The sequence below is a fragment of the Chitinophaga sp. CB10 genome (assembly GCA_001870995.2).
Classification (GTDB): domain Bacteria; phylum Bacteroidota; class Bacteroidia; order Chitinophagales; family Chitinophagaceae; genus Chitinophaga.
Genome location: MLAV02000014.1, coordinates 1 through 57,671 on the forward strand (window position 1 = coordinate 1; position 57,671 = coordinate 57,671).

General features: G+C 52.4%; 45 protein-coding genes (1 of these 45 running past the window's edge). 24 read left to right on the plus strand and 21 right to left on the minus strand.

Annotation, left to right across the window (positions count from 1 at the left end):
- Nucleotides 1-196 precede the first annotated feature (196 nt).
- Nucleotides 197-2,743, plus strand: a complete 2,547-nt coding sequence (locus BOC67_RS18465; protein ID WP_291912239.1) for a phosphocholine-specific phospholipase C — start codon at nt 197-199, stop codon at nt 2,741-2,743.
- Nucleotides 2,744-2,961: 218 nt separating this feature from the next.
- Entirely contained in the window at nt 2,962-5,493 is a 2,532-nt protein-coding gene (locus tag BOC67_RS18470; RefSeq protein WP_291912240.1) for a DNRLRE domain-containing protein, read from the plus strand.
- 40 nt (nt 5,494-5,533) lie between these two features.
- Here BOC67_RS18470 and BOC67_RS18475 read toward each other — a convergent pair whose 3' ends face one another.
- Nucleotides 5,534-6,292: a murein L,D-transpeptidase catalytic domain family protein gene (locus tag BOC67_RS18475; RefSeq protein WP_291912242.1), complete on the minus strand. Its 759-nt coding sequence runs from the start codon at nt 6,290-6,292 to the stop codon at nt 5,534-5,536.
- A gap of 358 nt (nt 6,293-6,650) precedes the next feature.
- Here BOC67_RS18475 and BOC67_RS18480 point away from each other — a divergent pair, with 358 nt between their 5' ends.
- Both BOC67_RS18480 and BOC67_RS18485 read left to right on the plus strand, forming a co-directional pair.
- A complete protein-coding gene (locus BOC67_RS18480; RefSeq protein WP_291912244.1) occupies nt 6,651-8,354 on the plus strand; it encodes a DUF885 family protein in 1,704 nt (567 codons plus the stop codon).
- Nucleotides 8,355-8,406: 52 nt separating this feature from the next.
- The gene (locus BOC67_RS18485; RefSeq protein ID WP_291912246.1) at nt 8,407-9,183 is read left to right on the plus strand and encodes a DNA-formamidopyrimidine glycosylase family protein; all 777 of its coding nucleotides are present in this window, start codon (nt 8,407-8,409) and stop codon (nt 9,181-9,183) included.
- Here the strand turns inward: BOC67_RS18485 and BOC67_RS18490 are convergent.
- The 6 genes from BOC67_RS18490 to BOC67_RS18515 form a co-directional block, all read right to left on the minus strand.
- Nucleotides 9,155-9,988 (minus strand): SDR family oxidoreductase, encoded by an 834-nt coding sequence (locus BOC67_RS18490; protein WP_291912248.1) that lies wholly within the window; start codon nt 9,986-9,988, stop codon nt 9,155-9,157. The two genes, BOC67_RS18485 and BOC67_RS18490, sit on opposite strands and share 29 nt — an antisense overlap.
- Before the next feature lie 10 nt (nt 9,989-9,998).
- Nucleotides 9,999-10,883, minus strand: coding sequence for a phytanoyl-CoA dioxygenase family protein (locus tag BOC67_RS18495; RefSeq protein WP_291912250.1), 885 nt, complete (start codon nt 10,881-10,883; stop codon nt 9,999-10,001).
- A gap of 268 nt (nt 10,884-11,151) precedes the next feature.
- A complete protein-coding gene (locus BOC67_RS18500; RefSeq protein WP_291912252.1) occupies nt 11,152-11,724 on the minus strand; it encodes a nucleotidyltransferase family protein in 573 nt (190 codons plus the stop codon).
- 1 nt (nt 11,725) lies between these two features.
- Complete coding sequence (locus BOC67_RS18505; protein WP_291912254.1) at nt 11,726-12,871, minus strand: XdhC family protein; 1,146 nt, start codon at nt 12,869-12,871, stop codon at nt 11,726-11,728.
- Nucleotides 12,872-13,009: 138 nt separating this feature from the next.
- A complete protein-coding gene (locus BOC67_RS18510) occupies nt 13,010-14,227 on the minus strand; it encodes a tetratricopeptide repeat protein (RefSeq protein ID WP_291912256.1) in 1,218 nt (405 codons plus the stop codon).
- Nucleotides 14,228-14,328: 101 nt separating this feature from the next.
- Nucleotides 14,329-15,303: a sugar phosphate isomerase/epimerase gene (locus BOC67_RS18515; protein WP_291912259.1), complete on the minus strand. Its 975-nt coding sequence runs from the start codon at nt 15,301-15,303 to the stop codon at nt 14,329-14,331.
- 170 nt (nt 15,304-15,473) lie between these two features.
- Between BOC67_RS18515 and lepB the strand changes: the two genes are divergently transcribed.
- Entirely contained in the window at nt 15,474-16,640 is a 1,167-nt protein-coding gene (gene lepB / locus BOC67_RS18520; RefSeq protein ID WP_291912261.1) for a signal peptidase I, read from the plus strand.
- 160 nt (nt 16,641-16,800) lie between these two features.
- Here the strand turns inward: lepB and BOC67_RS18525 are convergent, their stop codons facing one another.
- Together BOC67_RS18525 and BOC67_RS18530 are read right to left on the minus strand one after the other, a co-directional pair.
- Nucleotides 16,801-18,219 carry an amidohydrolase family protein gene (locus tag BOC67_RS18525; protein ID WP_291912263.1) on the minus strand — a complete coding sequence of 473 codons (1,419 nt, stop codon included), beginning with the start codon at nt 18,217-18,219 and terminating at the stop codon, nt 16,801-16,803.
- 18 nt (nt 18,220-18,237) lie between these two features.
- On the minus strand, nt 18,238-19,449 hold the full coding sequence (locus BOC67_RS18530; RefSeq protein WP_291912265.1) for an MFS transporter: 1,212 nt from the start codon (nt 19,447-19,449) through the stop codon (nt 18,238-18,240).
- Between the two features lie 158 nt (nt 19,450-19,607).
- Here BOC67_RS18530 and BOC67_RS18535 point away from each other — a divergent pair, with 158 nt between their 5' ends.
- The 13 genes from BOC67_RS18535 (at nt 19,608) to BOC67_RS18595 (ending at nt 35,815) form a co-directional block, all read left to right on the plus strand.
- On the plus strand, nt 19,608-20,573 hold the full coding sequence (locus BOC67_RS18535) for an alpha/beta fold hydrolase (protein ID WP_291912267.1): 966 nt from the start codon (nt 19,608-19,610) through the stop codon (nt 20,571-20,573).
- Nucleotides 20,574-20,772: 199 nt separating this feature from the next.
- Nucleotides 20,773-21,321 (plus strand): sigma-70 family RNA polymerase sigma factor, encoded by a 549-nt coding sequence (locus tag BOC67_RS18540; RefSeq protein ID WP_291912460.1) that lies wholly within the window; start codon nt 20,773-20,775, stop codon nt 21,319-21,321.
- 94 nt (nt 21,322-21,415) lie between these two features.
- Nucleotides 21,416-22,600 carry a FecR family protein gene (locus BOC67_RS18545; protein ID WP_291912269.1) on the plus strand — a complete coding sequence of 395 codons (1,185 nt, stop codon included), beginning with the start codon at nt 21,416-21,418 and terminating at the stop codon, nt 22,598-22,600.
- A 346-nt stretch (nt 22,601-22,946) separates the two neighbouring features.
- Nucleotides 22,947-26,321, plus strand: coding sequence for a TonB-dependent receptor (locus BOC67_RS18550; protein ID WP_291912270.1), 3,375 nt, complete (start codon nt 22,947-22,949; stop codon nt 26,319-26,321).
- A gap of 21 nt (nt 26,322-26,342) precedes the next feature.
- On the plus strand, nt 26,343-27,878 hold the full coding sequence (locus BOC67_RS18555; RefSeq protein ID WP_291912272.1) for a RagB/SusD family nutrient uptake outer membrane protein: 1,536 nt from the start codon (nt 26,343-26,345) through the stop codon (nt 27,876-27,878).
- Nucleotides 27,879-27,908: 30 nt separating this feature from the next.
- The gene (locus BOC67_RS18560) at nt 27,909-28,787 is read left to right on the plus strand and encodes a hypothetical protein (protein WP_291912274.1); all 879 of its coding nucleotides are present in this window, start codon (nt 27,909-27,911) and stop codon (nt 28,785-28,787) included.
- A 135-nt stretch (nt 28,788-28,922) separates the two neighbouring features.
- A complete protein-coding gene (locus tag BOC67_RS18565; RefSeq protein ID WP_291912277.1) occupies nt 28,923-29,765 on the plus strand; it encodes a glycoside hydrolase family 16 protein in 843 nt (280 codons plus the stop codon).
- 12 nt (nt 29,766-29,777) lie between these two features.
- Nucleotides 29,778-31,181 (plus strand): glycoside hydrolase family 30 beta sandwich domain-containing protein, encoded by a 1,404-nt coding sequence (locus BOC67_RS18570; protein ID WP_291912280.1) that lies wholly within the window; start codon nt 29,778-29,780, stop codon nt 31,179-31,181.
- Nucleotides 31,182-31,208: 27 nt separating this feature from the next.
- Nucleotides 31,209-32,636: a glycoside hydrolase family 30 protein gene (locus BOC67_RS18575; RefSeq protein ID WP_291912282.1), complete on the plus strand. Its 1,428-nt coding sequence runs from the start codon at nt 31,209-31,211 to the stop codon at nt 32,634-32,636.
- Between the two features lie 84 nt (nt 32,637-32,720).
- Nucleotides 32,721-33,344 (plus strand): Crp/Fnr family transcriptional regulator, encoded by a 624-nt coding sequence (locus BOC67_RS18580; RefSeq protein ID WP_291912284.1) that lies wholly within the window; start codon nt 32,721-32,723, stop codon nt 33,342-33,344.
- A 66-nt stretch (nt 33,345-33,410) separates the two neighbouring features.
- On the plus strand, nt 33,411-34,820 hold the full coding sequence (locus tag BOC67_RS18585) for an MBL fold metallo-hydrolase (RefSeq protein ID WP_291912286.1): 1,410 nt from the start codon (nt 33,411-33,413) through the stop codon (nt 34,818-34,820).
- Between the two features lie 7 nt (nt 34,821-34,827).
- Complete coding sequence (locus BOC67_RS18590; RefSeq protein ID WP_291912288.1) at nt 34,828-35,400, plus strand: YeeE/YedE thiosulfate transporter family protein; 573 nt, start codon at nt 34,828-34,830, stop codon at nt 35,398-35,400.
- 10 nt (nt 35,401-35,410) lie between these two features.
- Entirely contained in the window at nt 35,411-35,815 is a 405-nt protein-coding gene (locus tag BOC67_RS18595; RefSeq protein ID WP_291912290.1) for a DUF6691 family protein, read from the plus strand.
- A gap of 52 nt (nt 35,816-35,867) precedes the next feature.
- On the opposite strand, the gene BOC67_RS18600 is transcribed toward BOC67_RS18595, so the two are convergent.
- Entirely contained in the window at nt 35,868-38,138 is a 2,271-nt protein-coding gene (locus BOC67_RS18600; RefSeq protein ID WP_291912293.1) for a beta-glucosidase, read from the minus strand.
- Between the two features lie 114 nt (nt 38,139-38,252).
- Entirely contained in the window at nt 38,253-39,215 is a 963-nt protein-coding gene (locus BOC67_RS18605) for a D-glycerate dehydrogenase (RefSeq protein WP_291912296.1), read from the minus strand.
- 668 nt (nt 39,216-39,883) lie between these two features.
- Between BOC67_RS18605 and BOC67_RS18610 the strand changes: the two genes are divergently transcribed.
- From BOC67_RS18610 to BOC67_RS18620, 3 genes are all read left to right on the plus strand, one after another.
- Nucleotides 39,884-41,308, plus strand: a complete 1,425-nt coding sequence (locus BOC67_RS18610) for a glycosyltransferase family 39 protein (RefSeq protein WP_291912299.1) — start codon at nt 39,884-39,886, stop codon at nt 41,306-41,308.
- A 212-nt stretch (nt 41,309-41,520) separates the two neighbouring features.
- A complete protein-coding gene (locus BOC67_RS18615) occupies nt 41,521-42,210 on the plus strand; it encodes a hypothetical protein (protein ID WP_291912301.1) in 690 nt (229 codons plus the stop codon).
- Between the two features lies 1 nt (nt 42,211).
- Nucleotides 42,212-42,592 (plus strand): hypothetical protein, encoded by a 381-nt coding sequence (locus BOC67_RS18620; RefSeq protein WP_291912304.1) that lies wholly within the window; start codon nt 42,212-42,214, stop codon nt 42,590-42,592.
- A gap of 72 nt (nt 42,593-42,664) precedes the next feature.
- Here BOC67_RS18620 and BOC67_RS18625 read toward each other — a convergent pair whose 3' ends face one another.
- Both BOC67_RS18625 and BOC67_RS18630 read right to left on the minus strand, forming a co-directional pair.
- Nucleotides 42,665-43,711, minus strand: a complete 1,047-nt coding sequence (locus tag BOC67_RS18625) for a response regulator (RefSeq protein ID WP_291912308.1) — start codon at nt 43,709-43,711, stop codon at nt 42,665-42,667.
- A gap of 4 nt (nt 43,712-43,715) precedes the next feature.
- Complete coding sequence (locus BOC67_RS18630) at nt 43,716-45,026, minus strand: PAS domain-containing sensor histidine kinase (RefSeq protein ID WP_291912311.1); 1,311 nt, start codon at nt 45,024-45,026, stop codon at nt 43,716-43,718.
- 50 nt (nt 45,027-45,076) lie between these two features.
- Here BOC67_RS18630 and BOC67_RS18635 point away from each other — a divergent pair, with 50 nt between their 5' ends.
- Nucleotides 45,077-45,739: an epimerase gene (locus BOC67_RS18635; protein ID WP_291912315.1), complete on the plus strand. Its 663-nt coding sequence runs from the start codon at nt 45,077-45,079 to the stop codon at nt 45,737-45,739.
- Between the two features lie 203 nt (nt 45,740-45,942).
- Here BOC67_RS18635 and BOC67_RS18640 read toward each other — a convergent pair whose 3' ends face one another.
- From BOC67_RS18640 to BOC67_RS18675, 8 genes are all read right to left on the minus strand, one after another.
- A complete protein-coding gene (locus tag BOC67_RS18640) occupies nt 45,943-48,504 on the minus strand; it encodes an outer membrane beta-barrel family protein (RefSeq protein ID WP_291912318.1) in 2,562 nt (853 codons plus the stop codon).
- 218 nt (nt 48,505-48,722) lie between these two features.
- Complete coding sequence (locus BOC67_RS18645) at nt 48,723-49,436, minus strand: LytTR family DNA-binding domain-containing protein (RefSeq protein ID WP_291912320.1); 714 nt, start codon at nt 49,434-49,436, stop codon at nt 48,723-48,725.
- Nucleotides 49,436-50,470, minus strand: coding sequence for a sensor histidine kinase (locus tag BOC67_RS18650; RefSeq protein ID WP_291912323.1), 1,035 nt, complete (start codon nt 50,468-50,470; stop codon nt 49,436-49,438). The genes BOC67_RS18645 and BOC67_RS18650 overlap by 1 nt, the downstream gene beginning before the upstream one ends.
- 73 nt (nt 50,471-50,543) lie before the next feature.
- A complete protein-coding gene (locus BOC67_RS18655) occupies nt 50,544-51,875 on the minus strand; it encodes an AarF/ABC1/UbiB kinase family protein (protein WP_291912461.1) in 1,332 nt (443 codons plus the stop codon).
- Nucleotides 51,876-51,877: 2 nt separating this feature from the next.
- The gene (locus BOC67_RS18660) at nt 51,878-52,504 is read right to left on the minus strand and encodes a TetR family transcriptional regulator C-terminal domain-containing protein (RefSeq protein ID WP_291912326.1); all 627 of its coding nucleotides are present in this window, start codon (nt 52,502-52,504) and stop codon (nt 51,878-51,880) included.
- A 94-nt stretch (nt 52,505-52,598) separates the two neighbouring features.
- A complete protein-coding gene (locus tag BOC67_RS18665) occupies nt 52,599-53,771 on the minus strand; it encodes an MFS transporter (RefSeq protein WP_291912328.1) in 1,173 nt (390 codons plus the stop codon).
- 106 nt (nt 53,772-53,877) lie between these two features.
- Nucleotides 53,878-54,876 (minus strand): LLM class flavin-dependent oxidoreductase, encoded by a 999-nt coding sequence (locus tag BOC67_RS18670; RefSeq protein ID WP_291912330.1) that lies wholly within the window; start codon nt 54,874-54,876, stop codon nt 53,878-53,880.
- A 184-nt stretch (nt 54,877-55,060) separates the two neighbouring features.
- Nucleotides 55,061-55,618 (minus strand): NADPH-dependent FMN reductase, encoded by a 558-nt coding sequence (locus tag BOC67_RS18675; protein WP_291912332.1) that lies wholly within the window; start codon nt 55,616-55,618, stop codon nt 55,061-55,063.
- A 75-nt stretch (nt 55,619-55,693) separates the two neighbouring features.
- Between BOC67_RS18675 and BOC67_RS18680 the strand changes: the two genes are divergently transcribed.
- Nucleotides 55,694-56,347: a metalloregulator ArsR/SmtB family transcription factor gene (locus BOC67_RS18680; RefSeq protein WP_291912334.1), complete on the plus strand. Its 654-nt coding sequence runs from the start codon at nt 55,694-55,696 to the stop codon at nt 56,345-56,347.
- Between the two features lie 22 nt (nt 56,348-56,369).
- Nucleotides 56,370-57,671: the 5' end (the start) of an aconitate hydratase AcnA gene (gene acnA / locus BOC67_RS18685; protein WP_291912336.1), read on the plus strand. Its footprint extends 1,425 nt past the window's final position; only the first 1,302 of its 2,727 coding nucleotides appear in the window; it begins with the start codon at nt 56,370-56,372; the stop codon falls past the right edge of the window.

Here is a 57,671-nt window from a genome sequence, read left to right on the forward strand (position 1 = left end):
ACTATCGGCGACTTCTCTGCTCCAGTTCATCAATTTCAAAAATGGACTCAAAATTTCAAAGATCAAACATGCTTTATCTTTTTAATAGCACAACACGTTACATCTTAATTGCAGGCTCACCAATAATTTCCTATTTTCAGGCCCATTGCGGGATGCCTTGTCTGAGGCTGCTGCAGTGAACATGAAAAATCAGAAAATGGATACAAGAAGAGATTTTATCAGGAAAGCGGCCCTGCTTTCCGGCGCAGCCGGCGTATGGAGCGCCATGCCGGGTTCTATTCAACGCGCCCTGGCCATCAATCCCCAGCCGGGCACTACCTACCTCGATGCGGAACATGTGGTGATCCTCATGCAGGAAAACCGCTCCTTTGACCACTGTTATGGCTCCCTGAGAGGCGTACGCGGCTTCAACGATCCCCGTGCGATTACCCTTCCCAACAAGAACAAAGTGTGGCTGCAAAGTAACAAGGCGGGCGAAACGTTTGCCCCTTTCCGTTTGAATATAAAAGATACCAAGGCCACCTGGATGAGCAGCCTGCCGCACTCCTGGTCCAACCAGGTGGATGCCCGCAACAACGGCCGCTACGATAAATGGCTGCTGGTAAAAGCCAGCGGCAACAAGGATTGGGCGCCCATGCCGCTTACCATGGGGTATTACGACCGGACGGACATCCCTTTCTACTATGCCCTCGCCGATGCGTTTACCGTATGCGACCAGAACTTTTGCTCGAGCCTGACGGGCACCACGCCCAACCGCCTGTACTTATGGACCGGCACCCTGCGCAGCGGGCAACATGCGGACTCCCAGGCCAACGTATGGAACGAGGATGTGGACTATGGCGCAGAAGCGCACTGGACCTCCTTCCCGGAGCGTATGCAGGACGCGGGCGTCAACTGGCGCATCTACCAGAATGAGATCAGCGCCGCCCGCCTGGAAGGCGAAAAAGACGGCATGCTGGCCAACTTCACGGATAACCCCATCGAGTGGTTTGCCGCTTATAACGTGCGCTACTCTACCGGCTATATGAAATACCTGGAGCGCAGCCAGCAACAGCTGCCGGCATTTATCGCTGAGAAAAAGCAGCAGCTGGCGGGCCTTACCGCAGGCACGCCGGAACATACCAGGCTTTCCAAAGCCATCGCCAGGGCGGAGCAGGAGCTGGAACAGGTGAAGCAGGACGCGGTGAAATACACGCCGGAGAACTTCGCCAAACTGAGCGCCCGGGAGCAGGAGCTGCACCGGCGCGCCTTCACCACCAACAGCAATGATCCGCATTATCATGACCTGGAAACGCTGGAATATAAAGATGGAAACGAAGTAAGAAAGGTAACCGTGCCGAAAGGGGACATCCTCCACCAGTTCCGCCAGGATGTGAACAACGGCCAGCTGCCTACGGTATCTTACCTGGTAGCGCCGGGCGAGTTCTCCGACCATCCGGGCGCGCCCTGGTACGGCGCCTGGTACGTATCCGAAGTGCTGGACATCCTCACCAAAAAAGAAGAGGTCTGGAAGAAAACTATTTTCATCCTTTGCTACGATGAAAACGACGGCTACTTCGATCACGTGCCGCCGTTTACCGCGCCGTTCAAACCCGGCACCGGTAAGGTATCCGAAGGAATTGATACGGCTATTGAATACGTAACGCTGGAAGAGGAAAAGAAAAAATCGCATGTAGGCAAGAACTCCCTGCGCGAAAGTCCGATCGGACTCGGCTACCGCGTGCCGCTGGTAATTGCCTCCCCGTGGAGCCGCGGCGGGTTCGTGAACTCCGAGGTCTGCGACCATACTTCCATTTTACAGTTCCTGGAAAACTTCCTGCAGCATAAAACGGGCAAGCCTATACGGGAAACCAATATTTCCGCTTACCGCCGTGCGGTCTGCGGCGACTTATCCAGCGTTTTCAGGCCGTATAACGGCGAAAAGGTGGAGCTGCCATTTGAAGAGCGGAATGAGGTGATGGAAAGCATCTATAACGCCAAATTCAAAAAGCTGCCGGATAACTTCAAAGCGCTCACCCCGGCAGAAATTGCGGAAGTGAATGAGCATCCGGAGAAGTCGCCCTGGATGCCGCAGCAGGAGAAAGGTACCAAGCCTTCTTCCGCGCTGCCGTACCAGCTGTACACGCATGGGAAACTGAGTGCGGACAAGCGTTCGTTCGAAATCAGCTTCAGCGCGGCCAATGAAGTGTTTGGCGCAAGGGCTGCCGGCGCGCCTTTCAACGTGTATGCGCCGGGCAATTACATCCAGCCGGATACCAACCAGATGGGGCCGCTACGGGCATGGTCCTACGCTGTGAAAGCGGGGGACGCCATCCGGGACGAATGGCCGCTGCATGAATTTGAAAACAGTGATTATCACCTGCGCGTGTATGGCGCAAACGGCTACTACCGGGAGTTTAAAGGCGATGCGGGCGACCCTGCGGTAACGATCGAATGCGATTACCAGCGCAGTAAAACCATCCGCAAAAAGCTGACGGGCAACCTCGCGATTCAGATCAGCAACAGCGGTAATACGGCGCTGACCATCGTTGCAAAGGACATGTCTTACGGGAAAGGGGAAACGAAAATTACCGTAGCGCCCAAATGCAAGTCCGTACTGGTGATCGACCTCGCCCAAAGCCACCGATGGTATGATATACGTGTAACCGTTGCCGGTAGCGGCAAGTTTGAACAGCGTTTTGCCGGCCGTGTTGAAACAGGAAACGATGGTATCACAGATCCGCTGATGGGCCGGATAATTTAATATGGACGGGGAGAGGAAGACCCGCGGGGCTATCTTCTCCCCCCACCTAAAAAAAGTACGGCGCCCCCTGCCGGATTACAAAAAGTACACTGAAACGCCCCCAAAAAATATCCCTTGCGTTTAAAAAAATTATTATATATTTATTATCTCACCCACCCCTTTTATTCATTGTAACGATCATCGCAAAAGTTTTTGATTATTAACCAAAAAACTGAACAATGAGCAAATTGTTTACACTTTTGCGTGCGGTCGCACTATGCCTGCCCGTTATCTTTTCTGCCCGGCTATGCCCGGCGCAATCCGGCACAAAGGTCATTACCGCCCTGGAAGACACGTATGTGAACAGCAATACCGCCGATGACGCGCGGAATGCGAACTACGGCAGTTCCACACAGTTGCGCTTCCGGTATTCCCAATCCAGCACCAGCTCCCCCTACAACCTGATCACTTACCTGAAGTTCAGCCTGGCCGGGCTTGGCCTGCCGGCGGGCACGGTGATCGACTCCGCCTTCCTGCAGGGATCGGTGTATTACTCCCAATCCGGCGCCGGGCACCTGTGGCACGTGCTGCCGGTGGCCAACAACAGCTGGACGGAAACAACCCTGACCTGGAATAACAAACCGGGAATAGGGCCGGATACGCTCAGCGTTGTGCCCAAGCCTACCACGGCCATCACGGATTCCACCCCTTACCGGGCCGTGTGGAAAGGCTTACAGGGCAGGGTGCAGTTGGCCCTGGCGGGAGATTCTTTGGTCTCTTTTGCCGTATATACCCGTCTGAACTCCGCTGCCAACACCTCTATGTACTCGAGGGAATGGACCAACCCTATGCAACGGCCCCAACTGACCATCTATTACCACAAGGACTCCACCAGCACGCCGCCCCCGGCTCGGCAGGTGGAAACCCGCAAGCACAACCTGAACATCATTTACTTCCTGCCTACGGATGTGGATACGGTGGCTAACTACCGGCAACGGCTAAACGGAATTATGTTGCAGGCGCAGGACTTCTATCGTAAATGGATGAACTATTACGGCTATACGAACGAAACTTTCGGGCTCCGCAAGGATTCCGACGGACTGGTGAAGATCAGCATCCTGCGCGGGTTGTATGATAAGACGCAATATCCTTACGATGGCGGCGGTTCCAAAATCATCCCGGAAGTGAACGCTTATTTCGCCGCAAATCCAGGGGAGAAGAACAGTACGCACACCCTGGTGATACTGCCTGAATCCGGCTATAATCCGTTTTACGGGTTGGGCAACGGCTGGTGCTTCGCTTTGGATAATCCGAATATCGACACCAACTATTTCGCTACCGGCGGTACCTCCGCCTATATCGGCGGATTGGTGCATGAGCTGGGCCATGGCCTGAACCTCCCGCACGATAAGGAAAAGGTATCCGAAAAGGCGGATCCGGCCAGGGGGACGGCGCTCATGGGCAGCGGTAACACCACTTACGGCCGCGCCGCTACCTTCCTGACAGCAGGGGAATGCGCCGTGCTGCATACCTGCGAAGTGTTCCGTACGGAAGATGTCATCAGCGATTTATACGGCGCTGGCACTGCTTCGTTTGTGAACTTCCACTCCAACTACAGCGGAGGTAATATCAATTTGTCAGGGAAATTTACCGCTACCAAATCCGTGAGCAGCATTGTGATTTATAACGACCAGGACGATGATGGCGCTAACTACGACCAGCTGGCCTGGGTTGCCAATAAGGTAGGCGCGGATAGTTTTAACGTATCCATGCCGGTAGCTGAATTCTGGAAGAAATACAGCACGTACACGCTGCGTATCAAATTCGTGTTTACGAACGGCTCTTCGAAGGACCTCGTGTATCCGTACCGTTTTGAAAACAATATTCCTGTGATAGATATCAACTTTGGCCCGATGGACAGGCCGGCCGGTATTACCCCGGTGGCGGATACGTATATCCGTAACGGTGGCAGCGCTTCCACCAACTTCGGAAACGATTCTTCCCTGGCCGTAAAACCGGACCCTAACGCGGGTTACAAGCGGGAAACCTTCCTGAAGTTCCGCCTGAGCGATTATACGGGTAATTTAGCGAATGTGGATACGGTGAGATTGCATTTGAAAGTCAGGAGTGTCAACAGCAACGGCGGGAAGACTAACCTCGTGGTGAAGTGGGCGGCCAAAGCCAACTGGGACAATACGGATGCCAACAGCCTGACCTGGAATAAATGGGTAGCGGATTCCGCGCACCTGGATTCCCTGAATGCAGGCTTCTATTACGGCGGCAACTGGATGACCTGGAACCTTACGAAAGATAGTCTGCTAAGCCGCATACATGCCGGGGATTCCGTACTGGTATTCCATATTTATGGCAACCTGACGAATGCGGATGCCAGCACCTCGGATATTACTTTCTACTCCAACGAATCGGCGCTGGCGGGCGACAGGCCTTCGTTATCCCTGATAGAGGGCAGCGGCAGCCTGCAATCGCTAAGCAATAACACGCTGATGACTGCGCCGGTATATACTACTGATACCCGGCCGGCGGCGCCGCTGGAAGTATTTCCTAACCCGGCCAGCAGCACGGTACATGTAAAATCCGCTATGGATGGGAATGTGTTGATCACTAACGGAAACGGGCATACGATACGTAGAGCGAGAGTGGTGAAGGGAAGTAACAACAGTGTGGCAGTGGGAGATTTGCCGGCGGGTACTTATTATATCAGGCCGGAGAAGGGGAATTATAGTTCAGTGAAGTTTATCGTTACGAAGTAATAAAAAAAGAAATCCCGGCTGCAACGGCCGGGATTTTTTATCAGGATGCCAAAGTATCTTTATCCAGGAGCCTGGTGCGCATGGAATATGTTTTATCAGGACTGTAGAGGAACAGGCAGCTGCCATTGCGAATCCGTTCGATCACTTTTTTGTGAACGGCTTCCGGAATGGCCGGGCAGCCCAGGCTGCGGCCGATGTAGCCCTGCGTTTTCACCAGTGCTTCGTTGACATAGGCGGCGCTATGCATAACGATGCCGCGGGCGAGCGCATTGTCGTTAATACCTCTTTCTTCGCCCAGCAGGCGGAGGGAGTAACCATGCTGACCGATGTAGGTATCGCCGGTTACATAGAAGCCCAGGCTGCTTTTGAAGCTGTTGGGCTGATTGGAAAATGCGTTGGCATTAAGGGTGCCGGAGCCTCTGCCGTGCGACACGAGGGTGTTGAACAGCACCACTTTATTCTGCAGATCGATCACGAATAAACGCTTCTTACTGGATGGCAGTGAGAAGTCGATAATGGAAATCACTTTGTCATTTTTCAGTTTGCCTTCACTGTTCAGCTTCTCATAACCTGCCATCGCATTTTCAAACGCTTCCTCACTGAGTCCGAGCGAGTCCAGGCCCATTTCTTTATATAAGTCCGGTTGCCGGATGGAGTCCGCTACAGGAGTAGTACCGGTTTTGGCTTTGTAAGCGCTGGCACGCGTTTTATCTATACTGCTAAAGGTGGTTATAAGGAATGCAAAAACACATACAGTAAATGCAAACACTAACGGTTTTATCACTTGCTTCTTTTTCAATTTCACGCCGTAATGTTTTAGTTGTTTTACATATTAAGTTTTAAGGATTTAAAAAAACACGAATTACGAATTTACCGAATTTCTGCCGTTAAAACGCAGTGAAAAGGGCGTTTGAGTCCGCTTGCAGTTTGGTTTTAACAGGAGCTTTACATAGGACAATAAAATGTATATATTTATTCTTTAAAGACAAGGATTGTTTATTGGCGGACAATTTTTGTAAATCCTTTACAGGCAAGGGTTTTATCTTTGACGGAACGTTTCGTAATTCAAAGATCAACCAAAGGTACTGCCCGTTGGGCAGGCGCTTCCGGAACAAAAATTAAGTGCTGTTTTAGCTATTTTAACAAGTTTCCTACTTATGAAAAGAATGTTTTGCACTATCCTCAGTTTGGTTTGTACTACCTGCCTTTTTGCCGCGCCCGGGGAGCCGGTGGCGGAGCTGATACAACGGGTGGAAGCGGATGTGAGCGCGTTGAACAAAGTATATATTTTTCCGGACAGCCCGGAGTATTATACCCGCATGCGCAGGTATTACGGCGGTGTGTTGCAGGAGCTGCAACAACTGAATTTCGCCTCGCTTAGTACGGCGGAGCAGGTGGATTACCTGCTGTTGCAGCGTAACATGCGCAGGGAGTTAAAGGAAATAGACGATAACGCGCAGGTATATACGAAGATTTTGCCCCTGGCGCCTTTTGCGGATGATATCATGCAAATGCAGATCCGGCGCAGGCGGGGGGATACGCCGGACAGCCGGCAGATAGCGATGACGCTGCATAAGATACAGGAAGCGATTGCCACTGCCCGCGCTGCTGCGGCTAAAAATCAACAGCTCAGCGCAACGGAGCTGCGTAAGGCGGCGGCGTTGGTAAGCAGCCTGCAGAAAGGCCTGCAGCAGGTGTACGACTTTTATTACAACTATGATCCGCAGTTCACCTGGTGGGTAAAAGAGCCTTATCAGAAAGTGGACAGCGCTTTGATAAAATATGCCACCCACCTGAATAACGACCTGGCGGATAAGGCTGATAAATCCCTGGATGGCAGCGGCATCAAAGGCACGCCCATTGGCAAGGCCGCGCTGACGGACCTGCTGCAGTTTGAGATGATCCCGTATTCCCCTGAAGAACTGGTTGCCATCGCGAACAGGGAGTTTGAGTGGTGCGACCAGGAAATGCTGAAAGCCTCGGCAGCGCTGGGCTTTGGGGCCGACTGGAAAAAGGCGCTGGCAAAGATCAAGGAGAACTACGTGGCGCCGGGCCGGCAGCCGGAGCTGATCCACCGCCTGGCGGATGAAGCGGTAAAATTCGTGGAAGACCGCCACCTGGTTACCATCCCGGAGCTGGCGAAGGAAACCTGGCGGATGTTTATGCTCAGCAAGGAGCAACAGCGTTTTGCGCCCTTCTTCCTGGGAGGCCCTTCCATCCTCATTGCTTATCCTACGATGGATATGGACGAGCGTTCCAAGGAGATGAGCCTGCGCAGCAACAACTATGGCTTTGCGCATGCCACGGTATTTCATGAGCTGATCCCCGGGCATAACCTGCAGGGCTATATGAATCAGCGTTACAAGCCTTACCGCAGCGTTTTCAGCACGCCGTTTTCCGTGGAAGGCTGGGCGTTGTACTGGGAAATGCTGCTGTGGGATAAAGGTTTTCATGCCACCCCGGAAGAAAAGATAGGCGCTTTATTCTGGCGTATGCACCGATGCGCGCGTATCATCTTCTCCCTCAATTATCACCTGGGGAAATGGACGCCTCAGCAGTGTATTGACTTCCTGGTGGAAAGGGTAGGTCATGAGCCGTTCAGCGCGGAGTCGGAAGTGCGCCGCTCCTTTACGGGTGGCTATGGCCCGCTGTACCAGATTGCTTACATGATGGGCGGTTTACAGTTGCGGGCATTGTACCGGGAAGTGGTGGCTACGGGCAAAATGACGGAGCTGGAATTTCATGACGCCTTCCTGCATGAGGGGGCCATCCCGATAGAGTTGTACAGGGCCATCATTACGAAACAGGCGCTGAGTCCGTCTTTCCGGTCGCAATGGCGATTTGCAGGCGCATTAAAGTAGAGAGAAAGTGGTATTTTTATTGCAACATTCGTTAGCCTAAAACATACACGTCATGCCTGAATTACCGGACCTCGAAGTATTTCAACAGAATTTATCTGCCGCGCTGGAAAATAAAAAGCTGCAGGATATTGAAGTGCCTGTGACGAAGCACCTGAAAGTAACGGTGGCGGCTTTGAAAAAAGCGTTGACCGGGAAGAAGCTGACCAGGATTGCCAGGCAGGGCAAGGAGCTCTATTTTTATTTCGGGAAGGAGCATGTGCTGGCGATGCACATGATGTTGCACGGGAAATTGTATCTCCTCAAAAAAGGGGAAGAACAAAAATTCACCATTGCTACTTTGCGGTTTTCAGGCGGTATTTCCCTCGCTTTGACGGATTTCCAGAAGGCAGCCCACCTCACCCTGGATCCGCCGGAAAAAGAGGCGCCGGATGCCCTTTCCAGGGAGTTTAACGAGAAGTACCTGCAGGAGCAACTGGCTAAGAAGAAAACTACTATTAAAAAATACCTGACGGATCAAAAAAATGTGCTGGGCATTGGCAATGCCTATGCGGATGAAATCCTCTACGCCGCAAAAATTTCACCTTTCTCCATCAGCAAGGCCATTCCGCCGAAGAAGATAAAAGACCTCGTAACGGCTACCCGCAAGGTGCTGAAGGACGCCATTAAGAAAATCAATAAAAACCACCCCGGCATTACCAATGGCGAGGTGCGCGACTTCCTGCAGGTGCATGTTCCCAAAAAAGAGAAAAGCCCCGGCGGTTATCCCATTCAGCATGTGGATAAAGGTGGCCGTACTTATTTTACCGAAGAACAGGAGCTTTATTCGTAAGGAGATTTTCCTTCGAAAGATCGGCTGCCCGCGTTTCGTAAATATCGCCCGCGATTTTTTCCACCAGCGCTTTGGGGAAGAATTTAGGTAACCAGGCGTTGAGTTTGTTCGTAAAGCCGGGAATGATCTCCGCTTTGCCCTTAAAGAGCCCGTTGACGGCTATTTTAGCTACCGCTTCCGGCGTCATGTTAAACCGGTCCGCAATCCTGCGGGTGCGGGCGTTCATGCCTGCGCGGTTGACGAAATCCGTATCCGTGCTGCCCGGGCTCAGCGCGCTGACGGATACGTTGCTGTTCCGCAGCTCATAGCGCAAGCCCCGCGTAAACGATAAGGCGAAGGCTTTTGTAGCGGCGTAGATGTTCAGGTAAGGGACTGTTTGATACGCCGTGGTACTCACCACATTCAGCAGGTAACCTTTTTTAAACTGCCGCAGCACGGGGAGGAAGGCATGGGAAAGCCCTACCTGCGCGCGGATATTCACGTCTATGATGTTGAACTGCGAGGCGAGGGGGATCTTCTCAAATTCGCCATTGAGGCCATACCCGGCATTGTTTACCACTACGGAGAGGCGGTTGTGAAAATGCGAGGACCAGCCGAATACTTCATCAATGGCGTCCGGCGCGGACAAGTCCTGGTTCAGCGTGTGTACGTTCACGTGATATAGCTGCGCAATTTCAGTGGCGGTTGCTTCGAGGGCATCGCCGTCCAGGTCGACCAGCAGGAGGTGGTAATTCTTTTCAGCTAGGGCCGCCGCAATGGCTTTTCCTATCCCTTTGGCGGCTCCTGTTACTAATGCATATGACATATCGAATGATTTAGGATTTAGGTTCCAGTACAGCGGGCGTTTTTGCTTTAGCCGCTTCCCAGGCCGGTTTGGCGCCGTAGAGGTGTTGCTTCAGGTGCGCCAGTTTGTGGTAGAACGGGGTAGGACTGCCGGCGTGTTTGGGCTGGTATTCCCCGGTGATGATGGGGATGTACATGACGCGGCGGCGGCTCGCTTCGCCTACATGCGGGGATTGCTGTACCCGGTGCCATAACCGGCCATCGTGTACGGTGAGGTCGCCCGCATGAATATCAAATCCGGTCTCGTTTTTATCCGGGTTGTTGTCTATGAAGTATTTCTTTCTGAATAACAGCCGCCATAAGCCTTGCCGGTGGGTGCCGGCAAGTACGCGCAGGCCGCCGTTTTCAGCGGGGCAGTCGTCCAGGTGGAGGCCTACGTTGAGCATAGGCATGATGCGGGTGCCGAGGAAGAGGTCGCGCGGACTATCCGTATGCCAGCCCAGTTGTTTAAACTGGCTGTTGGCGGTGTTTACATAATGGTTTACCACGAGCCCGTCTTTTTCATTTTCACCGATGCGGCCATCGTAGGGGCCCAGCAGTTTGGTGAGCGAATGCAGGCGCGGGTCCTGCAGGAATTCGCGCAGGAGGTTGCTGTAGTGGGAGGCGAAGGCGATGCGTTGGATCAGGGGCGTGCCATCCGCATCCGTACCGAATTTCAGGGGTATGCCGTTCACTTTCTGGATCTGGTTGCGGAGCAGCCAGTTTTGTACCTGCTGCACTTCACGGATTAATAATTGAACGGTATCAGCATCGATGAAATTGCGGAACTGTATGACACCATGCTGCTGGAACCAGTCAAGATGCTCGGAGGTAACCGTCTGGTCAAGACGGAATACGGGTTGGTTATTCGTTTTCATGACGAAATGTTTTTGTTGGCGGTGAATAATAAGCGCTGTAAGACTGAAGCGGAGATTGGTGGGATGACCGCGGGAAGTGTTTGGGGAGGGATTAACAACAACAACAATATCCTTTGGCGGAGGACAGTATCACCTGTTTCGCAATGATGCGAAAAGCAGCCATGGATGGAGTTGTAGTGTAGGTAATCATGGTAATGAATTTTATTAGTCTACCAAACTTGTAGACAAATATAACGCAAAGTTTGATTCCGCAAAAAAATTTTTTCTCTTATTCTGCCAGGAGGTTATTATAATCCTTTTGGGTATCAATATCAATGATCCCTTCCGGGAAATCGATGGTTGTTACCTGTTCCTTATGGGTGGCGAGGAGTTTTTTAGCGCCGCTGCTGCCTTGCAGCGCCTGCAGTTCGGGGAAGTAGGCTTCGCTGAAGAGGGCCGGGGTACCGGTGTTGTATTCGTAACGGCAGGCGACGATGGGGGAGCGCATGGCCTGCATGCGGTGCAGGAGGCGTGCATCAATGAATGGCTGATCGCAGACGAGTAAAAACAGCTTACTAACGTTATGGTATATACGAAGAAATTCCGTGACGGAAAATGCGATGGTGTTGCCCATACCGGCTTCCCACTGTTCGTTCACTGCTATTTTGCAATGCATGCCGGCGAGGGTGGGTTTGATTTGTTCTGCAAAGGCGCCCAGGGTAACCAGCACCGGGCCTATGTTACTAGCTATAGCGGTAGCGGCGATATTGCCCAGGAGGGTACTGCCGCGGAAAGGCAGCAGCTGTTTCGGCTGGCCAAGCCGTTGTGACGCGCCTGCGGCAAGAATGATAATACCTGTCATATCAAAGGTGTTGACTGGTGATTACCTGGGCTCTCCTGCTGTGTATAGCGCCGTCTTTATCCCGCAGGGAGTGCCCTTTGTGGTTGCCGCGGCTCATGACGAGCTTTACTTCGGCGGCAATGCTGAGGGCGATTTCCTCCGGGGTAGCCGCGCCGATGTCCAGCCCGGAAGGGCCGTATATGCGCGCCTGTTGTATAGCGGAGATGTTACCGGCTTCCTGCAACATGCGGTGTAGTTTTTTGGCGGGCCCCAGCACGCCGATGTAGGGCAGGGGCAAGTGTACGAGCTGCTGAAGCAGGGCAAGGTCGTAGTTGTAGTTATGCGTCATGAGTACGGCGGCCGTATAGGCGTCCACGTTAACCTGCTGCAGTACTTCCGTGGCTTTGGCCACATGAATGACCGTGCCGGGGAAGCGGGTAGCGGTAGCGTAGTTGGGGCGGCCGTCCAGCAGATGCGTCTGCCAGCCCATGATCTGCGCTACCTGCAGCAATGGCTGCGCGTCGTTACCAGCGCCGGCAATGAGCAGTTGTACTGCAGGAGCAATGTAGGAGAGGAGCGCGGTAATGGATTTTTCGGGGGAGATATAAGTGCGGATGAGGGTGGATTGCGCGTCCATGGCCATTTGCGCGTCCTGCAGGAGGGCGGAGCAAAGAGGCGTATTATCCGTGTACCCGTCTACGTAGTTATCTCTGCGGAGCAGCACCGTTCCCGGTTGTTGTTCTTTTCGCTTTTGTAAATTAAACAGCGTAATCAGGATACTTTCCTGCCGGTTAGCGGTGATGAGTTGAATCAGGTGAATGGGATTGTTGGCGTCTTCGCTTTGGATGGGCTCCAGGAGGATGTGGATGATGCCGTTGCAGCCGAGGCCTACGCCGAGTTGCGCATCGTCTTCGTCCGTCGTATCGTAGGTTACCAGCATGGGCTGTTGTTGCATGATCACCAGTTGCGCTTTGCGCAGCGCGTCCCCTTCCAGGCAGCCCCCGCTGATAGCGCCGGTCAGCGCGCCGTTTTCCGTAACCAGCATCCTGGCGCCGGGCTGGCGGTAGGCGGAGCCTTCCACATGCACGACCGTGGCCAGCGCGGTACGCAGGCCCTGGCGGTTGGCGGCTTCATATGCGCGGACGATATCTTCCAGCTCTTTAATCATACGCAGTTGTTTGTAGTCAGAACGCTTCCTTCATCATTGCCACTGTGATAGCAGCTAATTGAAAATTATATAAAAAAACGGTTATTTCCGCTTTTTTATGAAGAGCGGAAATAACCGGCCGTATGGAGGAAAGTGAGATTAGTAGCCTTCTTCGCGGAGGTGCTGCAGCCATTGCTGGGCAAACTCGTTAGAGGGTTCCAGTTGGAGGAGCCGTTCGAAAGAGGCCTTCGCTTCCCGGAACTGATCCATATGATAATATAAAATAGCGCGGTTCAGGTGTACATAAGGATTGGTGGGCGCGGAGGCCAATGCTTCATCGTAACAGGCCATCGCCGCAGGATAATCCTGCAGGAGCATGAGGATGGAGCCTTTGTTCATCAGCAGGTTTGGCTCGCCCGGCGCGAGTTCCAATCCTTTATTGGCATAGTTGAGCGCAGTGGCCAGTTGTTGTTGTACAGCCTGGTGTGCAGCCGCATCGCCGCCGCCATTATCTTCCATTTGCTGGATGGCATTGGTGGCATGTTCCATGAGGGTGACCACCTGCTGGGAATACCAGTGTGCGCTTTTTTCCACTTCCTGTGTGAACGGAATGGATTCCAGGTCGATCTCTTCTTCCTCCGGTTCCGAAGGCATCCATTCTTTTGCCGGGGCATACCACCATTCGCAGAACGCGCCCAATTCACCGCCTTTCGGGATGTCTTCCACGTAAGGCAGTCCTTCATGTGGGATGGCGTCCTGGCTGATGATGATATTGAAAATCGTTTCCAGGTCTTTTGTCTGGATGGGGATGCCATCCTGTTCGGCCTGCATCACCATATAAGGCAGGAGCAGGTACCAGAGGCCCAGCAATTCCTTATCGCGCTGCGCCGCGGCATATTCCGTAATGGTGAGCGCCAGGTGGAAGAAGCCCATCGGCTCCGGCGCCAGCGCATCTTTACCGGTAATAGTGCCTGCCGCTACCATGGCGGACCATAGGAGGGAGCCGGCATCGCAATAGAGGATGTATTTACCGGTAGCGTGATCGTAATTGGCGTAACCGGCTACCGGGTTAGCCGTAGCGTCCCACTCTTTAGCCGGGTTGGCGTATATAAAGCTGAATTTCTGGCTGGCGGCTAGTCCGTCGAAGTAGGCGGTATGCTCCAGGTAAGCGGGATGTGCAGTGATCGGGAAGGTGTACACGTAGCGATGTTTGATCAGTATATCCATCACCCGGAAGTGCGTGAAACCGGTGTCAAAGCTGTCTTGCAGCTGGTACAGGTTAAAGATAAGGCTTCTGTAATCGGCCTGTGCGTCCTGACTGTTATCCAGGCAGCGGATGGAGGTTTCCACTAATGTTTCTATTTCGTGCATCGCCATATATAACAACGTAAGTTTGCTGCAAAGCTAGCGTTTTTCCGGCGGGATTTTGTAGCCCGCAAAGAGCCTTAGCCTCCTTTGCCTCTTTGCGGGCAGTAAACTTACTTCAGCAACTGCTGCTTCACATATGCATAGCTATTGGCAATGCTCTGGAAATGATCCGTCTTAATTACGTCCTGCTCCACATACAAATGCTTCACACCCGCTGCCGGCGCTTTTGCCAGGATGCGTTTGAAATCCACCGCGCCGGTACCCACATCCGCAAAGGAAGCCATGGACAGCAGCTCCATCGCCTTTTTATCCTTATTGGCAGGAGATACCAGTACTTCAGGTTTTGCCTTGTCAATATCCTTGATGTGCAGCGCAAAGAACCTGCCCGGCGCTTTAGCAAAAAGCTTCACGGGATCAAAGCCGGATTTGATGGCCCAGAACAGGTCCAGTTCAAAGAATACCTTTCCGGGATCAGTATTTTTCAGCATGATCTCATACCCGGTGCCGGCCTGGTCCGCCAGCGGCTTGAACTCCCAGAAGTGATTGTGGAAAGCCACTTTCAACCCGGCTTTTTTGCAGTATTCCGCTGCTTTATTCAGTTGTTCGGAGATGAATTTATAGTGGGAGGCGGTAGGCGTAGCGTCCCATTGCGCCATGGGCAATGCGGGGATCACGAAGTATTGCTGCCCCAGTTCCACGGCATATTCCACCTGGGCTTTCAGCTCATCGTCCTTTCCGTTTCCTTCGGTGAGATAATTATTAAGTCCGTAGTGGCCGCTTGGGCTGGTCATATTCAGCGAGGCAAGCAGCGATTTCAATTCCTTTACCGGCAGGCCCCAGAATTTTCCGGCGCTGCCCGGCGTATAGCCGTAATAGGTTTCTACTTCCTGGTAGCCGATCTTAGCGATGCGGGTCAGCGTATCCGTGGGGTTCTTGTCCAACTGGTCGCGCATGGTGTACAGCTGGATTCCCACTTTCTTTGGCAGGCCGTTGCCAGAGGCAAAGGCCTGCATGCCGCCGGGCAATAACAATCCTGCAGCGGCCAGGCTGGCCTGCTGGAGGAATAAACGTCTAGACTGATTCATACAAAGAACAATATTATAACGTGGATCTGTTAACGGGACCAAGTTAATAAAACGATTTAATTGTACAGGCGAATTTTTTATCTCTCCCCGGGCGCCATTGAAAACGCCTCCTGCGAAGTCAATGCAGTACCCGTTAGTACATTCATTGGCACCATAAAACAGCATCCAGGATGAAGTTTCTTGCCCGCAAACCCCAGAAGGAAACAAGTGAAAAGAAAAAGAAATCAATGCTCAGAGAGTGGATAGAGGCCATCATTTTTGCAGTCGTAACCGCCACCCTCATCAGGACCTTTTTGTTTGAAGCGTTCATGATCCCTTCGCCCTCCATGGAGAAAACCCTGCTCATCAACGACTATATATTTGTAAGTAAGCTCAGTTACGGGCCACGCCTCCCTAATACGCCGCTGGCCCTGCCATTCACGCAGGCCCGTATGCCGCTCTTCCCCAACGTCAGGCCCTACAGCACTTTCATCATATGGCCTTACAAAAGGTTACCCGGCTTCGGAAAGGTGGAACGGGGGGATGTGGTGGTTTTCAATCTCCCCGTAGGGGATACCGTACTTACCAATAAACAGGGCGAAGATGTGGACTATTACCGGGAACTGCACCCCGAGCGGTTTCCGCCTCCGGACGTGCGGCCAATCGACAAGCGGGCCGTATGGATCAAACGCTGTGTAGGATTACCGGGGGATACGCTGGATATCAACGCCGGCATCATATATATCAATAGCCGCCCCCTGGAGGAACCCAAATATTCCCAAAGGCCGTATTACCTGTTTGACAACGAGTGCAAAGGCTTGCCGGATTCTGTAAAGCAAAGGTTCGGGATTGATGAGAAGTCGTTCCAGCTGCGGGGGGACAGTACCAAGTTCCGCTACTATTTCACCGCCGAAGTAGCCCGGGAGCTAAGGCAGCTGGGGTATAATATTACGCCGGTTATACACAGCGTAGACCGCGATTCCAGGATTTTCCCGAAGGATTTTGAGCATCAGTACAATGAAGATTTTTTCGGGCCGATTATCATCCCGAAAAAAGGGCTCACTATTGCGCTCGACAGCAGCAACATCATCCTGTATGCACGGGCGATTGCCACCTACGAACATAACCGGCTGGATACCTCCACCAGCGTGATTTTGATCAATGGAAAGCCGGCTGCTTCCTATACTTTTAAAATGAATTACTACTGGATGATGGGAGATAACCGGCACTTTTCAGAGGATTCCAGGTTCTGGGGATTTTTGCCGGAAGACCATGTGATGGGAAAGGCCACGATGATTTGGCTCAGTTATGATAAGGACCGGATCCGGTGGCGAAGGTTTTTTAACCTGATCAGATAAATCTTTTCTCCCGCGGGTTAGGCGGGAGAAAAGGGTTTAGTTAGTTTGGTAGCGGACTTCAGTGGTTTTATTTGCCCTGGCTGCGGACACCAGTGGCTTTATTTACTTTGGTTCCGCACTTCAGTGGCTTTATTTGCCTTTGCTGCGCACTTCACTGGCTTTATTTACTTTGGTTCCGCACTTCAATAAGCAGGTTATCCAGCGCCTGCCTGTCCAGCAGCTTGCCTTTAGCCACCACTGCAAATATCTTTTGCGTGTTATTGATATCCGTAAGCGGGTTGGCATTCAGCAACAATACATCCGCTTTTTTTCCTGGCGCCAGCTCGCCGTAATTGCTTTTGTGCAGGTAGGCGGGGGAGTTGATCACAGAAGCCTGCAAAGCCTGCAATGGCGTAATACCGCCGTATTTCACCATCAATGCCAGCTCCTGGTGTATGCCGATGCCGGGATAGGTGTAGGAATTCAGGTAACCGGCATCCGTACCGGCCATGATCTTCACACCGGCCTGTTGCAGCAGTTTCAGGGAGGCTGCTGTTTTAAGGAATACTTCCTTGCGGAAGGCGATGGCTGCGGAATCGTCCTGTTTAGCGCGGTTTACCCGCCAGGCATAGGTGCCTTTGATGCCCTTGCCGATGTATTGGAGATACTCGTCGCGCGAGTGGTCGTCCACATCCAGCCAGGCCATGAGGTGGGGCAGTGTAAGCGTAGGCGTTATAGCCGTGCCTCTTGCTGCCATCATCCGGTAAGTTTTCATTGCGGCGGCGCTGTCAAAGTTTTCGATGATGTATTTGTTGATATCCCTTCCTTTAATTTCCCCGGCGGCAATTTTCCTGGAGAGGGCCGCTTCGTCTTTCACGCCGGCTTTCCAGGCATATCCGAGGTGCTCTACTGCGCTGAGTCCTGCGGCGGTCACCTGGTCCATGGTGAGCGTGTACGGGATGTGCGCCGATACGGCCCATCCGCGCTTCCGCGCTTCCCGTATGGCTTCCAGGTAGAGGTCCGGTTTCAGGGTATTGTCCGTCACCTTCACAAAATCCACTTTGATTTTCTGCAGGGAGTCCAACGCTGCCTGCAGCTCCGCGCTGGTGCCTATTTCCAGGTCGTTTAACCAGAGGGATTTATACCCTTCCAGTTTGGGGCCGCTGGTGAAGATGGTAGGGCCTTGCAGGGTACCGTTGTTCACTTCATTGCGCCATTGGATGACGAGGTCGCTGATATCGGCGGAGCAATCGCGGATAGTAGTCACCCCGTGGGCGAGGTAGAGCTTCAGGAAATTTTTATTTTCATCTGCCAGCGTATCGCCGCCGCCAAAGTGCATGTGGTTATCCCACAGGCCGGGCATGGCGTATTTGCCGGCGCCGTTGAAGGTTTGAGCGGCGGTGTAGCGCATAGCTTTTTTATCATCGGCTACGGCAATGATGCTGTCGTGCCGGATAACGATGGATTGCCCGGGCTTTATCTTCCCGGTGTGTACATCGATCACCTGCACGGAGCGGATGATGAGGTCCGCGGGTTCCTGGGCCTGCGCTTGTGTGAAGGCAAGCGCGGCGATCCCGGCGACGAAGAGATTTTTTAGCATAGTCACTGTTTGATTCGTTTAATATTGATGAGTGATTTTCCCTCCCTTAATATTTGCCAGCAATGCCAACACGATCATACCCGTACCCAGTATGCAAACGCCCATCCATCCATCAGCGCTCCATGCCCGGGCGCCCAGCAGCGATCCCAGTGAGCCGCCGGCAAAGGAACTGGAAATATATACGGTATTGAGCCGGCTCCTGGCTTCCGGGTTGAGCGCAAATACTTTTGACTGGTTGGAGATATGCGTTACCTGCATCCCTACATCCAGGAGTATCACGCCGGCAATCAGCCCGGTCAGCGAAGTGCCGGAAAAGCCCATGATCACATAAGCCAGTATCGCGGCGGCAATGCCCAGCAGGATGGTGAACTGCGGGCCTTTCCTGTCGGACGACTTCCCCGCCAGCGGCGCCGCCAGCGCTCCGCAGGCGCCGATCGCGCCAAACATACCCACCATATCGCTCTTAAAGTAAAAAGGGCTGCCTTCCAGGAGGAATACCAGCGTGGTCCAGAATACGCTGAAAGCGCCGAACATACAGAAGCCGGTAAAGGCTGCCTGCCGCAGCGCAGGCATTTCTTTGGTCAGCGTGAGAAGCGACTTCATCAGGCTCGCATAGCTGCCTTCGAAGGTAGGCGGGTTTTTAGGCAGTTTTACGCTTAATATCGCCAGCATAATGGCGGTGGCAAGGCCGCCTGTGAGGAATACCGCCCGCCACCCCAGGTGCGCGCCAATAAAGCCGCTGAGGGTACGGGAGAGTAATATACCAATGAGGAGGCCGCTCATGACCTTTCCCACAATTTTGCCCCGGGAGGCCGCCGGCGCCATAGTGGCGGCCATAGGCAGCAACAGCTGCGGCACGGCGGAAAAGATGCCTACAAACAGGCTGGCGGCGATCAGCATATAAAAGTTGGCGGAAAAGGCGGCCGCCATCATGCAGACCGCTGCGCCGAAAGTTTTTACCAGTATGAGTTTGCGCCGTTCGGCCTTATCCCCCAGGGGCACCACAAACAGGAGCCCTAGCGTATATCCCACCTGTGTGATGGTGGCAATAATACTCACCTGGTTGGTAGTGAGGCGAAATGTTGCTGCTATTTGCACCAGCAAGGGCTGGTTGTAATAGATGTTGGCTACCACCAGGCCGCAGGTAATGGCCATCAGCATGACCATCCCGTTGCTGATGCCGGGATGTGAAATGTTTAGCTGTGTTTTTTCCGTAATCGTCTGTTCCATCGCTCAAAATTTTTCCACATGCAAAGGTAGCACCCTTAATGGGCGGGGTGATAGTACAGGTTATCACAAGGCGTGTAGATATTATTGCTGACTAACATCAAGGTGGTATATTGAAAAGCGTCGATATATGTGGGAAAGTACCTAATTTTACGCCCGTTATGCCGCTCGTGAAAAATTCTGACTATGAGGCGCCGATGTTGCTGCGCAACCGTCACCTGATGACGATCTATCCTACTTTATTCAGGAGGATAAAGCCGGCTGCGTATGAAAGGCAACGGATTACAACGGACGACGGGGATTTCCTCGACCTGGATTTCAGCGTCCGCGGGAGCGACCGTGTGGTGGTCATCCTCCACGGCCTGGAAGGGGATGCCAGCAGGAAGTACGTATTGGGCATGGTGCAGATCTTTAATGCAGCAGGCTTTGACACGGTGTCGATGAACTTCCGGGGCTGCAGCGGCGAACCAAATAAGCAACTGCGGTTTTACCATAGCGGGGAAACGGGCGACCTGGACGCGGTCGTGCAGCATATTGCGGCACTGGAAAAGTATAGCAGTATCCATTTGGTAGGTTTTTCCCTGGGAGGGAATGTTACTTTAAAGTATTTGGGGGAGAAGGGAACGCTGCTGCACCCCAGGGTAAAATCAGGGGTAGCGATATCAGTGCCGTGTGACCTGGTCACCAGTTCCACTGAACTGGCCAAACCTCATAACAGCATCTATATGAACCGCTTTATTCGTTCGCTGGGGCAGAAGCTGGCGTTAAAGCAGCAGTTGTACCCGGAGGCGATCGACCTGAGAGGTTTTGAGCTGATAAAGAACTTCCGGCAGTTCGACGATCGCTATACAGCGCCGCTGCATGGCTTCCCGGACGCGCTGGAATACTGGCGGCGCTGCAGCTCCCTGGGCTTTCTGCACAGGATCAGCGTACCGACCCTGTTAATCAATGCAAAGGATGATCCGTTTCTCAGCAAGGAATGCTACCCGTACGAGATAGCGGCCAGCCATCCGTTTTTATATTTGGAAACACCGGAGAGAGGTGGACACGTTGGTTTTGTAAGCTTTAGAGATTATCATTACTGGACGGAAAAAAGGGCCTTGGAATTTACCTGCTCTTGTTTGTAGTTTGCAGTTGAAAAAAGAGGGGAAGCAGGTGTAGAAATTACGTTTAATTCAGTAAAATTTCGATTTAGCAAAGAATAACGGCACGGCATAAATTTGCAAGTAATCTTAGTAGTTTTATATAATTTACACATAGCCTTTAGACAACTATTTCTTTATTACTATGGAGCGAATGCCTTCAGAAGAGGAAGTGTTATACAGGATGCGTGGGGGAGATGAATCGGCCTTTTCAACTATTTATCGGCACTATCACCCTGGTTTATATGTTTACCTGTTGCGTTTTTGCAAGGTGCCGTCCCTGGCGGAAGACCTTGTACATGACGTATTTTTAAAGGTTTGGGAAATAAGGGACCGGATTAACCCGGAATTGTCTTTCGGCGGATACCTCTACAGGATCGCCAGGAACCACGTCCTCAAAACAATCCATAAACTCGCTGATGACCATGAGCTGCGGGCGCAATTGTATGCGCAGCTGCAGGAGCGCGAAACCGCCAACCAGGTGGACGTGCATACCCGGGAGTATGAACGCCTGTTCCGGGAGGCCGTAGCCGGGCTCACCGTGCAGCGGCAAAACGTTTTCCGCCTCTGCCGGCAGGAAGGCAAAAGCTACGAGGAAGCCGCCGCCATATTGGGGATTTCCAGGAACGCGGTGAAAAAACACATGGTGTTGAGCATGCGTTTTATACAGGACTATATATACAGGCATGGCGACATACTGGTAGCATCTTGCCTTGTTGCGATGTTTTTTTAAAAAAAAATTTCTCCGGAGGGGTACCCTCCATTTCAATTTTAGGATATAGTACTTAGCCGCACTGCAAAAAAGTGCCTGCCACGTTATACACGTTATGCATCACCCTGCATCATACTATCAGCAACTATTGGCCAAATACCTGGAAGGTAAGTGTACGCCGGAGGAATCCGAAGAGCTCCTTCAATGGCTGAATACCAAGGAATCGCGCCGCACTGCGCTGCAGGCGATGCAGGAGGAATTTGAACGGAGTATGACGGAACCGGCCATCGTCCCGGAATCCATGAGTAACCGGGTAGAAACCAGGTTATTGCAGGAAATCAGCCGGGATAAGGAAGCGCCGGTACACCAGCTGCGCCGCCGGAAATGGATGGTGGCAGCCGCCGTGATGACGGGAGTGGTAGTGGCAGCGGGCTATCTGTATAATAACAACAGGTCGAAACCTGCGGTGGTAAAACAGATCGCATCCGTGGCGGATATTAAACCAGGATCAGATAAAGCCATACTGACATTGGCAGATGGCACTCAGGTTACATTAGATAGCGCAGGAAATCAGGTAATCGTCCAGGGAGGTACAAAAGTTAAGCAACAAAACGGCCAGCTGCTCTACGAAACAGATGGCCAGACTACACAGGCTGAAACTTTTAATACGCTTAACGTACCACGTGGCGGCCAGTTTAAACTGGTATTACCTGACGGATCGACGGTTTGGCTCAACGCCGCGTCCAGCCTGCGCTATCCTACTGCGTTTACGGGCAATACCCGTACCGTGGAAATAAAAGGCCAGGCGTACTTTGAAGTCGCCCAAAACAGTAATAAACCCTTTATAGTCAAAGCCGCCGGCACGACTATCCAGGTACTGGGAACCGGCTTTGATATTATGTCGTATGCCGACGAGAAGGAGCAGCGGACCACGCTGGTGGAAGGCGCCGTAAAAGTGAAAGCCGGCACGATTGAAAAATACCTGAAGCCGGGGCAGCAGGTGGCTCTGGATAACGAAACCGGGGTGGCAACTGTACAAGATGCGGATGTACAGGGCGTTATAGCCTGGAAAACCGGCTTCTTTGAATTTGACAATGTAAGCTTGTCCACGATCCTGCGCCAGCTGGGCCGCTGGTACGACCTGGACATCGTCAACAAATTCGCAAACAACAACAGCAGGCTGGGTGGCCGTATCAGCCGCAACCTGCCGTTGTCGGAAATATTACCGATGCTGAAGAGCGCCGGCGCCGAGTTTACCCTCAACGGGCGAACCCTGGTGGTAACGCCTTCAGCGAAATGAGAGAATTAGAAATTATTAACTAAAACAACAACTCGAACTGAAAAGGGACAGCGTATGAAATCGGCCGGCATCCACGACGGCAGTACCACGTTCAATTATTAAAGTTAAAACTGAAAACAACCGAGAACAGACATGACAACCGAAACAAGTTAACAGTTTAGGTGTCCAAAAAAATACCGGAAGCGCTCGCAACACTCCCGGCAATAATTTGGGCAAATAAACTGAACAGAATTCCCTTATCGAATCATATTCGTCAATTCCCAAACACTACAAAAGTATGCAATTTAACTTTAGTGGTATAGTTTCCGGTGCCCGGAAATTTGTATCTACAAAAACGTTCTGCGTTATGAAATTGACTGCCTTTTTGCTGCTCGCCGCTTGCTTACATATCAGCGCAAAAGGATTGTCGCAGCAGATCACACTTTCAGAGAAAGGCGCTCCCTTGAAAAAAGTACTGCGTGAGGTGGCCCGCCAGGCTGGAATTTCTGTAGTTTACGATGAAGCTCAACTGGCAGCAACTTATCCTGTTACTATTTCCGTAAAAAATGTTTCTGTTCAGACCGCGCTGGATAAAGCGCTGGCCGGACAGCCTTTTTCCTATAAAGTGGAAGGCTCCCGTATTACGCTGGTAAAAGCCAGTTCCGTTAATACCGCTGCTGCCGATTCCTCCATCACCGTTACCGGTAAAGTAGTGGACGAGAAGGGCGACCCCATTCCCGGCGCTACCATCCGCGTACAAGGCACCTCCACCGGTACCGCCACGGATGCAAACGGGCACTTTTCCATTAAAGTACCCAGTCCTAAATCCCAGCTGGCTTTTTCTTTTATCGGCTATAATCAGCAGGTGCTGCAGGCGTCGGCCAACGCAATGACGGTGAAACTGGCCCTGTCCTCCACCTCCCTGACGGAAACCGTGGTAGTAGGTTATGGCGTGCAAAAGAAAAGCGTGGTAACCGGTTCCATCTCCTCCATCAAATCCACTGAGTTTGAGAACCAACCGGTAACCCGCGTGGAGCAGGTACTGCAGGGCCGCACTTCCGGCGTAACCGTGGTAGCTTCTTCCGGCCAGCCGGGTTCCGCTTCCTCTGTCCGCATCCGCGGTAACACCAGCTTCAATAACAACGACCCGCTGTGGGTAGTGGATGGAGTAGTGGTGGACAACGGCGGCGTAAGCTACCTCAATCAGTCCGATATCGAAAGCATGGAAGTACTGAAAGATGCCGCTTCTGCAGCCATCTACGGTACCCGCGCCGCTAACGGGGTTATCCTCATTACCACCAAAAAAGGTAAGGAAGGCAAACTGCGGGTTAACTACAACGGCTACGTGGGTACTTCCGCTCCTGCACGTAAACTGAACCTCCTCAATGCCACTGAATATGCCACCCTTATCAACGAAGGGCTGGTGGCAGACGGGAAAGCGCCTAAATACGCGAACCCGGCCGCACTGGGCGAAGGTACCGACTGGCAGGACCTCATCTTCAACAACCACGCTTTCCGCCAAAACCATGAGATCAGCCTGAGCGGCGGTAACGACCGTTCTACTTTCTATACTTCCTTCGGTTTGATGAAACAGGATGGTATCGTAGCTACCGATATCTCTAAATATCAGCGCGCTACCTACCGTATCAACTCCACCCACAAGATCGCCAAATGGCTGACTTTCGGTGAAAACCTCAGCTACGCCTACGAAAAGAACTCCGGCCTCGGTAACACCAACAGCGAGTTCGGCGGCCCGCTCAGCTCCGCGATCAACCTGGACCCTATCACGCCGGCAGTAGTGTACGATAAAACCGTTGCGGCCAACGCTCCCTACACCAACACCGGCGTAGTGCGCGACGCCTCCGGTAACCCGTACGGCATCTCCGATGCGGTAAAACAGGAGATCACTAACCCGCTCGCCTATATCCAAACCAGGTTAGGTAACTACAACTACTCCCATAACCTGGTAGGTAATGCCTACCTGGAAGCGGAACCAATCGCAGGCCTGAAACTGAGATCCACCTTTGGCGGTAAGATGGCCTTCTACGGCTCCGATAACTTCGTTCCGGTGTATTACCTGAACTCTTCTACCACCAACACAAGGACCAGCTTCACCAGGGATCAGAATAACAACCGCTCCTGGAACCTGGAAAACACCATCTCCTATTCCAGGACGATCAATAAACACGACTTCAGCGTGCTGGTAGGGCAGGGCGCCTATATGGACGGCTACCTGCAAAACACCAACGTCGCCTACTTCGGCATCCCGGCTTCTACTTTCAAAGAAGCTTCCCTGAACTATAAAATCGCCAACACCAATAAAACCGCCAGCGGAAAGGATGGGCTGTTACATACCGTAGCTTCCTACTTCGGCCGCCTGAACTATAACTACGCAGAGAAATACCTGGTAACCGGTATTATCCGCCGCGATGGTTCCTCCCGTTTCCCGACTGACAGGAAATACGGCGTATTCCCGTCCGTGTCACTGGGATGGGTACCTACCAAAGAGGAATTCTTCCCTGAAAACAACGTGATCGACTTCCTGAAGATCCGCGGTGGTTACGGTAGCGTAGGTAACGACTACATCGTCGATAACGGCGCCCTGAATGAGCATGGCTACCTTTCTACCATCGGCGATGGCAGAAACTATACCATCGGTGGCGAAATCCTCGTGGGTAACAGCCCGAACGCGCCTGCCAACGTGCTGCTGCACTGGGAAGAAACCCACCAGACCAACATCGGTTTTGACCTCGCTTTCTTAAAGCACTTCAATTTCACATTCGACTGGTTTAATAAAAAGACAGTGGGCATCCTCATGAACCCGCGCGTACCAACATACACCGGTTCCTTCTCCAACCCTCCTGCCAACGTGGCGGATAACCAAAACCGCGGTATCGACATGGAGCTGGGTTACCACGGCAAGATCGGCGAAGTGCAGTTGAACGTAAACGGTAATGCGTCCTACGTTAAAAATAAATCCCTCTACCTGGGCGATGGCGTAGGTTACATCACTACCAACCAGCAGAACTTCCAAAGCTCCACTTACCCGATCACCCGCACCGTGCTGGGCTACCCGCTGAATGCTTTCTATGGCTTCAAAACTGCCGGCATCTTCCAGAACCAGGCGGAAGTGGATGCCTATGTGGATGGAAAAGGCAATAAAATTCAGCCGAATGCAAGACCAGGGGATTTCCGTTGGGTAGATACCAACGGCGATGGCGCCATCACCGAAGCGGATCGCCAGGTGCTTGGCAACCCGATGCCTACCTGGACTTACGGCCTCAACATCTCCGCTACCTACAAAAACTTTGATATCAACCTGTTTGCACAGGGCGCCGGTGGTAACAAAATCTTCCAGGGTCTGCGCCGCCTCGATATCAAGGAAGCGAACATGCAGAACAAAGCGCTGGGCCGCTGGACCGGCGAAGGAACTTCCAATACTTATCCGCGTATGACATTGGATGATCCTAACCGTAACTACTCCAATCCTTCTGACTTCTACCTGGAAGATGGCGACTATCTCCGTCTGAAAGTATTGCAGATTGGTTATACTTTGTCCAACAACGTATTGAAACGCATCGGTGCGCAACGTTTACGCGTATTCGTTACCGGTGAGAACCTGTTTACCTTCACCAAATACACCGGCTTCGATCCTGAAATCGGTGGTACCGTATCCAGCATCGACCGTGGTATCTATCCACAGGCGCGCTCTTACATGTTTGGTCTGAATGTTACTTTCTGATAATTTAAAAAGCAGGACAAAATGAAAAGAAAATTCTTTAAATCTATAATAATAGCAGCGGGTGGATTGTTAGTGTTTGCTGCTTGTAGTAAAAGTTTCCTCGAAACAGATCCGACCGGTACCCCGGTAGAAAATAATTACTACCGTAACGAAACCGAAGCCTTCAAGGGCCTGGTAGCGGTGTACGATGTGCTGGGCTGGCAGGGTAACGCCTATATCACCAAAACAGGTATGGCGGATGCCGCCTCCGATGATCACTATGCAGGCGGCGGTAGCTCTACGGACGTTTCCGGCTTGCAGGTAATGTCCAACTACACCGTGGATGCAGCCACCGGCCCTTCTGCGGAATTATGGCAGAAAGGTTATGCCGGCGTTTTCAGGGCTAACCTCCTGATGGAAAAGCTGCCGAACGTGCCGATGGACGAAAATAAAAAGAAGCGTTTTGTAGCTGAATGTAAAGTTCTCCGCGCTTACTTCTATTTTGACCTGGTACGCTTGTTCAAAAACATTCCCCTGATCACCAAAACCCTCGCTACTTCCGAGTTTAACACGGTAGAACAGGCGGACCCCGCACAGGTATGGGCGCTGATTGAAAAGGACCTTACAGAGGCTATCGCTGAAACCCAGCTGCCTGATAAACTCGCCGGTTCCGAAACCGGGCGTATGAACAAAGGCATCGCACATGCCCTGCTGGGAAAAGTATATCTCTGGGAGAAAAAATATGCCGAAGCTGCCGCCCAGTTTGAACTGGTAAATGGTATTCCGGGCGCTTCCAACGCTTACGGTTATTCCCTGCTGCCCAACTATGCGGACTTGTGGAAATTTACCAATAAATTCAATTCCGAATCTATTTTCGAAATCTCCTTCTCTTCCCTGAGTGGCGGTACCTGGGATTGTACTTCCTGCACGGAAGGTAACGTGCTGAACGTAATGGTAGGCCCTCGCGGTTATTCTCCAACCCCGGGCGCGCCGGATTACTATTCAGGCTGGAGCTTTCTGCCTGTAACGCAGTCCCTCTTCGATGCGCTGCACTTCGATCCCCGCTTCAATGCCACCATCATCAACCTGGACAGCCTGGAGAAAAACGGTATTGCCAAATACGAGAAAGGCTACATGAACACCGGTTATTTCCTCGCCAAGTTTGCGGCTAAGAATTCCGACAGAACTACCGGCGGTGGTAACGTGGAGCTGAACTTCGGGCAGAACCTCTATGAAATCCGCCTGGCGGACAGCTACCTGATGGAAGCGGAAGCCCTGGTAAGAGCCGGCGGCGGTACCGAAGCAGGCAGCCGCGCCTATACGTTGCTGAACGCCGTGCGTGCACGCGTGGGCCTGAACCCCGTGTCCGCCACGATCGACAATATCATGAAAGAAAGACGCCTGGAACTGGCTGGCGAAGGTCATCGTTGGTTCGACCTCGTTAGAACCGGCGATGCCGCTACCGTGCTGGCATCCAAAGGATTCAAGGCAGGTAGGAACGAAATCCTTCCGATCCCGTTACAGGAGCTGGAAAACACCAAAATTCAGCAGAACAAAGAATATGGTGGCACTAAATAATGCTGTCAACAACCTTTAAAAAGTCTATTCATGAAATTTGCCAATAAAAATATACTAGCCGCAGTGCTGCTGGGCGCAAGCGCCTTTGCCGCCTGTTCTCCGGAATCCGATAAAAAATCGCTGGGCGCAATCCCTGCAGGTTCCTTCACCGTTACGCCGGTGGCCAACGACGGTAACCGTTTTGTAGTAAGCAACACCACCCAGGGCGCTTTTATGAGCGTGTGGGCGGCGTCTAACGGTGGCGCCTCTACGCTGAAAACTGATACCCTTACCTTCGGCCGTAAAGGCGCCTGGGATATTAACCTGACCGCCTATACGCAGGGCGGTTCCACTACCGCCAAACAACAGGTAACGGTGGCCGCGGATATCCCGCCGGCGCAGATCGTGGGATTCTACGACCTCACCAAATCCAGGGTGGATACCCAATGGCTGTCGCTCAAAATGGGCGCAGTAGCCACTACTATCACCTATACGCCCAACGGCGTGAACTTCTCCAAGCCTGCCAATGCCGCTTCCAACGGCGGTATTTATCGCAAAGTGAAGATCAATCCTAAGCGCGATTATTACCTGCAGGTTTTCGCAAGAGGCCAGCTGGTAAAACTGGCGGGCGATTCCGCCTGGTTCGAAGCCTACATCGGTAAGGACCTGCCGTTGAACAACTTTAATTACACCTCCAATCTTGTGGCAGGTTTCAATACCAACAGCGCCTGCGGCCTCGCTGCCATGAACGGCAACATCGTTCCGGCGGCATGCAACGGCGCAGCGGCCGGTAAAGCAGGCCTGGTAACCTTTAGCGATGCGGCTGATTATTACATCGTCATCAAAGCGGGTAGTAATTCCCCTGCCAACGGGCTGGGTGCGGCAGGCATCACGGTTGACAGTGTGAAGCTGCTTGAGCAGATCAGATAATACACTTTGTTCCGGTTACCGGTATTTGCGTTTCGCCCTGCGGAGAGATGCAAATGCCGGGGAAACCGCCAGCGCTGCGGCTTATGGCGGTTTCCCCGGAACAACGGTTACCACTCATCAAATTTTCCACACGTAATGAACGCGGTTGCAGTATCTTTCGTCTCCATGCTGATGGTTTCACAGCTATGCCTGGCCAGCAGCGATACTACCTCACCCAAAAAACTACCAGTTCCGGTTGACAAAGCCTGGAAATTTGAACAGTCGCCTGTTTGGGCAGACGAGTTTGATTATTCCGGTATGCCCGATCCCGCCAAATGGGGATATGACGTTGGCGGCGGTGGTTGGGGAAACCACGAACTGCAATATTACACCGACAGCGGCAATGCCATCGTAGGCAATGGCGTACTCACCATTACTGCCCGCAAAGAGGATAAGGAAAACAGACATTATACCTCCGCCCGCGTGATCAGCAAAGGCAAAGGAGATTTCCTGTACGGCCGCTTCGAAATCAGAGCGAAGCTGCCCGCAGGCAGGGGGACCTGGCCCGCCATCTGGATGCTGCCCACCGACTGGGCATACGGCGGCTGGCCCAACTCCGGGGAAATGGATATCATGGAACACGTTGGGTTTAATCCCGGCAAAGTCCATGTCAGTATGCACACGAAAGCATACTATTTTAAAATCAATACACAGAAAACCAGCGTAACGGAGGTGGACAACATTTACGATGCATTCCATACCTACCGGCTGGACTGGACGCCCGCTGCCATCCGCGCTTATATCGACGGCAGGCAGGTGTTTGAAATGAAGAATGAAGGGCAGGGCTTCGAGGTATGGCCGTTCGACAAACGGTTTCACCTGTTGCTCAATGTAGCCGTAGGCGGCGACTGGGGAGGCAAGCAGGGAGTGGACGACCGCATTTTTCCTACGGCCATGCAGGTTGATTATGTGCGGGTGTACAAGATGATAGATCAATAAATCCACGTATAGATGAAAGCAAACAGAAATATCGTTATATATACCCTCGCGCTGCTGCTGGCGGGTACTAGCGCCTATGGCCAGGCAACGCAGCGGGGAAAGGTGGACGCCTGGATCAGTAACCCTGACCGCTCCGCCTTATTGCAAAAACAAGCGAACAGCCTTTCTTTTACTAATAGTGATAACGGCGCCCCCATCATTGACGTGGATGCCACAAAAAAATTTCAATCGATTGATGGTTTTGGCTTTACCCTTACCGGCGGCAGCGCCACGCATATCCATCAAATGCCTGCCGCCGCGCAGGACGCCTTGCTGAAAGAATTGTTCCTCACGAAAGACAATGGCATCGGCATCAGCTACCTGCGTGTCAGCATCGCAGCGTCCGACCTGAGCGCAGAAGTATTCACCTACGACGACGTGCCCGGAGATACCGCCCTGCAGCACTTTTCCATCGGCAAGGAAAAAGCGGACCTGATCCCTGTACTGAAAAAAATACTGCAACTCAATCCCGGCATTAAAATCCTCGGCTCCCCATGGACGGCGCCAGCCTGGATGAAAACCAACAACTCCTTCATCGGCGGCAGCCTGAAGCCGGAGTACTACCAGGCTTATGCCCGGTATTTTGTCAAGTACATCAATGCCATGAAAGCGGAAGGCATCCACATTGACGCCATTACCATTCAGAACGAACCGCTGCATGGCGGCAACAATCCCAGCATGGTGATGCAGTGGCAGGAGCAGGCCGCCTTCGTGAAAGAAGCCCTGGGCCCTGCTTTCCGCAAGGCCAAACTGAAAACAAAGATTATCCTGTACGATCATAACTGCGATAAGCCGGAATACCCGATGAACATCCTGGCCGATAAAGCAGCCTATCCGTATATCGATGGCTCCGCGTTCCACCTCTACGGCGGCCGCATCAGCGCCATGAGTACCGTTCATGACGCCTACCCGGAAAAACGCCTCTACTTTACGGAACAGTGGTCCGATGGGAAAGGCAGCTTCGCCAAAGAGCTGACGGGCAATACTACCCGGCTAACGATTGGGGCTATACGAAACTGGAGCCGTAATGTGCTGCAGTGGAACCTTACCTCCAATTCCACGCTCACCCCGCATACGGACAAGGGCGGCTGCGGGCAGTGCCTCGGCGGCGTTACCATCGATGGGGCCAGCGTTACCCGCAACTCGTCTTATTACGTGATCGGCCATGCGTCCAAATTTGTGGCGCCGGGCTCCGTAAGGATCGCATCCAACGAGCCGGAACACCTGGATAACGTGGCTTTCCGCACGCCGGCAGGCAAAAAAGTGCTGGTAGTGGTGAACAACCATCCTACCGAACAGCAGTTTCAGATACGTGAAAATGGAAGGCTCGCAGCGGTGACGCTGGGTAGCTACGCCGTTGGCACTTACGTCTGGTAACCATTAAATTTTATTTTTTTGAGAGAGATGAAAAAGACTATTCTGGCAACTGCCGCGTTCTTCGCCATAGCCGCGCAGGGGTACAGCCAAAAACAAAAAGCAATCGTATATACTACCGCGCAGGGTACCCAATTGCGGCTGACGCAAAATGGCATCCTCCAATTCCACCCGATGCCGCAGCCTTTTGAAACAGAGCCCTGCGTGTTCGTGGATCCGAAAGTAACCTTTCAGACCTTCCAGGGAATCGGCGGCGCGCTGACGGATGCTGCAGCCGAAACGTTCTATAAACTGCCTAAGGACAAACAGGCGGAGCTGCTGAAAGCTTATTTTGATGTTAATAACGGTATCGGATATACGTTTTCCAGGACCAACATCGCCAGCTGCGATTTCAGCAGCGATACCTATGCTTATGTGGAAGACCATGACAGCACCTTGAAAACATTCAACATCAAACACGATTTACAATATAAGGTACCATTCATCAAAGCGGCCACCCAGGCGGCCGGCGGCACGCTGCCGCTGTTTGTAAGCCCCTGGAGCCCGCCGGCATGGATGAAGGACAACAACAGCGTATTGCAGGGCGGTAAACTGCTGCCCCGTTATTATGCGGCCTGGTCCAACCACTACGTGAAATTCATCAAAGCCTACGAAGCCCTTGGCATCCCGGTATGGGGCCTCAGCGTGCAAAACGAGCCTATGGCCAAACAACGCTGGGAATCCTGCATCTTCACCGCGGAAGAAGAAAGGGATTTCATTAAGCAATACCTCGGCCCTACGCTGGCAAAAAATGGCCTGGGCGGCAAAAAGCTGATCGCCTGGGATCATAACCGCGACCTCCTGTATCAACGCGCCAGCACGCTCCTCCAGGATAAGGAAGCCGCCAAATATATCTGGGGCATCGGCTACCACTGGTACGAAACCTGGACCGGCAGCGATATGCAGTTCCAAAACGAAAAGCTGGTACAGCAGGCCTTCCCGGGTATCAACCTCGTGTTTACCGAAGGCTGTATCGAAAAATTTGATTACAACCGCCTGAACGACTGGGCCATCGGCGAAAAGTACGGTTACTCCCTCGTGAATGATTTCAACAGCGGCACCGTAGCCTGGACGGACTGGAACATCCTCCTGGACGAAAAAGGCGGACCAAACCACGTGGGCAACTTCTGCTTTGCGCCCGTGCATGCGGACACACAAAAAGGACAACTCATTTATACGAACGCGTATTATTATTTAGGCCATTTTTCAAAATTCATCCGCCCCGGTGCGAAGCGTGTGGTAAGCTCCAGCAGCCGCTCCCAGCTGCAAACGACTGCCTTCGTCAACAAAGACGGGAAACTGGCAGTGATCGTACTCAATACCAGCGATAAGGAGATCAAATACAACCTCTGGATCGCCGGTAATGCAGCGCCGGCTGTAAGCCAGCCACACTCCATCAACACTTTAATAGTTGAATAAGTAAAGATTCAAGTATTTCATAACGAGTAGATGATGATATAAAGCCCTCCGTTTCGTCCGGAGGGCTTTTCGTATATTTGCAGTATGGATGTATTGAACAGTATCACGGCTTTTCAGTCCAGCCCTGAGCTCCGGGAAAAACTCTACGAGTATAGCACCATCCGTACCTTTAAGGAAGGAGAGGTGATCCTCAACGAGTGCGCCAATATCCGCGCCATTCCCATTGTTACGCGGGGCAGCATGCGCGTGCTCCGTACGGATGAGGACGGGCGGGAGATACTGCTCTACTACATCCGTGCCGGGGAAAGCTGCATCATGTCTTTCCTGGGCGGCCTGCACCAGGAAGAAAGCAAGGTCAAAGCCGTGGTGGAAGAAGAGGCGGAAATCTATTTCCTGCCGGTGGAAAAGGTGGGGCTGTTTATCAGGGAGTACCCCGAATGGCTGGATTATATCTTCCGCTTATACCACAAACGCTTCGAAGAACTGCTGGAAGTGGTGAATGCCGTGGCCTTCCGCAAAACGGACGAGCGCCTGCTGCAATTACTCCGCAAAAAAGCTGAACTCACCGGCAATAACCAGTTACAGGTTACCCACGAACAACTGGCCAACGAGTTGGGCACGGCCAGGGCGGTGGTTTCCCGCCTGCTGAAGCAGCTGGAGGCCGACGGTACGGTCAGGCTGGGCCGGAACAAAATCTCCCTTATGTGACAAATGTCACCGTCCGGGACAGCATAATGTCTGACCTTTGATAAATCTAATCTAAACGGCTTTATTATGCAGATAGAACAGATTTATACCGGCTGCCTGGCACAAGGTGCTTATTATATTCAATCCGCCGGAGAAGCGGCTATTATTGACCCTTTACGCGATACGGCGCCTTACCTCCGCAGGGCGGAGAAGGACGGCGTTGCCATCAAATATATTTTCGAAACACATTTCCATGCCGACTTTGTGTCCGGCCATATCGACCTGCACCAGGCCACCGGCGCGCCCATCGTGTACGGCCCCGGCGCCGACCCCGCGTTTGACGCCATCATCGCTGCGGACGGGCAGGAGTTCCGTATAGGCAACGCGACCATCAAAGTGCTGCACACGCCCGGGCATACGCTGGAGAGCGTGACCTACCTGCTCCGCGACGAGCAGGGGAAGGACTACGCCATCTTCAGCGGGGATACCCTCTTCCTCGGCGATGTAGGCCGGCCTGACCTGGCGCAAAAGAAGGACGGCATCACCAAAGAAGACCTGGCCGGCATGCTGTACGATAGCCTGACGAACAAGATCATGCCGCTGGCAGATGAGGTGATCGTGTACCCGGCCCATGGCGCAGGTTCCGCCTGTGGTAAAAACATGATGAAGGAAACCGTGGATACCCTCGGCCACCAGAAGGCGGTGAACTATGCGCTGAACCAGCCCGACAAGGCCGCTTTCATTAAAGCCGTAACGGACGGGCTCCTGCCGCCGCCGGAATACTTCCCCGCCAACGTACTGATGAACAAACAGGGCTACCGCAGTATGGACGAGGTGATGAAAAAAGGCCTGATGGCGCTAAACCCATCCGCTTTTGAAAAGGCCGCCAATGATACCCGCGCGCTGATACTCGATACCCGCGATAACGCCGCTTTTGCCGCAGGCTTTGTGCCGCAGTCGGTCAACATAGGGCTGAAAGGCGATTTTGCCCCATGGGTGGGCGCGCTAATCGGCGATGTGCAACAGCCTATACTGCTCGTAAGCGAGCCCGGGACGGAACCGGAAGCCATCGGGCGCCTGGGCCGCGTAGGCTTCGATAACGTCATCGGCTACCTGGACGGCGGTTTCGAAAGCTGGAAGAACGCCGGCAGAGTAGTAGATACCGTCGATCGTATTTCCGCGGAAAAATTCGCTGCACAGTATGATGAAGATATAACGGTGGTGGACGTACGAAAAGAAAGCGAATACAATGCTGCGCATGTCAAAAACGCCGGCAACAAACCACTGGCTGATATCAGCAGCTGGATCAAAATGCTCGACCCGGATAAACATTTCTATATTCACTGCGCCGGCGGCTATCGCAGCATGGCGGCGGCCAGTATCCTGCAAATGCACGGCTACCGCAATTTCAGCGAAGTAGCAGGCGGAATGAATGCGATTCAACAAACCAACGTACCTGTAACGGATTTTGTATGCCCTTCCGGCAATAATAAGTAATCTCAATATGGAACAACTGAGCATGTGGCTGCGTCAGCCCTGGCCCTGGTATGTGGCCGGGCCGCTGATTGGGCTGACGGTACCTTTACTGCTGGTACTGGGAAATAAAACTTTCGGGATCTCTGCCTCGCTTCGTCATGTATGCGCAGCCTGCATCCCCGCTAACATACCTTTCTTTACCTACGAGTGGAAGAAGGAAAAATGGAATTTAGTTTTTGCTTTGGGAATATTACTGGGTGGTTTTCTTGCGATGACCTTTATGCGGGATAGTACAGCCGTAACTGTACACCCGCGCCTGGTAAATGAATTGGCAGGGTATGGGATACACGATTATTCGTCCCTGATCCCGGGGGAGCTGTTTAGCTGGCAGCAGCTGCTCACGGTCCGCGGGCTGATCATGATGGCTGGCGGCGGCTTCCTCGTCGGCTTTGGAACCCGGTATGCGGGTGGTTGTACGAGCGGCCATTCCATCATGGGCTTAGCTTCCCTGCAATGGCCTTCGCTGGCAGCTACCTGTTGTTTTATGGCAGGCGGATTTATCATGGCCAACCTGATCTTGCCTTTTATCCTTTCTCTTTAAGCGATTCACTATGTTAAAATATTTATTGGCAGGTATTGCCTTCGGGATCATACTGGTAAAGGCCGAACTGATAAGCTGGTTCCGGATACAGGAGATGTTCCGCCTCCAATCCTTCCACCTGTACGGCATCATCGGCAGCGCCGTGGTAACGGGCATGATTGCCGTGATGCTGATCAAAAAGTTCGGCATCAAAACTATCCGGGGAGAGGTTATTCATATCCCGGATAAAAAATTCCATAAGGGAAATATCTACGGTGGGTTGATATTCGGATTGGGCTGGGCGCTGACGGGGGCTTGCCCGGGACCGCTCCTGGCGCAGGCTGGCGGCGGCGCTACGGTTATTGTTATTACCCTGCTGAGCGCTGTGGCAGGCACCTGGGTGTATGGAAAATTGCGGGAGCGGTTGCCGCATTAACCAACCGGCAGCAACGGGTACATGCCTGTTGCTGCCGGTTTAGGTTTGCCAATTATTTTACGCTGACGCTTACTTTTTCTGCAATGATCTCTTTGGGAATTTTTAGGTCGGCAGATGAAATAACCGCGGCGGCATTACTGCCGAGCTCAAATTTATAATTACCCGGCGTCACTACCCACGCCATCTTTGCCTCATCAAACCAGGCCAGGTCCTGCGTGTTTACGCTGAGCTGCAGGGTTTCTTTCCCGCCGGGAGGCAGTATGGCCGTCTTCGCGAAGGCTTTCAGTTCCCGTACCGGGCGGCCTTGCGCAATTGCCGGCGCGCTTACGTACAGCTGCACCACTTCCCTTCCGGGGCGGTTGCCGGTGTTGGTAACGGTGACGGATATACGAACCGGGTAAGTGCCGGGAGCGCTGGCAATACGGGGCCGGCTATACGAAAAAGTGGTGTAGGATAACCCGTATCCGAAAGGATATGCAGTGGCTATGTTGCGGGTGGTATATCCGCGGTAGCCTACATAAACATCTTCCGCATAACGAACCTCTGAAGGCTTGCCCATCAATGGATTGCCGTTATCGCTGCCGCCCGGCAGTTCCTTGCCGGGGAAGTCCGCTGCGGAGGGCACATCCTGGTACGCCATCGGGAAGGTGGCCGCGAGCCGCCCGGAAGGATTGACGTTGCCGCTGATCACATCCGCAATGCTGCTGCCGCCTTCCTGGCCGGGCTGCCATGCCAGCAGGATGGCGTCCGCTAATGATCGCCAGCTGGCAGTTTCAATCACCCCGCCTATATTCAGTACCACTATCACTTTTTTATTATTGGCATGAAACGCTTCGCTGACCGCTTTCAGCAGCGTGCGTTCATCTTCCCGCAGCAGGAAATCGTCTTCCACCTTGCGGTCGCTGCCTTCCCCGGCGTTGCGGCCGATGGTGATGATGGCGGCGTCCATGTATTTGGCGAGGCGGTTGATGGCATCCGTATCCGGCTGTTGTTCCGGGATGGGCGGCGGCGTGCTGAATAAGCCCGTGGGTTTGGGTTGTTGGGCCGTCTTTTCCGCGATGTAGCGGGCGTATTCCGTTTGCAGGCCTGCATCGAGCACATAGCCGCCTTGCAGCATGGCTTTGTCCAGGTCTGTCACGTAGGCTTTATTCACATCCCCGCTGCCGGTGCCGCCGGCAATGAGTTTATACGAGGTGACGCCAAACAGAGCTACTTTGCCGGGCGGCGCGATGGGCAGGGCGCTGTCGTTTTTGAGCAGCACCATGCTTTCCGCGGCGGCGCGGCGTACGATGGCCGCGCTGCCCGTAAGGTCCGGCTTATCGGTGTATTTGTACTTTTTGAACGCGGGCGATTGTATGGCCAGCTGCAATATACCGGCTACGTTGGCGTCCAGCGTCTGGGCGGGGAGGGAGCCGTCTTTCAGGGCGGCCAGCAAAGCCTGCGACTGTGCATAGAATCCCGGCATCAGCAGGTTATTGTATGCGTTGAGTTGCTTTACCGGATCTGTGCCGCCAAACCAGTCTGTCATCACAATGCCTTTGTATTTCCATTCGCCCCGCAGGATGTTTTTCAGCAGGGCCGGACTTTCGGAGGTGTACACGCCGTTGATCTTGTTGTAGGACGACATCACCGTCCAGGGCTGGCCGTATTTAACCGCCAGCTGGAAGCCGCGCAGGTAGATCTCCCGGAGGGCGCGCTGGCTAACGATGGTGTTGAGCTGCATGCGGTTAAACTCCTGGTTGTTGGCCGCGAAGTGTTTGATGGAGGCGCCCACGCCCATAGATTGGACGCCCCGTACGATGGCGGCGGCCATATGGCCGGTGAGCAGCGGGTCCTCCGAAAAATATTCAAAGTTGCGCCCGCCCAGCGGGTTGCGCTGGATGTTCATCCCCGGCCCGAGGATCACGTCGATGCCGTATTCCAGCGCTTCCTTCCCCATTGCTTTCCCGATCTGCGTTACCAGCGCCGTATCCCAGCTGGAAGCCAGGAGCGTGGCTACGGGGAAGCCGGTGGCATAATAAGGCCGGGTCGTGTCGTTATTGCGGAAAGGGGCGATGCGTACGCCTGCAGGGCCGTCGGAAAGGGTGAGGGATGGGATGCCGAGGCGGGGGATGGCGTGGGTGCGGCCGGCAGCGCCGGGCACTTTTTCCGGTATGTTGGCATCCTTCGGGTCGCCGGGCGGAAGGATGCCGGGAGGCAGGCCTTCTATCCGGAGGCCCATGCCCGTCACCAGGCTCACCTTCTCTTCTGCCGTCATGGCCGCTACTACGCGGGGAATACTTTGTTTGTCTGTAAGTCTGATATTGTTTTTATCCTGTGCCATCGTATTAACTGTTATACCTAACAGGACAGGGATGGACAAGCATTGGGAAATGTTGTACTTCATAGGGAACAGTATCTGCTGTCCCTAAGTTATTCAATTTAGCTTACTTTTTTGCTAGCTTTTAACGGGCGTAGGCAGCGGCTGCCCCTGGGCCGCGGCGATAATGTTTTCTGCCGCCAGTACGGCCATACGCCCACGCGTTTCCACCGTGGCGGAGCCGATATGCGGCAGCACGGCTACGGTGGGGAGGGAGAGCAGCGGGCTGTCCGCCTGCATGGGCTCGGGGTTGGTCACATCCAGGCCGGCCCCCCAGATGATTCCTTCCTGCAGGGCTTCGTATAAAGCCGTTTCATCGTGTATGCCTCCCCGGGCCGTGTTGATGAAGATGGATGTAGGCTTCATCCGGCTGAACACCGCTTTGTTAAACCTGCCTTTGGTTTCAGCGGTGAGGGCGGTATGCACGCTGAGTACATCGCTTTGCCCGAGCAGTTCCTCGAACGGCACCCAGGCGGCGTTGAGGGCCTGCTCCGCTTCCATATTACGGTGGCGGTTATTGTAAATGACCTTCATGTCAAAAGCGCGCTGGCAGCGGCGTGCGAGGATAGTGCCGATGTTGCCCAGCCCCCATATCCCGAGGGTTTTGCCTTCCAGGTCGATGCCGAGGTTGGCCGTAGGGTCGGAAAAGCCCCATTCCTGGCTGAGGATGCGTTTATGCATGTAAAAAGCCTTGCGGGCTACGGCTTGCATCAGGAGGAAGGCTACGTCGGCAGTGGATTTGCTGGGTACTCCCGGCACGTTGGTAACGGGAATGCCTAATTCTTTTGCGGCCTTCACATCGATGTTGTCATATCCGGCGCTCATCAGCGCAATGATTTTCAGGTGGGTGCACTTACTGAGAAACTCGCGGTTCATAGCTTTACCGCCAGCGTAGTAGAGGGCGTCGTAGGATTGCAGCGTATCCGCCAGTTCATCCGGGGAGAGGCTTCTTTTCTCTTTCCATTCTGTTACGTCTATACCTGCCTGCTCCATACGGATGCGGCCTTCAGCGGGAATCACCCTTGTTGCAAAAACCTTCATATACTATTTATTGGTGGTGGGGGTATGCAACAAAGATAGTGCCTTTCCGCCGCTTGCGCCAGGAGGAAATGCCCGCCCCGGCACGATATTAATAGGAAAATAATCCTGCTTTTTTATACCTTTGATCCCCGAACAGTGTAACAATGATGAAACGTACAGCTTTGCTGTAACGGACAGGCCCTGCCATCCACTCTCCTTTAACAGGCGCCTGTGTAATTATCCCATCTTGTTTCCTGCTCACTTAGTACCGGTGCAATAATACTGCAGTATGCATTACTGCTGCATGATATGATACCAACCACCAGGAGCGGCGCAGCAAGAGGGTTCTTGACCGCATGAAGGGCCCCGGGGAGTATTCCCCCTGCTGCCGGCCTCCATGGTGAAAAGTGGCAGGCAGACAAAAAACCAGCAGTCATCGATTTTCCACAACAGTTTGACATAACTGTCCATACTTTGCCACTGCATTTACAAATTGCTGAGGAAATAATGCAACAATACTTATGTTGGTTTGTTGTAATGTGGTATGTTCCTCGGGGGCATGGTATTTGCGCATTGGGCACCAACAAGACTGTCACACTACAACTGGGGTATGCATGAACCGACCGGCGACTAACCTATATGGCTATATTAAAACTGATAAGTGGATATATTTATCCCTGGTGATTATATTGGCATTACGCGTTGCGTTTATATGGCTGATGGGTCCCATGCCGCAGGATGCCTACTACTATTTTTACGGGCAGCACCCCGCGTTGAGCTACTTTGACCATCCTCCCGGAGTAGCGGTACTTACCAGAACTTTCTCGGAAATTTTCGGCGCGCACAGTTATGCCATCAAGCTGGGCGATACTATCGTTACCTTGCTGATGACAGGTTGCTTTTACCTGCTGGCGCAAAAGTTCCTGAGTTCGCATAAAACCTGGAAAGCTTTACTGCTACTGCTTTCCACGCTGATGGTCACCATTCTTTCGCTGGTGACCACGCCGGATGTGCCCCTGATGTTATGGTGGGCGGTTTCCCTGTTGTGTTTGCACAAAACGATTTTTGAAGGCAGGCGGCATTGGTGGATATGGACAGGTATTGCCATGGGGCTGGCGTTTGACAGTAAGTACACCGCTATATTCCTGCCGGCGGGTACCGTGTTGTTCCTGCTGTTGAGCGCGCGTAACAGAAAATGGTTAACGTCCCCCTGGTTCCTGCTTTCCATCGTTTGCTTTGTCATCACCATCTCGCCGGTGATCATCTGGAATGTGAACAATGGCTTTGCGTCGTTTAAATTCCAGTCCTCCGAGCGGGCGGGCGATATAGAGCTGAACTGGCTGGACGTGCTGGGGGTGGTAGGCCACCAGGCTGCCATCCTGATACCGGTACTCTTTTTTGCGCTTTGTTACTTCATCTGGAAGGCCATCCGCAGGTATGGCTGGAAGTGGGGCCGCGTGCCGGAAAAGGAGCTTTGGTTGTTATGTTTTTTCCTGCCGGTGTTCATCGGTTTCTTTTTGATATCCCCGGTGTACTGGGTGAAGCTGAACTGGATGATGCCCGGTTATATTACCGGTATTATCTGGGTGAGCGTTTGGTTGGGCCGGCGCTGGATGCGCTGGCAGTACATCATTTCCCTGGTGGTGCACCTGGCGCTGGCGGTGGAAATATTATTTTACCCGGTGCCGGTGAAGTCGGACGATACCTGGGCAGGGTGGCCTGGGTTGGGCAAAGCCGTGCAACAGTTGCACGCAACTTATCCTGATGATTTTATTTTCTCTGCGGACGACTATAAAACCAGCGCGATACTCAACCTTTATATGGGTCAGATGGTTTATTCTCAGAACATCATTGGCAAAAGAGCCCTGGAGTTTGACTATGTAGGTACGGACCTGCAAACGCTGAAAGGCAGGAATGCTATATTTATCAACTCCCTGACGGATGTAAAGGATGATGTGGATGAGCAGGCGTTTGTGAAGGACCTGCTGCCTTACTTCAGCAGCGTTACGCCACTGCCGCCGATTGTGGTAATGCATAACGGCAAGCTGGTGAGGAAGTGGCTGGCGTTCAGGTGTATGAACTACAAACCGCCGGTGGAGCAGCGTTTACCATAACTGATGATCGCCGTCAATGATTTTGTTGATCAGAATCATCGTCGTTTGTATAAACATCATTTTGTTTTAGATGTAAGGTGTGTTAGATTTGTTGTACAGTTAACATCTATCTAAAGTTAAACGGATGGCGGTCTTTACCGTTATCTCGTCACCGCAGCTAGCTGCGGTGACATTTTTTCCAGTGAAACAATTACAATAAAACGTATCATCATATGTACACTGAATTTTCTCTCAACTCCATTCAACAAAGATTTTGCGAAGGTTTTCTCTTTTTCCCCTTTAAGCAGTTGAAGAAGTCAGGTAACTATATATACAAGCAGTATAAGCCCAATTCCGGCATACGCCAGGTGTTGGAGCAACGGAAAGTAGCGTTTGACTTTCATGTTTTCTTTGCGCAGCAGTTGCTGGAAAAGATTAATAAGGTAGCCATTCCCAACGGCATTGCGCTGATGCGGCAGGTAGAGCGCCTGTTTGAAAGCAACAACCGCTCCGAGCAAACTACGGCTGCGGTATTTACTACGTTTACGGATATGCTCAGCACTTATTACAATGAGCTTTCCAACTATCAATCCGTAGTATTACTGCGCCAGCAGGAGGCTGCCAAACCGATGGTAAAACGTACGCCTGATTGCAGTCATGCCGGCAATGTGTACAGCAATGAATGGTCGCACCTGATCAAACAGTTTATATTAAACGGGAATGCCGTTATCGAATTTTTACAGGAAAACCTTGATACGGAAAATAGTTATAACCACCTGCCATCTGATTGCACCCGCCAGGATGTAGAAGAAGTAATAGTGGCTATCAGAGCCTTTAATACTATCCAGTACCAGCTGATTGCTGTACTTCAGCAATGGAGCCAGCGCCAACAACAGCACAACAGGCAGGTATATCTGAACTAGTATGCATTATTTAGAGAATAGCACTTATTCAAAGGCGGAACTGGACAGGATTTGTTGTTCATGGTTGGCAATAGTAGAAGACCTCCGGGAAGAAAATGCGTTATTAATCCGCTTGCTGGCGGCTGTATTATCCACCACCGTTTCCCAGGAGTTTGTGGAAGCCGCTGAAAAGTACCAGGCGAGATTCCTGATCGTAGAGGAAGGGCTGCTGTTGTTACGCCACGAAATTGGCGAGCAACGCCAATGGCTGAAGGGAAAGCTGAAAGATAAAAATCCACATTCCCCTGAAAGATTACAGCGTGACATCGACCGTACTGAGCTGGACTTTGTGACGCTGCGTGCCAATTTCCTGCAATTTGCCGGTACGGAACGACCCTTGTGAATCTGCCGGCCCAGCCGGGGCGCCGTGCATCGCGGCATTAAATCTCTCCCCCAAAAAATAAAAAAAAAACGATCAGGCAATAAGGGTAGCCAGCTTTTCGCGGTCAGTGATGATGATATCTCCTTCTTTTAATTGTATGAGCGATTCATTGCGGAAATCGCCCAGGGTGCGGATCAGCGATTCTTTTGCTACGCCGGCCATGGCAGCGAGGTTCTCCCGGCTGATGTGCAACGTATAGCCGTTACCGGTATCGTTAAATTTTTTATCCAGCACCAGCAGCGCTTCCGCCACTTTCTTCCGTAAGGAGTTATAGGCCAGCCCAATCAGCTGCTGCTCCCGCTCCGCGGCGTTCCTGGCGAGCAACTGCACAAACTTGCGCATCACTTGTGGATGCTGGTTGATCAGCAGTTCAAAATCCGCCTGCGGGATCAGCGCCAGCAGGCAGTCTTCCATACATTCGGCATCTTCCTGGTACGCGCTTTCCTGCATCATGGCCTGGTAACCGAAGAAGTCGCCCTCGTTGTACAAGCCCACAATCAGTTCCTTCCCTTCCTCATTCCTTTTGGAAATTTTCACCTTGCCCTGGAATATATAATACAGGTACTGCGGCTGCGTGCCTTCGGCATACACCAGCTGTTTCTTTTTATAGTGGTGGGTAGGCTTATGCTGTTTGAGCGTATCCAGCAGCTCCTGCGTGCTCAGGTGTTGCAGCAGTTGCGTGGTGCCGTTTACCGGCTCGTACTGAAGTTCCATGCGCCTGCGCAACCGCGATGCAATGGCATTCAGCAGCTCCGTGCCTTCAAACGGCTTGGTGATATAATCGTCCGCCCCCTGTTCCATTCCTTTGCGCATATCGTTGCGTTCCGTTTTTGCGGTGAGGAAAATGAAGGGGGTATGTTGCAGTGTTTCGTTTTTATGTAACAGGTGTAAAACGCCAAAGCCATCCAGGACCGGCATCATGATATCACAAACAATCAGGTCGGGTTTGTGCTCCATCGCCATGGCCACGCCTGTTTTACCGTTTGTTGCAGTTAACACCTGGTAGTTTGCCAATTCGAGGATTTCGGTCATGTTATCCAAAATCTCCCGATTGTCTTCGATCAATAAAATTTTCTCCATAAGCTTAAATTTCCCGCACCGGAAAGGTTACAATGAACTCAGTGCCTTCGTTGATACGAGATTGGCAGGAAATGGTACCGCCCATTATTTCCGTGTACCGGGATACGATATGTAAGCCCAGGCCAGTGCCCTGGATATGGGATACATTACTACCCCGGAAAAACCGTTCAAATAAGTGCTGGCGGTCTTCTTCCGATATGCCGATTCCATTGTCCCTGACAGACAGTTGCAGGTTGTGTCGATGATCGCTTTTGCTCCGGACAGTGATGACGCCTCCTTCCGGTGAAAATTTAATGGCATTGGACACCAGGTTCATCACAATATGTTTAAGGAGGGTAGGGTCGAGCTTTGCTTCGTGCCCGCCTTCATGTACATACGCTATTTCTTGTGACGCCTTTTGGAGTCCCTGCATTTCGCTAATGACAGTGCCTATTAGTTTGCCCGGGTCAAAGGTACTATTCCGGACCTGAATTTTTCCTTCCTCAATTTTACCTACAGAAAGGAAATCATTCAAAATATCAGTTAACATATTAACAGAAGATACAATCCGGCGGATATGTTTATCCCGCTTGGGCTGATCTTCGCTGTGCTGGTATTGGCTGATCAGGTACACGGACGACAGGATGGTGCTGAGCGGGGTCCGGAACTCGTGAGAGGCCAGGGATACGAACCTGGACTTCAGTTCATTGAGTTCCTTTTCCTTTTCCAGCGCCTGCCTTAATTCCGCCTCTGCGCTCTTTTTTTCCGAGATATCGATGGCGATGCCCACGTAGCCGGTAATTTGGTTGGCATTCCTGATGGCGCTGATCGTGAGCGACACAGGCAGCTTCGAGCCATCCCGGCGGATGTAGGTCCATTCGTACTCATTGGGCATGTTCAGCTTGGCCTTGATGGTCAGGGTATCTATGCCGGGGTCTACAATCTGCTGCAGTTGCAGGGAGAACTCGGCTGCCCGCCTTTCCATTTCCTCCGGATCGTGGAACAGCAGGGGCGATTCGATCTCGATCACATCCACCGCCCGGTAGCCCAGGAGCCGCTCCGCCGTTGGGTTAAAATAGCGGATATAGCCTTCCGGACTGAATACGAGCATAATGGCGTCCGCGTTGTTCCAGATGCTGTTGAGGAAGCTGTTCATGCGCTGCAGGGCGTTATCCTTCGCCTCTTCGGCGCGGAGCCTGCTCTTTAGCTCTTCGACGGTAGCAGTGAGCTGGCGGGTACGCTCTTCCAGCAGCCGGTCAACTATGGCCTGCTGCGCCGGCGTGAATCCGGCGATTTGCTCCTTGTTGCTGATGGTCATATGAATACGGTCATACATAAATTTAACGATTCCGGTTACTTTCTGTACCTTTCCAATGACATATTTCGATGAAAATTAATGTGATCATAACAGGTACGACCGGTATGGTGGGCGAAGGCGTTTTGTATGAATGCCTCGAACATCCTGACATTGCCGCTGTTTTGGTCATAAACCGCAAAACCTGTGGCGTGGTGCATCCCAAACTCAAAGAAATAATTCATCACAATTTCTTTGATATTACTGCAATCGTTCCGCAGCTGCGCGGATATCATGCCTGTTATTTTTGCCTGGGCGTATCCTCGCTGGGTATGAAGGAGGAAATTTACCGGCATTTTACCTACGACCTCACCCTTTACATGGCAGGGGCGATAGCCGCTGAAAACCCCGACATGACGTTCTGTTACGTTTCCGGCGCCGGTACCGATACCACGGGGCGCAGCCGCCGGATGTGGGCACGGGTAAAGGGGGAAACGGAAAAGGCCTTGCAGCAGCTCCCTTTCAAGGCTGTGTACAATTTCCGGCCGGCCTATATTCAACCGATGCGCGGTTCAAAGAACACTCATAGATTCTATTACGCTTTTTCATGGCTTTACCCCCTATGGCGGCTGGCTTTTCGTAATTATGTATGCACCCTGGGGGAGCTTGGTAAGGCGATGATTGCGGTGACGTTGCAGGGGTATGAAAAGCGGACCCTGGAATCAGGGGATATAGTGCGGTTGCTGAAAAGCTGAAGCATAAAAAAGATCTCCCGGCGATTGGCAATAGCAAAAAAATTATCATCGTAATGAATCCTTTCTGGCGGTGTTGGTCATTTTCAAATTCCAGCAGGTAGTATAGGTTGGGGTAAAAAATATTTTTTTCCCTGTAAAGAAAAAGCCGGGAGCGGATGAATCCATCCACTGCCCGGCTTTTGAAACTATAGGAATCGTGTGTGTTATTGCATCACTCCTGACATGCCTTCCATGCCAGCGCCCATGTTCTTACGTTTGAACAGGGATACATCCATTTTACCGAAGCGGTAAGCGAATGTCAGGCGGAACATCTGCGGGTCACGCAAACGGCTATACGTTTGGTTGAAGAAAGTACTTTCGGAGTACTGCTCGTTGATGCGGCTTCTGAAGATATCGTTGGCAGCAAAGGTGATGCTGGCAGCGTTGTTTTTCAGGAAGCTTTTCTTCAGCGCGGCGTCTACACCGTAGAAGCCTTTGATATAACCCTGGGAGGCGTTTTGTGCCTGCTGCATCGGCGGGCCGTCCATACGCTGTTCTTTGTTGACAGGCAGGTTGGTTTTGGACTGGTAGGTACCGGAGAGTTGGAGTTCCAGCGTCCACGGCAGTTTGATATTGTTGTTCAGCTTACCGTACCAGCTCCAGAGCGCGTCCTGGGATGCGCCGGCAATATCCGTTTTGATCTTACTGTTGTAGATGTTTACGTTGGCCGAGAGGTTCCACCATCTGGTAACGTTGGTGGTGGCGGTGAGCTCCGCACCTGCAGCATAGCTGGAATTAGCGTTGATGTAGGTGTTGATCAGGATGCTGTCGCCGGTGGCAGGGTTTGCCTCTTTGGTCAGGTAACGGGTGATCAGGTTAGACGTGTATTTGTAATACAGTGTAGCCATGAACGTTGCATTGTTCTTGAAAGTTTTCAGGTAGGAAAACTCCAGGGACTGCGTGAATTCCGGTACCAGGTCAGGGTTACCCCTGTTGATGTTCAGCCGGTCGGTAGAATCCGTGTAGGGGATGAGCTGCATGAAGTTAGGCCGGTTGATGCGGCGGGTATAACTCATTTGCAGTTCCTGGTTGTTGTTGAGCTTTTGGCTCAGGAACACGGACGGGAAGAGGCTGGCCGGGTAGCTGTTGCTGAATTTCTCGCTTTTGCCGAGGATTTCCCCGTCGTAGCTGCTGCTTTCCAGGCGTAGGCCTACCTTATAGCCAAACTTGCCGATGTTATCGGAGATGCTGGCGTATGCGGCGTACACGTTATCGTAGTTTTTGTAGTGGATGCTGGCCGCGTCGATGAAGCGGAACTCGCCGGTGGCGGGGTCCAGGAAGTAGTTGTCGCTCCGGGTGTCTGTTGTTCTGCGGGAGAAGCGCAGCCCTGTTTCCAGCTTCATGGTTTTGGTGAGCGGGTCCACATAATCCGTTTGCGCGGTCAGGAAAGAGATTTTACCACCGCCGTTGATGCGTTGCTGTTCCATGGTGCTGGGTTCAGACGCTTTCAGGTAGTTGGTGGTATAGAGGGAATTGTTTTCCGCTTTACCTCCGAAGTAGTTGACATCCACCGTCAGTTCTTTACCTTCTTTGGGGAAGAGGTGTTTCATGCCCAATACCAGCCCGTTGGCATTGAATTCACTTTTCACATCTGATACCCTTTGACTGTAATATCTCTCCTTAGTGCCTGAGAAGAGGCTGTCGGTAGTGATGTCAATTACTTCGTTAGGTTTCATGGCGCCGTGTACTTTGATGCCGGCAACGGACAAAGTAGTACGGTTATTCATGAAGTAATCAACGCCCAGCTTTCCGAATACAAAACCGCCGTTGGTTCTGTTCCTGTTATCCTGGTGGATGAAGGAAGGGGTTTGATCACCGAAGTTATTTCTGTCAGTAAAGCCGGTGCTTCTGCTTTTGGACTGGTTGCCCATGCCGCTGGCGCTGATATTGAATTTACCCTGGCGTACGTTGAAATCGGCGCCACCGTTTAACGCGCCGCGTTTATCCACACCGGCGCGGAGGTTACCGTTGTATCCTGTTTTGCGGTTCTTTTTCAGGACCAGGTTTAGGATACCGGCATTACCGCCGGAGGCGTCGTATTTGGCGGAGGGGTTGGTGATCACTTCCACGCTTTCGATCGCATCGGCAGGGATCTGCTCGAGGGTGAGGGTGGTAGGGCGGCCGTCGATATACAGCTGAGGGCTGGAGTTACGTACGGTTACGTTACCATCGATGTCCACGTTTACGGAAGGAACGTTTTTCATCACGTCAACGGCGGTACCGCCGGCGCTGGTGAGGTTCTTTTCCACGTTGAACACCTTTTTATCGATATCGAGCTGCATGAGCGGCTTGGTACCTGCAACGGTTACACCCTGGAGCTGACTTACATCTGCTTCCAGTTTGATGTTTCCGAGGTCTTTATCGAAAGGAGGGAATGTTACCGGTCTTTCTATGGCTTTGTAGCCAGTCATGCTGATGCGCAGTTTCAGCCCGCGGCCCATGGGCACGTCGTCCAGGCTGAATTCACCGTTTACTTTGGTGAGGGCGCCTTTTACCAGTACGTCCTTCGCTTTTTTGGTGGCGGGGTCCACTTTTGGCTGAAGGATGATTACGGATGCGTAAGGGATGGGCTTACCATCGTTGTCGAGGAGCTTACCATACAGATGTCCGGTCATACCGCCCATAGCCGGCATTGCGCCGCCGCGGGGAGGGGCGCCGGCAGGAGCCTGTGCGCGGAGGCCGAGGGTCAACAACAGCATGGCAATTAACAAGTAATACTTTTGCATTATAAGAGGAATTATGAGTATGCAAAAGTATTCTGAAGAAATGATGTTTTTAAGTAAATGCGACCAGTGGTGAAAAAAATGCTACGAAATTGCTGATTTCTTCTTTGTGTGGTATGGAAATTATGTGCTGTTGGATTGTTTTGATGTTGCGTGATGCGGCTGTAGTTTTTTAGGGGTGTTGGTGTAATCCCGCTTCTGCATAATGCGGGCCATATCCTTTAAAATCCCGCTTTCCCCGTCAGCGCCTGTATCGCATCCCTGAAAGTATCGCCCACAGGGAGTTCCAGCTCATCAAGGAAAAGGCTGTTTTTGCGGATGGCCGTAATATGGCTCACGGCAACGATGTAGGATTTGTGGATACGGAGGAATTTGCTGGCGGGCAACTGCTCTTCCATCGACTTAACGGACATACGTGTTACAACAGGCTTTGCGCTGCTCCGCAGGTGGATGCGCACATAATCCTTCAGGCCTTCGATCCAGATGATATCGTCGAACACGACTTTGAACAGGCTATAATCCACATTTACAAAAAAGAATTCCGGGGCTGCTTCCTTGCCCGTTTTGCTGGCCGCTTTCAGTAAAAACAGTTCGTGGGCTTTGTTGCAGGCTTTGATAAAACGTTCCAGGGCTACGGGTTTTACGAGGTAGTCCGTAACGTCCAGGTTGAAGCCTTCCAGCGCATATTTTTCGTATGCCGTAATGAGGATCACCATGGGTTTGCTGGCCATGGATTGCAGGAATTGCAGGCCGGTGAGGCCGGGCATTTGTATGTCCAGGAAAATGAGGTCTACCGCCTGGCGTTGTAATACTTCAATGGCTTCAAACGCATTGTTACATTTAGCTATCAGCTGCAGGTAGGGAACTTTCGTGATATTATCTTCCAGCAGGTCGAGCGCCAGCGGTTCATCGTCGACGGCAATACATTTCAGCATCAGTGCAGATTTAATTGCAATAATACAGAAAACCAGCCATCCTGTTTGCGGATGTCCAGCTTATATTGTTGATGATAGAGGAGGTTCAGGCGGCGACTCACATTGGCGAGGCCGATGCCGCTGGTTTTATCCTTGATTTCCAGGGGCAGGTCCATGTATTTATTCCTGACGGTAAAATACAGCACATTGTTTTGCACTTCCAGGCTGATGGTGATCTGCGCGTCCTGTATCATGCCGGTGCCGTGTTTGAAAGCGTTTTCCACAAAGGGGATCAGCAACATGGGTTCAATCTGGTAGCCGGTTTCAGGGGCATTCAGCTCCGAAGTGATGGTTACATTCTTTCCGAAACGCTGCTGCTGTAAGTCGATATAACTCTGGAGGTATTCAATTTCCTTTGCCAGGTCCACCTGTTGTTCATCGGTTTCGTACAGCATATAGCGCATCAGGCTGGAAAGTTTGATCAGCGAGGGTTCCAGCGCATCGGATTTTTTGCGGGCCAGGGCCACCATGTTGTTCAGCACGTTGAACATAAAGTGCGGGCTTACCTGGGAGCGCAGGAGGGATAACTCCGTCTGCAGGTTTTCGTTCACCTTTTCGGAGGCGAGGCGCTCCTCCCGTAAACGGTCCCGTATCATCTGGAACGCGGTACTGGTGGAGAGTATGAAGAATGCCGTGAAAAAGGTGAAGAGGAAGGCGGGTTTCACGTCTACCTTGTGGGCCTGGGTGAAAACCATTTCGAACGCGTAGCGCAGGCTGTAGAGGGCCAGCAGCACGGTGAGGATGCTGGCGGCGTATTCCAGGTAACGCTTTTTATAGACGAAGGAAGGAATATATACGAGGGCGTTCAGGTAGAAGAACCCGATCAGCGCCGCAAAGTACACGCAAAAGAAAATAGCCCAGGCGTCATGATCCGGCGATGGCCTGGGGTCCTCGTAGGAAGGCTTCAACAGTCGGGGCAGCATAAACAGTAGCAGCCAGGCAAATATATGCATGGCAGTTATAGCCCACTTATTATTATACCAACCTTGTTTCATCCAATAAAGGTAGAGATAATCGCTTTTTAGGGGGCTATAATGCGACCAACTGCGAAAAATATACGACGAATCCTTATTCGGGTTGCCGCCCGTCCACCAATTGTTGTATGCGGTGCTGGCCGGTGATGATGTTTGCCTGCAGGTCGCTCAGGATGCTGTAGAGGCCGAAGTAGGTGCGGTTGATGTACAGGGAATGACTGGAACCGCGCGCCACCTTGGATTCCCGGATTTCCTTCATATTGTACAGTTCATCCATGTAGGCATATACCTCGTTGAAATAACTTTCGTTGCCGAAATCAAACGTTTCCTGGGTGAAAGGCAGCGTCATCAGGTCAATCATGTGCTGGAACAGCTCCGAGAAGAACGCCACTTCCTTAGGCGTATCGCTGGGATGCAGCATTTCCAGGTTGATGTAGATCTGGTGGCGGCGGGCCGTGTCTTTCAGCACTTCCTTATCCACCAGCAGGAAGTAATTTTCGTAGAAATCTTCCGGGATCACTTTCACGCAGCCGAAGTCAAAAATGCCCACGCGGCCATCCGGCTGCATGAGGAAGTTGCCGGGATGCGGATCGGCGTGTACCTGGCGGAGTTTATGCACCTGGAACTGGTAGAAGTCCCACAGGGCCTGCCCTACTTTATTACGGATTTCCTGGCTGGGCTTTGTTTGCAGGAACTCCTTGAGATGGAGGCCGTTGAGCCAGTCCATGGTGATAATGCGTTCGGAGGAATACTCCGGGTAATAGCCTGGAAAGAGGAGGCCGGGGATATGCGCGCAGGCGGCCGAGAGGTCCATGGAGCGGCGCAGTTCCAGCTGGTAGTCGGTTTCCTCCAGCAGTTTGGTTTCTATCTCCTCAAAATATTTATCCATATCCACTTCGTTCATGCCTACAATGCGCATGGCGAAGGGTTTTACGATACGCAGGTCCGACTTCACGCTGGACGCCACGCCGGGGTACTGGATTTTTACGGCCAGTTGTTTACCGTTCTTCTCCGCCCTGTGTACCTGCCCGATGGAGGCGGCATTGGAGGCGTGCATATCAAATTTATCGAACAGCTGGGCGGGGGATTTCCCCAGCGTTTTCAGGAATGTATTTACGACGAGCGGCCCTGATAAAGGCGGCGCGCTGTATTGGGACATGGCAAATTTTTCAGCATAGGCTTTAGGGAGCATACCCTTGTCCATACTAAGCATCTGCGCCACTTTCAGGGCGCTGCCTTTCAGGTTGCTGAGGGTATTGTAAATATCGGCGGCATTATCCTGGTGGAGGGATTCCTTGCTGATGGAAGGGTCCATCAGCTTACGGGTGTAATGCTTGATATAGTTGGTGCCTACTTTGAGGCCGGTGGTAACAAACTTGCCGGCACGTTCTACTTTTCCGGTGGGTATATTGGATTGTTCCTTCATCACTATTTCTTCATAAATATAAACTTGCCAAAATCGAGCAAACTATCGAGCGTATTGGAGCCGATCAGCTGGAAGCTGAGGTTGACGGCCTTTTCGATGGCGGCGTCTGTGAGTTCGAAATTATCGCTGGTATCATCCAGCCAGTATTTGAGTACAAAGAGCGCCTGCACCCAAAATCCGTGAACGTATTGATCGGAGATGTATTTGCGTTCCTTTATTTCCGTGGAAGCGTATCCTTCTTTGATCAGCGCGGAGATGTAATCGTAAAAGGCCGTTTTGAAAGCGGACAGTTTGTTACGGTATATCAACGGCACGGTGAAGATATCCCGTTGCAGGAGGAAGTAGCTGCGGTCTTCCCGGAGCCTGGATACCCACAGGAAGTAAAAGGAGAGAAGCTTTTCCTGCGCGTTGTACTGCGGATAGGTTTCATCGGCCTGGAGTTGCTGCAGCGTTTCTTCAAAAACAGCGAGCCAGATGTCCCTTTCCACTGCTTCCAGGGAGCTGTAAAATCCGTAGAATTCGCTTTCCGGCATGTCTATCGTTTTACAGAGCATGTACACGGATACCGGTTCCTTCCCGTTTTCCAGCAGGTACATCTTATATGCGTTGCGGATTTGTTGTTTGTCCATAAGATGACAATTTTGGGTCACTCAACAAATTTACGTCACTTTGCGATACAAAGTGAAATTTTCTGCAGCTTGAAATGTTAAATCTCTTAACGGTTTAATCTTCTTTGATTTTACTTACCATCCAGACGATGACGAGGCCGCAGACGGCCATAATGGAAAAGGAAATCCGCAAACTGGAAGCCTGCGCTACAAAGCCTACCAGTGGCGGTACTACGAGGAAACCGAGGTAACCGATGGTGGAAATGCTGGCAATGGTCTGCCCGCTGTTGGCATGCCCGGTTTTGCCGGCCAGGCTGAACACCAGGGGCACTACGCAGGCCACGCCGAGGCCGGCGCAGATGAATCCGAAAATAGCTGTTACCGGGTGAGGGAACAGGATGGCGATGCCCAACCCGGCGAGGATCAGTACCCCGCTGTATTTCAGGATGGGTTTAATGCCGGTGCGCTGTACCACTTTATCTCCAAACAATCGGCCCAGGGTCATGGCGCTCATATAGATCCAGAAAGCTGTTGCGGCATCTGCTTTGGTACCGCCGACTACCTTTTCGTAGTAGATGCTGGACCAGTCGTACATGGTATTTTCGGTAGCCATGCAGGCAAAGCAGATAAAGGAAAATTTGAGCAGGGATTTATCCGGCAGGGAAAAGGCCGGTTTCTTCTCCGTTTCCTTTGCAGGAACCGGCGTATCGGGGAAAGTGGTGGGATAATACAGTATGCTGAACACCAGCAGGAGGAGGCTCACGCCAAAGAGGTGCCAGCTGGGGGCGATGTTGTATTTGATCATCAGGAACCCGAGCCCGGCGCCGGTTACGCCGGCAATGCTCCAAATGCCATGGAAGGTAGTGATGATGGATTGGGAGAATAGTTTCTGCACCAGCACGGATTGCCCGTTCATACTGAGGTTGAGCAGGTTGCGCGCGGAGCCGAAGCAAAACAGTACCAGCGCCAGCTGCCAGATGGATTGGGTGAAGCCGGGCATACTGAGGATGAGGTTGAAGAAGAGCGCGCCAAACATCATGATCTTGCGGCTGCTGTATTTTCCCAGCAGGTGGCTGGTGATGGGCATGGTGGCCATCAGGCCGATGGGAAGCGCCAGCAGTACCAGTCCCAGCTGCGCTTCGTTGAGGTGCAGCTGCGCCTGGATAGACGGAATACGGGAAGCCCAGGAAGAATATCCCAGTCCTGAAATAAAGAAAAATACGGAAGTGGCAATCCTGTATTGTTTGGCAGTGATTTCCCGGGTTTCGTTGTGTAAGTTTAAAAACATCCTCGCGCGGTTCTTCAGTTATTGGAAGGCTGCAAAATTACTCAGAAAATTTGCCCCTGCCTAATTATGTTATTACAGGGGCAGGCGGTTGGGCCTGCCCCGGGTGTTAAAATAAGTTCGCGCAGATGGTCGCAGAGTTCTTAACGGCTTCAAAATCATCCGCAAAAGTAGAGAGGATGATCTCGTCCGTCTGGTATTCTTCGGCCAGCTGCAGGAGTCGCGCCTTCATCTGGTCCGGCGTGCCGTACACCATGCGTTTACGGTTATATTCTATGCGCGCCAGGTGTGCAGGCGTGTACTCGATGTCGCGTATCTCTTCGTAGGTCGGATATTCGCCCCTGGCGCCGGTTTCGATCCAGAGCATGCGGAAATCCATTTCTGCCAGCCAGCGGTCTATTTCCTCTTGTTTTTCGGAGGTAAACCCGAAGATGCCTACGTTGACCTGCGGTTCCTTTAAGCGCTCGGAAGGCCGGAAATGTTGACGGTATTGCTGCACCGCTTCCGGGCCGCCATTGGGGTTGATGAAATGGGCAAAGGATAAGGCCATGCCCAGGTGGGCGGCAAAGTAGCCGCTGCCGCCGCTGGAACTGAGTATCCACATTTCAGGAACTGTTTCCGCCTGTGGGATGGCGATGATGTTATCGTAATGCGATTCCCCGTTCTTATGATCCGTCAGCCAGCTGCGGAGGTCCTTGAGCTGCTGGAGGAATTCCTGGTCGTTAAACGTATTGGAGGGGTTCAGCAGGGAAGCGGTCTGCCGGTCGCCGCCGGGGGCGCGGCCGATGCCGAGGTCGATCCTGCCGGGAAACAGCGTTTCCAGCATGCGAAAGTTTTCCGCCATTTTCAGGGCGCTGTGGTTGGGCAGCATAATGCCGCCGGAACCTACCCGGATGCGTTTGGCTTCGCCGGCGAGGTGTGCAATCAGCACTTCCGGCGTAGAGCCCGCGATTTTGGGGAGGTTGTGGTGCTCCGATACCCAGAAACGGGTGTATCCCAGTTCGTCCGCCAGTTTTACCATGGCCGAAGTGCGGCGGATGGCGTCTACTGCGGTATCTTGTCTTGCAATGATCGATTGATCCAATATGCCCAGCTTAATTTTCTTCATTTTTTTCAGGTGTTTGTGGAGAGATACAAATTTACCGCTGAAAAAACTACCGGAGGGGAATAAGGTATTGGTAATAACTATGCCGGTATAGATAAACCCGCATAACTGGGGCGTGCATATAAAACGTAATGTAGCAATAACAGCAGCCCGATGCTGTCATTGCTACACATCCAGGCAGGGGCTGTTACTCTGCAAACTGGAATTTTACGTCTGTTAACAGATTTACGAGCAGGTCAAATTTCTTGCTGTATTCTTCCGAAATGCTGTAGTCGGCCTTGTTATAGAGGTGCCCGCGCACTGCCGGCACGGAGTAAGGCAGTACCCATGCGCGCAATGCCTTGGCCACTGCTTCCATGGTGTTGATGCCCTGCATCGCGTGGCCGCCTTCTGCCCAGCACACCATACCAATCACTTTGTTGGTGAGGTAAGGGATGGGCTCCCGGGCGCTGATCTCAATCCAGTCCAGGCAGTTCTTCATGGCGCCCGTCATGCTGCCATGGTACAGGGGCGTCAGCCAAATATGCAGATCCGCATCGCGGAAGATTTTTGTCATTTCTTTTGCCGCTTCAGGTATTTCCTGTAAGCCAGCGGTATCAAAAAATGGGATAGATGCTTCCGCCAGGTTAAATACAGTTACGTCCATGCCCTTTCGCTCCAATTGCTCACGGAGGTGCGCAATGATCGCAAAGGAGGTGCTGGTGGGTTTTTTCTCCAGCGAACCGTTAAATAATAAAACTTTCATACTGGCAGTTTAAATTTTTAGTGTGGGACAAAGTTAGTAGTTTTGTGAATAAACCAAATAATTACTTTGTTTATTATGAAAAATAATTTGCCGGATAATGAACAGGCGGTGTGGATACTTAAAACAAAAGGTCCTTTGCCTTTACAGGCCCTTGCCGATGCATTAGGCGTTACCACGGAAGGCGCCCGCTTTCAGCTGCATAAACTGGCAGCGGAAGGGCTGGTGCAGGCAGCAACCGCTGTCAAAGGACGTGGCCGCCCCCAGCAAATTTGGTCCCTGACGGAAAAGGGGCAGTCGCGGTTCCCTGACGCCCATGCGGACCTCACCATCCGCCTCATCAACTCCATCCGGGAAACGCTGGGCGAAGCGGCCCTGGACGCCGTCATCCTCACCCAGCAACACAACAGCGTCCGTAAATATAACAATGAATTAAAACAATACCCCGGGCTGAAAGATAAAGTGGCAGCCCTCGCCGAAATCCGCAACCACGAAGGCTATATGGCGGAATGTATTGAAGATGAACAGGGCCTGCTCCTGGTAGAAAACCATTGCCCCGTCTGCGCGGCCGCGAAGGCCTGCCAGGGCTTCTGCAAAGCGGAACTGGAAGCGTTTCAGACCGTGTTTGGCAACGACGTGCAAATTGATCGTGTAGACCATATCGTTACAGGCGCGCGCCGCTGCGCCTATCGCATTACCCCGCGAACAATCCGGTCCCCTTTCGGGTTGTAGAGTATGGTCTAAAACTATACTAATGCAAGCAAAAATAGCCTCGCTGACAGCGCTGGAAAAACAGGGGAAGCAAATCTCCCGGCTCCCGTTTTCCATCAGGATACTATTGGAAAATGTATTGCGCAATCACGATAAGTTTGCCATCACGGACGAGCATGTGGACACCTTGGTGAACTGGACGCCTGCGCCCATCGATAAAGAAATACCCTTCAAACCTGCCCGCGTGCTGATGCAGGATTTCACCGGCGTGCCGGCCGTGGTGGATATTGCCTCTATCCGTTCGGAAGTGATACGCAGAGGAAAGGACGGTACCCGCATCAACCCGCTGATCCCCGTGGACCTGGTAGTGGACCACTCCGTGCAGGTGGACTTCTACGGCACCAATTACTCCTATACGAAAAACGTAGCCTACGAATACGAACGCAATACAGAACGTTACCAGCTGCTGAAGTGGGCGCAGCAGGCATTCGAAAACTTTACCGTAGTGCCGCCTGGCATGGGCATTTGCCACCAGGTAAACCTGGAGTACCTTGCCCATGGCGTGATTGAGCGCGATGGCTGGATATTCCCTGATTCACTGGTGGGTACGGACTCGCATACGCCGATGGTGAACGGTATTGGGGTGGTTGCCTGGGGCGTCGGGGGGATAGAAGCCGAAGCGGCCATCCTCGGTCAGCCGTTGTATTTCACCTGTCCGCAGGTAGTGGGGCTTAAACTCACCGGCCGCCTGTCAGAAGGCGTTACCGCTACAGACATGGTATTGGCAATTACGGAACTACTCCGTAAATACGGCGTGGTCAACAAATTTGTGGAAGTATTCGGCGATGGGCTGGATCACCTGACGGTGCCTGACCGCGCCACGATCTCCAACATGTCCCCTGAATTTGGCTGTACCGTTACCTACTTTCCCATCGACGATCAGACGCTGCGTTACATGCGCCGCACCAACCGCCCGGAGGAACTGGTGCGCAAGGTGGAAGAGTACTGCAAGGAAAATATGCTGTGGCGTACCGGGGAAGAGGCGATACAGTACTCGGATGTGCTGGAGCTGGACCTCTCCCGCGTAGAATCCTCCGTGGCAGGCCCCAAGCGCCCGCAGGACCGCATCCCCGTAAAGGAGGTACATGCCCGTTTTGAAGAGCTGCTTGGTAAGGAGTTCAAACGAATGTACACGCCGGAAGGCAAGCGCCGGGATACGGCCTGGCTTTCGGAAGGGGGTTCCGGTACTACGTTTACCTACGAAATCCAGAAGCCCACGGAAGAAGTGGAGATAGAGCAGGATAGTTTACAATCCGTCAGGATAAAACTCAAAAACCAGGAATAT

What these genes read in the sequence shown, in the direction of transcription:
- BOC67_RS18585 (WP_291912286.1), top strand. Translation starts at nt 33,411, where the DNA reads ATGCAGATAGAACAGATTTATACCGGCTGCCTGGCACAAGGTGCTTAT.
- BOC67_RS18470 (WP_291912240.1), top strand. Translation starts at nt 2,962, where the DNA reads ATGAGCAAATTGTTTACACTTTTGCGTGCGGTCGCACTATGCCTGCCC.
- BOC67_RS18600 (WP_291912293.1), bottom strand. Translation starts at nt 38,138, where the DNA reads ATGGCACAGGATAAAAACAATATCAGACTTACAGACAAACAAAGTATT.
- BOC67_RS18495 (WP_291912250.1), bottom strand. Translation starts at nt 10,883, where the DNA reads ATGAAAACGAATAACCAACCCGTATTCCGTCTTGACCAGACGGTTACC.
- BOC67_RS18490 (WP_291912248.1), bottom strand. Translation starts at nt 9,988, where the DNA reads ATGTCATATGCATTAGTAACAGGAGCCGCCAAAGGGATAGGAAAAGCC.
- BOC67_RS18560 (WP_291912274.1), top strand. Translation starts at nt 27,909, where the DNA reads ATGAAATTTGCCAATAAAAATATACTAGCCGCAGTGCTGCTGGGCGCA.
- BOC67_RS18550 (WP_291912270.1), top strand. Translation starts at nt 22,947, where the DNA reads ATGAAATTGACTGCCTTTTTGCTGCTCGCCGCTTGCTTACATATCAGC.
- BOC67_RS18605 (WP_291912296.1), bottom strand. Translation starts at nt 39,215, where the DNA reads ATGAAGGTTTTTGCAACAAGGGTGATTCCCGCTGAAGGCCGCATCCGT.
- BOC67_RS18670 (WP_291912330.1), bottom strand. Translation starts at nt 54,876, where the DNA reads ATGAAGAAAATTAAGCTGGGCATATTGGATCAATCGATCATTGCAAGA.
- BOC67_RS18465 (WP_291912239.1), top strand. Translation starts at nt 197, where the DNA reads ATGGATACAAGAAGAGATTTTATCAGGAAAGCGGCCCTGCTTTCCGGC.
- BOC67_RS18505 (WP_291912254.1), bottom strand. Translation starts at nt 12,871, where the DNA reads ATGATTAAAGAGCTGGAAGATATCGTCCGCGCATATGAAGCCGCCAAC.
- BOC67_RS18565 (WP_291912277.1), top strand. Translation starts at nt 28,923, where the DNA reads ATGAACGCGGTTGCAGTATCTTTCGTCTCCATGCTGATGGTTTCACAG.
- BOC67_RS18555 (WP_291912272.1), top strand. Translation starts at nt 26,343, where the DNA reads ATGAAAAGAAAATTCTTTAAATCTATAATAATAGCAGCGGGTGGATTG.
- BOC67_RS18590 (WP_291912288.1), top strand. Translation starts at nt 34,828, where the DNA reads ATGGAACAACTGAGCATGTGGCTGCGTCAGCCCTGGCCCTGGTATGTG.
- BOC67_RS18580 (WP_291912284.1), top strand. Translation starts at nt 32,721, where the DNA reads ATGGATGTATTGAACAGTATCACGGCTTTTCAGTCCAGCCCTGAGCTC.
- BOC67_RS18575 (WP_291912282.1), top strand. Translation starts at nt 31,209, where the DNA reads ATGAAAAAGACTATTCTGGCAACTGCCGCGTTCTTCGCCATAGCCGCG.
- BOC67_RS18650 (WP_291912323.1), bottom strand. Translation starts at nt 50,470, where the DNA reads ATGAAACAAGGTTGGTATAATAATAAGTGGGCTATAACTGCCATGCAT.
- BOC67_RS18660 (WP_291912326.1), bottom strand. Translation starts at nt 52,504, where the DNA reads ATGGACAAACAACAAATCCGCAACGCATATAAGATGTACCTGCTGGAA.
- BOC67_RS18640 (WP_291912318.1), bottom strand. Translation starts at nt 48,504, where the DNA reads ATGCAAAAGTATTACTTGTTAATTGCCATGCTGTTGTTGACCCTCGGC.
- BOC67_RS18665 (WP_291912328.1), bottom strand. Translation starts at nt 53,771, where the DNA reads ATGTTTTTAAACTTACACAACGAAACCCGGGAAATCACTGCCAAACAA.
- BOC67_RS18530 (WP_291912265.1), bottom strand. Translation starts at nt 19,449, where the DNA reads ATGGAACAGACGATTACGGAAAAAACACAGCTAAACATTTCACATCCC.
- BOC67_RS18570 (WP_291912280.1), top strand. Translation starts at nt 29,778, where the DNA reads ATGAAAGCAAACAGAAATATCGTTATATATACCCTCGCGCTGCTGCTG.
- BOC67_RS18630 (WP_291912311.1), bottom strand. Translation starts at nt 45,026, where the DNA reads ATGTATGACCGTATTCATATGACCATCAGCAACAAGGAGCAAATCGCC.
- BOC67_RS18545 (WP_291912269.1), top strand. Translation starts at nt 21,416, where the DNA reads ATGCATCACCCTGCATCATACTATCAGCAACTATTGGCCAAATACCTG.
- BOC67_RS18675 (WP_291912332.1), bottom strand. Translation starts at nt 55,618, where the DNA reads ATGAAAGTTTTATTATTTAACGGTTCGCTGGAGAAAAAACCCACCAGC.
- BOC67_RS18625 (WP_291912308.1), bottom strand. Translation starts at nt 43,711, where the DNA reads ATGGAGAAAATTTTATTGATCGAAGACAATCGGGAGATTTTGGATAAC.
- BOC67_RS18525 (WP_291912263.1), bottom strand. Translation starts at nt 18,219, where the DNA reads ATGCTAAAAAATCTCTTCGTCGCCGGGATCGCCGCGCTTGCCTTCACA.
- BOC67_RS18515 (WP_291912259.1), bottom strand. Translation starts at nt 15,303, where the DNA reads ATGAATCAGTCTAGACGTTTATTCCTCCAGCAGGCCAGCCTGGCCGCT.
- BOC67_RS18615 (WP_291912301.1), top strand. Translation starts at nt 41,521, where the DNA reads ATGTACACTGAATTTTCTCTCAACTCCATTCAACAAAGATTTTGCGAA.
- lepB (WP_291912261.1), top strand. Translation starts at nt 15,474, where the DNA reads ATGAAGTTTCTTGCCCGCAAACCCCAGAAGGAAACAAGTGAAAAGAAA.
- BOC67_RS18480 (WP_291912244.1), top strand. Translation starts at nt 6,651, where the DNA reads ATGAAAAGAATGTTTTGCACTATCCTCAGTTTGGTTTGTACTACCTGC.
- BOC67_RS18540 (WP_291912460.1), top strand. Translation starts at nt 20,773, where the DNA reads ATGCGTGGGGGAGATGAATCGGCCTTTTCAACTATTTATCGGCACTAT.
- BOC67_RS18510 (WP_291912256.1), bottom strand. Translation starts at nt 14,227, where the DNA reads ATGGCGATGCACGAAATAGAAACATTAGTGGAAACCTCCATCCGCTGC.
- BOC67_RS18595 (WP_291912290.1), top strand. Translation starts at nt 35,411, where the DNA reads ATGTTAAAATATTTATTGGCAGGTATTGCCTTCGGGATCATACTGGTA.
- BOC67_RS18645 (WP_291912320.1), bottom strand. Translation starts at nt 49,436, where the DNA reads ATGCTGAAATGTATTGCCGTCGACGATGAACCGCTGGCGCTCGACCTG.
- BOC67_RS18635 (WP_291912315.1), top strand. Translation starts at nt 45,077, where the DNA reads ATGAAAATTAATGTGATCATAACAGGTACGACCGGTATGGTGGGCGAA.
- BOC67_RS18680 (WP_291912334.1), top strand. Translation starts at nt 55,694, where the DNA reads ATGAAAAATAATTTGCCGGATAATGAACAGGCGGTGTGGATACTTAAA.
- BOC67_RS18535 (WP_291912267.1), top strand. Translation starts at nt 19,608, where the DNA reads ATGCCGCTCGTGAAAAATTCTGACTATGAGGCGCCGATGTTGCTGCGC.
- BOC67_RS18655 (WP_291912461.1), bottom strand. Translation starts at nt 51,875, where the DNA reads ATGAAGGAACAATCCAATATACCCACCGGAAAAGTAGAACGTGCCGGC.
- BOC67_RS18620 (WP_291912304.1), top strand. Translation starts at nt 42,212, where the DNA reads ATGCATTATTTAGAGAATAGCACTTATTCAAAGGCGGAACTGGACAGG.
- BOC67_RS18485 (WP_291912246.1), top strand. Translation starts at nt 8,407, where the DNA reads ATGCCTGAATTACCGGACCTCGAAGTATTTCAACAGAATTTATCTGCC.
- BOC67_RS18500 (WP_291912252.1), bottom strand. Translation starts at nt 11,724, where the DNA reads ATGACAGGTATTATCATTCTTGCCGCAGGCGCGTCACAACGGCTTGGC.